We start from the raw sequence: 56779 nt of genomic DNA, 5'->3' as shown, positions 1-56779 counted from the left end.
AGGTCAGCCAGAAGATCGAAGCCGCTCTGACTGATAAGGCCGTCCGTGTCGATGCAGTGCAGGCTCACACTCCAGAAGAACAAGGGCAGGCTCGCGCGAACATTGGCGCCGATCTTCTTTCTGGTTTCCGCAATAAGATCATTAATGGCGATTTCACCGTTTGGCAGCGTGGCAATTCATTCACGGTACCGGCCGGTGGCAGGTCGTATACCGCTGATCGATGGGGGGTTGTCAACAGCACAAACCAGCCTCTTTTAGTTGAAATGGTAGGGCCATACTTTGATCAAGGCAGTCCGGGATATTTTATGCGTTTGTCGTTCGTCACGGCACCCACAACGGGTGAGGTCTACGTACTGCAAGCTATCGAGGGTGTAGCTACCCTTGCAGGGAAAACTGCCACATTTACCGCCCTTTTAGGTAGCCCAAGCGGAACACCTGTCGATTTCACAATATACACTGCACAGCGGTTTGGTGTTGGTGGTAGTGCCACAGTGCCAACAATCTTCGCGAACGCTGTAACAGTTTCAGAGGCGTTTCAGAAAGTATCAACTGCAAGTGATCTACCTAGCATTGTCGGTAAAGAGATAGGCGAAGATAGCAATTTGCATGTGGCCATACAGTTTTCTCCGCGCCACGCGGGTATCGCATATGATATTGCTCACGTCTCCCTCGTAGAAGGCGACGCTACTGCTGAGGCCGATCCGTTTTCACTGCGTCATATTCAGCAAGAGGAGGCGCTGTGCTTTAGATACTTTTCTAAGACATACGCATCCATAACATTTCACGCTGACGCCCCCCAAAAGTCATCAACTACATTGGTAAGTTTTCCCGTCAGCATGAGACAAACCCCCACTGCAATTAAACTTGGAATTGACCCCGCTAACGTACTCAATATTCAAAGTTCGCATTTATATACAGTGACTAAATTAAACTTAAAATTTGAAGTTGTTGCATCGAACGCAGGGCTTACTTACGTGGATGCACAGCCTATAACTTTAGACGCGGAGTTTCCAGTATGATCGAAAGTGCAAAGTACACAGAACAAGGCTCAATTATCGCTGTTATCGATGGGCAGGTGATGGTAGTGCCGGATGATATGAGTAATCGACACCGCGTCATGCTTGCCGAGTGGGAAGCTGAAGGTAATGTGATTGAGCCTTACGTTGCGCCGCCTGTTATTGAGCTAATACCGGATGAAATCAGCCGCCGCCAATTCTTCCAGCAATTGGCCGTAATGGAGATCATCACAAAAGCGGAAGCGCTGGCCGCTTTACAGAACGGGACAATACCCGATCCTTTGCAAGTGATCATCGATCAGCTACTGACAGAAGATGATCAATTCAACGCCCAGATGCTCGTCATAGGCGCGTCGACTTTCAACCGAACTCATCCACTCGCCGAGATTGTCCGTCAGGCTATGCAATGGTCTGTTGAGCAGAAAGATGACTTTTGGCGAGAGGCTCATAAGCTTTAAGCTGACTAATCACACCGCCTCTGAGGCGGTTTTTTATTGCCGAAAGGAAATGACATGACACGACGTATTAGCGCGGCGGGGCTTTCGCACATCCAGAAATGGGAAGGCAAACGGCTGACTGCTTACCAGGATGTGGCTGGTATCTGGACAATTGGCTATGGCCATACATCAGCGGCCGGAGCGCCCAAGGTCGTTGCTGGCATGAAGATCAATGATCAGGAGGCGGTGCGTATTCTGCGTGCTGATCTGGCGAAGTTTGAAAAACGGGTAACTGATCTGGTCAAAGTGCCTCTTAACGATAATCAGTATGCAGCGCTTGTTTCGTTTGATTTCAACACTGGCTCTCTTCACAAATCCACATTGCTTAAAAAACTGAATGGAGGTGATTACGGCGCGGTACCGGCAGAGCTTATGAAATGGGTGAACGCTGGCGGTAAACGAGTGCAGGGGCTGGTCAATCGACGTGCTGCCGAAGCGGGTCTTTGGGCTAAAGGTGATTTCGTCTCTTCCAACTACATTGCCCCTGAACAGAAGAAAGATACTCTGCTTAAACCTGAATTAATTGCCTCAGCTGGTGGCTTGCTTTCAGGGCTTGGCGGTATGGCCGCAGGATCGTCACCAATCCAATGGGCGCTGGCGATTATCATGGTTGGGGCGTTTGGTATCGGTGTATATTATCTGATTAAGCGCATGCGGGAACAATCCGTATGAGGCTCACACTTCAACATATCATTGGCGCATTCATCGGAGGGGCAGTTTCAGGCCTCTTTTTTTACGCGCTCGGCATTCATGATGGTAAACAGCAGGCAGCGCTTAAAGCTGCCGAGGCTGTCGGTCAGGCATTCCAGAACAGGGCAGGTATCAATGAGACAATCACCAATATGGACGGCTTTACTCTCTGTGTTGAGCTTGGCGGGGTGCGCGACCAGTGCGAGCAATTGCGCGGGCTGGCAGAAGATCAGCCTTAAGCCAGAAACGGCTGTGTACGTGACTCAAAACGATAAACTGGCAGGGCAAGGAATCGCCAGTCATAATGCATATGGAAAGAAGGCTGGGTGCTGGTGATGATACCAAACGACAATGATTTCGATTTACGTTCTCGTATCATCGGCAACGAGCATCAGATAACTGCCATGGCCTTACGCGTAACTTCTCTTGAGCAATGGCAGCGACAAGCTGAATTGGCAGATGCGCGTAAGGACGAGCAGTGGAAGCACATGGACAACCGGTTCAATGATCTGGAAAAGAAAATATCGGGTGTAAGTGAAACATTAGCAAAGGTAGTCTGGCTGATTATTAGTGCTTTAATTCTTGGTGTAATCAGTTTCATTATTAAAGGAGGTTTTAACACCCTTTGATATGGTTTTACGTAATGTCTCGACAGGTTGAAATGCCAGACGCGCAGCTTTGAGGCGAGCTGTTTTCTCGGCTCTTAGTCTTGTTTCTTCATCAATTTCTTTTTCCACTCTTGTTCGTATTTGGTTATGCAATTGCGTTTTTTGAAATGCAATTTCAGCCGTTTCGCGAAGGGCGCTAAATGTATTTTTCATGAATTATCCATATGTAATAGAAAATAAAAAAGGCCAGACAATTTGTCTGACCTCAGTTGGTATTATTTTCTCATTAGTGCCAGTACATCCGTGGTCAAGAATGAGTAATACCGAATTATGCTGCTTGCAGATTGCAAGCTGACATTTTGCCTGACTTGTTGTCACGCTCTGTGTCGTATCCGATTTTCTGGCCTTCATTCAGTTGGGACATGTTCGCACGCTCAACTGCAGAAATATGTACAAACACATCGTTGCCGCCATTGTCAGGCTGGATAAAGCCGAAGCCTTTAATTGAATCAAACCATTTAACTGTGCCAGTGGTCATAATGAACCCTCTCTTAGCAATAAATAAGATGCTCCCAGCTCAATATGAACTGTGAGTATGATAACGATTTTTTGAAAGGGAAGGTTCGTTAAAGGCGCTAATGATGCGCAAGAAGCAAAGCTAAACAAGCAAATATCGATATGGCTAATGTAGGTGCTATAATCTTAAAGTCAACCCTCAGCTTGGATTTAAATAAAAACTCTGCTTTTGATTGTTGTTATTTTGTTTATTCCCACATGTTTATGTCATTCCAATATCACATTTCCCCAAAGTGGCCATGAAAGGCAAAACTGCCCCATTTCTTGCAGCCGTTATGCATGCACCAATGTTCATCTACACCGGTGGTTGTTCGGGTTTTACTCTCGTCATTTGTGCTCATAGTCGTTTCCTGCGTGGTACAACTGTCCATGCAAACGGTAATAAAAAAGCCCCGTTAAACGGGGCTTTCTTTGTGTATATTTTTTATGGACTAAGCCGCTGCTTTTTGTTCAGTAGATCGGTTGTTAGACATAAACATAGATGTTTTTTTAAATTCTTTTAGGCCGATCTTTTGAATTGCATGCTTGACGGCATTATCAATTGCATAACCAATTGCTTTGTCCATTACATTGTCCTCTCGTCACGCTGTATTGTAGCGCCTAAGCACTACTTTCTGGTTATATATAGCCATGATCCACTCATTTGAACAGAGTGGAAAACTTCTTCTTGTTTTAGCCCGTGACTAAAAGCTGTAAAAAAGCTTAAATCTGAAGGGCTTCGTACGTGAAATTTTATATGCTTACTCTTTAAAATTTCATCAATGTAGGCTAATTGTACGACTTGATAGAGCAATGATACCAGAACTTCACCATAATCGTGACCTGGTATGTCTCTTAGGTCATATTCAGGTGACATGGTTATAAAGCGAACCCGCATAACTGGCCCATCATACTTGGGTAGCAATGTGGTGTTGACTTGACATACAGCAAGATGTTTTTGATTTTTGACAAGTGCAAAAACCCCAGCAAGTTTGTTTCCATTATTTGCTAAAGGGTTCAATACGCTAAATGTTTCTCCCGCGTATGACTCAAAATCTTCATCTAAATCATCACATTGCTGGCGCCAGTCACTTTCAAAGCTATTCCATGATCCATTTGCATGATCTAATTTTACAAAACTATAATCATCAAAAAAGTCTTTATGTTCATCCATAGCCTACACCTGCCACCAAGAATCGTTAGGCACGTAGTATCGTTTTATTAAAAGCTTGTCATTACAGGTTTCATTGATCGTAGAAACTATGCGGCTTAAGTATTAGGTCATTGTCTCCATAAATTAAAATTTTAGGGGCAATTTGTCTCATGTTGGTCGTCTTAAGTTGTCAGGCTCTCTGTATGTAAGGTAATCGCCTTGCGGATCGACTTGGCCTAATAAGGTTTCAAGTTTGTTATTTACGCGGTTGCTGCATATTTTACAGCGCAATCTGCGTTCAATAGAAATTAATGTTAGTTCCTCGCCGCAGATAGCTGCCAAAAATCGGGATGGTATTTCCCGAGTATGGGCGCATTTATTGCAAGTGAGACGGATCAAGTCTTTATGACTCAGATCATATAGGCGGGTCATGCTATGCCACCTACAAAGCCGCTCAGTTCCTTAAGGCGCTCCATAGCCATGCGGAATCGTCCGTCACAACCTTTACCGCGGCACCGTGAACGCCGCTCGACTTCATCGAGGTAAAGCTGCTCATAGCCTTCCTTCTTACAAATGTCGGCTTTCTTGATGTAAACAAGGCGGCCGCATTTAAGGCAGATCATTTCTAAGCGTTGATCATCTTCCAGATCACGAACTTGTATTTGGCTTTTCCAGTTCATGGCACAGCTATCCCGTGGCGCTAAACGTGCGCAAAAGGGTTGAATGTATTTTTACAAAAGCTAATTTGTTCTTTAAATGTTCTAATTTAATTAGAGAGTCAAATCGTATTTTAGGCTGTGAATAATGAAAATAAGAATCAGTGGCTGGCATTATTGTCAGGGATGAGACAGGCCAGTGCGATTGCCCTTAATGACACCACAAAAGGTGAGGGACGTAAAACTTATTCTTAAATGAAATCAATGGTGATTTCGGGATGTCAGGTGAGGGGAGCGTGAAATCAGATTTTACAGGTAAGTGATTGTAATCACTTTGCAATTTGCATCACTGTAAAAGAAAAGTGGTGCCCCCAGAGAGACTCGAACTCCCGACCCCCTGATTACAAATCAGGTGCTCTACCAACTGAGCTATAAGGGCAACCTTGATGCTGAAATAGCATATTAATTCAAAGAGTAAAGGGGGAAATCTAAAAAAACGTCGACTGGCTAAGTTTTTTTAGCTGTGCTACCCCTTTTTATGGATAAACTGCATTATTCATCCACAATTTGGCACTGATGGAGCCTGAAAAAACAAATGTCGCGTGAATTTAACAGCTATCATTTCCTCTCTTCCGGCACAAAAGAATCGCTTGAAGCCGAATCTTTGTGCATTGCCCGATATGGACAGTCCAAAATTGAGGATGCTGATGTGATTGTTGCCCTTGGTGGTGACGGTTTGATGTTGCAAACGCTGCGCGACTTTATGAATACCGGCAAACCGGTCTATGGCATGAATCGCGGTTCGGTTGGTTTTCTGATGAACGAGTTTCATGTTGACGGATTGCCGGAGCGGTTAGCTGATGCTCAATTGGAAACAATCCGTCCTTTACGTATGCGTGCAAAGGCAGCAAGTGGTGGTGAAATCGTGGCGATGGCTATTAATGAAGTGTCTTTGTTCCGTCAGTCTTATCAGGCGGCCAAGATACAAATCTCCATTGATGATAAAGTGCGGCTGGAAGAGCTTGCCTGTGACGGCGTGATGTTGGCAACGCCTGCCGGTTCCACCGCTTATAATTTGTCGGCACAAGGGCCGATCCTGCCATTGGAAGCACCGCTTCTGGCGTTGACGGCTGTCAGCCCCTATCGCCCGCGTCGCTGGGGTGGGGCGCTTTTGCCTAAAAACGTAACCGTTCGCTTTGATATATTGGAAGCAGACAAGCGCCCTGTGAATGCTGTTGCTGATAATAAGGAAGTGAAATCTGTCCTGAGTGTCACTATCCGTGAAGCACGTAACAGTAAGATTAATATTCTGTTTGATAAGAACCACTCATGGGATGAGCGCATTCTAACCGAGCAGTTCAGGCACAACTAACACATACTTTGATAAGGGCTCTTATATAGAGGGTGTTATGTGTCTATATAATGTTAATATGCGTGTCTTTATATATGCGTTAAAATTGGTGATGATGTCTTTTTTGCTCTGATTTGATCTCGGACTTTTCAAATTAAAGCATTTTTATCGCTTTGAACCGTCAAAACTTAACAAAAACGCCATTTTTGTTGACTTTTAAAGCTCATCCTTTTATCGCAAAGCTAAAGATAAATGTCTGATCATTTATAAGTATATTCTTTCTGTCATGCTTGGCGTTTTATAATGCTGCATCAGATTGATATGATCACTAAAACCCAAGCTAAGAGAGCTAAGCCTCCATTGACAACATTCGCCGAACTCGGACTTTCCCCGAAAGTGCTTTCAGCTGTAGAAACGGCAGGCTATACAGCCCCAACTCCTATTCAGGCCGGCACAATTCCTCCAGCACTTGAGCGCAAGGATGTTTTGGGAATTGCCCAAACAGGAACAGGTAAAACCGCTTCTTTCGTTTTACCAATGCTGACCTTGCTGGAAAAAGGTCGTGCCCGTGCCCGTATGCCGCGCACACTCATTTTGGAGCCAACCCGTGAGCTGGCTGCACAGGTGGAAGAAAACTTCACTAAATATGGTATTAATCATCGCCTCAATGTGGCTTTGCTCATTGGTGGTGTTTCATTTGAAGAGCAGGAGCGTAAGCTTGAACGGGGCGCTGATGTCCTGATCGCAACGCCCGGCCGTATGCTTGATCATTTTGAACGCGGTAAACTGCTGCTCACCGGCGTGGAAATCCTCGTTGTTGATGAAGCTGACCGTATGCTGGATATGGGTTTCATTCCGGACATTGAGCGTATTTGCAAACTCATTCCGTTTACCCGTCAGACCTTGTTTTTCTCGGCAACCATGCCGCCGGAAATTACCAAGCTGACCGAGCAGTTTTTGCATTCGCCAGTACGCATTGAAACGGCCAAAGCCTCTTCAACAGCCAAAACGGTGACCCAGCGTCTGGTTAAATCCGGCAAGAAGCCTTGGGATAAGCGCGCAGCTCTGCGTGATATTATCAATGCGGAAGAAGCTGAACTGAAAAATGCGATCATCTTCTGTAATCGCAAAAAAGATGTGTCGGAATTGTTCCGCTCGCTTGTAAAGCACGGTTTTGAAGCCGGTGCATTGCATGGCGATATGGATCAGCGTTCACGCATGACAATGCTGAGCAATTTCAAAGAAGGCCGCCTGAAGCTTTTGGTGGCTTCTGATGTGGCTGCGCGTGGCCTTGATATTCCTGATGTCAGCCATGTGTTTAACTTTGATGTGCCAGTTCATGCTGAAGATTATGTGCACCGTATTGGCCGTACCGGTCGTGCAGGGCGCTCTGGTAAGGCTTTCACCGTCGTAACACAGGCTGATACCAAGCCATTGGCTGCGATCGAAGCTATGATCAACGAAAAGATTGAATGGCATGATGGCGATTTGAGCACCTTGCCGGTAGCCGTTGAGCCTGAAGAAAGCAGCAATAACCGTCGTGGCCGTAATCAACGTGGCAAGCCGCAAAAAGCACAGCATGCTGATAAAGATGTGCGCATCGTTGAAAAAGAACCGCGCGTGAGTGAAGAAATGCCTCAGGATCTGAGTAAAGCCGCACAGCCTATTATTGATGATGTGCCGATTTTTGTTGGCCAGCACAAAACTGTTGCGCCTGCTGATTCAGGTAGCCGTCGCGACCAGATCCGCGCCGCGAATGAAGAACGCCGTTTGCGCGGTCAGAACGATCAGCAGAATCGCCGCAACAATCATCGTCGTGATCATGATGACGGCCCGTCACCGATTGGTTTCGGTAATGATATTCCGGCTTTCATGCTGATTGAAATTAATATCGGCAATAGTCAGTCCAGCTGATTATTGTTGGAATAAAAATAATAAAGCCGGTCAATTGACCGGCTTTATTTTTGTTCAGTTTTTCAAATTCAAACTTTACGCTTTGGAAATGCGGGCAGCATTTTGTTGAAACCGCTGCCTGGACGCAAGCCTTCACGCATAAAAAATGAACGTAAGGGCATGAAATTGCGCAACATTTCAAGGCCAAAATTGCGTGCGATCTGTGCTGGCAGCATCGGTGACAGTAGTGAACGATTAAGCGCATCAACCGAGCCGGTACGTGCCAGAATATCCGGGCGGCGCAAGCGGTCATATTGACGGATAACACGATCACTACCCGGATCGCTGATATCGGCTTTCAACGCAGTCAGAATGGTTTCAATATCGCGGGTGCCCAGATTAAGTCCTTGCGCACCGATCGGCGGAAACACATGGGCTGCTTCACCGATCAGGATTGTGCGTTTGGCTGCAAAAACATGCGGCACCAGCCCTGAAAGCGGCCAGCCTTGCGGCACAGTTTCAACGCTCACAGCGCCCAGCATATGCTGCATACGGTTTTCAATTTCACGGCTAAGTTGCTCCGCACTCATAGTTAAAAGTGTGGTTGCCTGTGCCGGATCAACCACCCAGACCAGACTTGAACGGTTGCCCTGTAAAGGAACTTGCGTAAAAGGACCGGTTTCTGTGTGGAACTCAGTTGAAATATTTTCATGCGGGCGTTCATGGCTAAAGCATAGAACAACCGCCGTTTGCGGATAAGCCCAGCGATGTGTGCGGATACCGGCTGCATCTCTGGCACCCGAATTACGCCCGTCAGCAGCAATCAAAAGCCGAGTATTGAAAAGCTGGCCATCCGATAAAGTCAGTTCGACATTATCGGAATTGGAGGTGAAGCTCTCTGCATGAGCATGGATGCGCTCAATACGTTGATCGGCATTGACGGCTTCACTCAGCTTTTCGTTTAAATGCGCATTCGGAATATTAAAGCCGAAAGTTTCTTCACCGAGTTCGGATGCTCTGAATGTCACGGTCGGGCTGCGGATGAGGCGCTTGGTGCCATCAATAATCCGCATAGAAGATAAGGCAGCCGCTTTCGGACGGATAGCATCCCATACATTGATGCTTTCCAGAAACTGAATGGCCGGATTCATCAAAGCAGTGGTGCGACGGTCATCTTTATCCGTTTCAGGACCGATCAGCGTGACATGATAACCGCGCCCCGTTAACGCCAGCGCCGCCATCATACCGGCAGGTCCGCCACCATTGATTACAATATCTCTAGTCTGGCCATGTTTCATTGAACTTATCCTCAACAATCGAGACGTTTTTTGTTGATTCCTCAACAGAATATAAGTCTTGCTGGCTTTTATAGCATTTTACGGTGTAAAGGCTAATCGCAGAAAACGTGCATTTAATGGCGGTTTTATTTTGTGGTTTGCATGCTATTGCCAAAGGCTGGTAGAAAACCATTTCAAATCGTGCTGATAATGCAGCCATACGAAAAGATCGAGACAGAAACGGTTAAGAAGCGTGAAAAGCAAAATCGCAGACAAGATTAAAGCCAAAAAAGTAACGGCACCACAAGCCAAGGCTTTTTCGGTTCACTTACTCACCGCATCCGGCTCGTTTCTGGCATTTTTGTCCATTGTTGCTGCCAGTGATGGCCGCTGGACAGCAATGTTCTGGTGGTTGGGGCTTGCACTCTTTGTTGACGGTATTGACGGGCCCATTGCCCGCAAGTTGGAAGTCAAATATGTGCTGCCAAACTGGTCGGGCGAATTGCTCGATAATATTATCGATTATGTGACCTATGTTTTGATTCCCGCCTTCGCGCTTTATCAAAGCGGTTTCATGGGGCAAAACCTGTCTTTCATCTCCGGTGCGATTATTGTGGTCTCCAGTGCCATTTATTATGCCGATACAGGAATGAAAACGCGTGAAAACTTCTTCAAAGGTTTTCCAGTTGTCTGGAACATGGTTGTTTTCACCTTATTTATCGTGCGTCCGGGTGAATGGGTCGCCTTCAGCATTGTTGTATTCTCGGCCATTCTCTCATTCATGCCGATTTACTTCCTGCATCCGGTGCGGGTCGTGCGTCTGCGTATGCTCAACTTAAGCATCTTCCTATTGTGGTGTGTGCTTGGTGTTGCAGCGCTTTATTACTCACTTGATGCGCCATTGTGGCTGCGTGTGGCAATCTCAGTCGCCTGTATTTACATGTATTGCATCGGTGCGGTTATGCAGTTTTTTCCAAAGCTTGGTAGTTCAGGTAAAGATGTGAAGGGTAGCATATGACGATCAACGCAATCAGAGTATCGCAAACGGGCGGCGCAGAAGAACTTAAATACCAGACTGTTGAAATTGGTGAACCTAAAGCTGGCGAGGCCAAGGTTCGTCATGTCGCAGTGGGCGTTAATTTCATTGATGTTTATTTCCGCACCGGCCTTTATAAGGCAGAAAAGCTGCCTTTTACCCCAGGTAATGAAGGGGCTGGTATTGTGGTTGCGGTTGGCGAGGGTGTCACCAATGTGAAAATTGGTGACCGCGTTGCCTATGTCGGTTCGCCGGGTTCTTATGCGGATGAACGCATCATGCCGGCCGATCGCTTGGTGATTGTGCCTGATGAAGTCGATCTGAAACAAGCAGCCGGTATGATGCTGAAAGGCATGACCGCTCAATATTTGCTGCGCCAGACATTTAAAATTCAGGCTGGTACAACTATTTTGTTTCATGCCGCAGCTGGCGGTGTCGGTTTGATTGCTGGTCAATGGGCAAAACATCTGGGCGCAACCGTTATCGGCACAGCTGGTTCGGAAGAAAAAGCCAATCTGGCGCGCGCACATGGTTTTGATCATGTCATCAATTACAACACCGAAAACTTTGTTGATCGCGTTAAAGAGATCACCAATGGCGCAGGCGTTGATGTTGTTTATGATTCCGTTGGCAAAGACACCTATATGGGCTCGCTCGATGTGCTGAAATTCCGGGGTATGCTGGTCAGTTTCGGCCAGTCATCCGGCTCTATTCCACCATTTGATCTAGGATTACTGTCGCAAAAAGGTTCGCTTTTTGTAACCCGTCCAACCTTGTTCCATTATATTGCCAAGCGTGAAGAACTGGAACAAACAGCACAAGATCTCTTTGATGTTGTTGCCAAGGGTGTGGTGAAAATTAACATCAACCAGACCTATGCGCTTAAAGATGCACGTCAGGCGCATGAAGATCTGGAAGGACGTAAAACCACTGGTGGCACGATCCTGATCCCATAAAATTTAAGCTTATAAGTGATTTAAAAAAAGCGGTTTTGATTTCTCAAAGCCGCTTTTTTCATTGTGTTAATAGGCGTTTTCAGTGTTGAGCAACCGGATTGGCGTGAGGAATAAAATCTTCAAATCAAACCATAATGACCAGTTTTCAATATAATAAAGATCGAACTCGGTGCGCATACGGATTTTTTCGGCATTATCAATCTCACCGCGCCAGCCATTAATCTGTGCCCAGCCGGTGACGCCAGGCTTCACACGGTGACGGGCAAAATAGCCATCCACCACTTCATTATAAAGCAGGTTGTGGGAGACCGCAGAAACCGCATGAGGGCGAGGGCCGACAAGCGAGAGAGAGCCCATCAACGCATTGAAAAACTGCGGCAGCTCATCAATGGACGCTTTACGGATAAAACGCCCGACACGGGTAACACGCTGATCATTACGGCTGACGGTGACTTTCGCAGTGAAATCGCTCTGCTCATGATACATGGAGCGGAATTTCAGTACTTCAATCACTTCATTATTAAAGCCATGGCGTTTTTGTTTGAAAAACACCGGCCCACGGCTGTCGAGCTTAATTGCAATCGCGGTGAGCAGCATAATAGGTGAAAAAACAATAATGCCGATAAGGCTGAAGATAATGTCAAAGATACGTTTTGCCACCGAATCCCAGTCGGTAATTGGCTTGTCAAACATATCAAGCATCGGCAGATTGCCGATATAGGAATAAGCACGCGGGCGAAAGCGCAAATGACTATTATGGGCTGAAAGACGAATATCAACCGGCAGCACCCATAGTTTTTTCAAAAGCGACAGAACACGCTCTTCCGCAGAGATCGGAATAGAGACAATCAGCATATCAATATGTGCGATACGGGCAAATTCTACCAGCTCGGAAATATTGCCGAGTTTGGGATAGCCCGCCACAATAGGAGGCGAACGACGATTGTCACGATCATCAAAAATACCGCAAATGCGAATATCATTTTCCGGCTGCGCTTCAAGCGAGCGAATGAGCGTTTCTGCATTGGCACCACCGCCAACAATCACGGCTCGGCGCTCCATCGTGCCGTCACGCACCCATGAGCGGATTTTGTAGGCTGTCACAGCGCGCATGATAATGAGTAAGCTGAAGCCTGACACAAACCATAGCAAAAACCAGAAACGTGAAAAATCAGCCGAAACTTTTAGTAAGAAGGCTGCTGCTGTCAGTACCGTGAAAGCGGAAACCCATGCAATGAAAATTCTGCTGATTTGTTTCAGCGGGGATCTTAAAGCTAAGAGCTGAAAACCATCATTAATCTCCATGAAGATCAGATAGAGCGCAGCCCCAAAAAGGCTCACAAACGGATAATAAAGCCAGACTTTTGAATTAAACCCGACATAAAAAAGAAAACAGCCGATCCCTGCTAGAGTGACGGCGGTAAACTCGGCAATACGAACAAGGCCACAAAACATAACCGGAGAATAGGTGTTGTTTTTATATTGCTCAGCAACCTGCGCAGCCATTGGATTAAGCTTTACAGGCTCAGAGTTTGTGCTCTGGCTTTTTGTATCGTCACTCACTGAGAAAGCCTCACGTCAGAAAAGATGGATCAATGCCAATGCTTTACCATGTCATGCGGCAAAAATCCTTGTAAAAATCTGAGGGTTTTTCATTAAAATAAAGAGGATAGAGAAAACTCAAAGCGGAACTGAGCGGTGTAAATGTCTATCAGAATAATCTTTCACGCACATAAATTGTGTCACCCGGCATAATCGGAGCAGAAATAACAACCCGTCCGGTAATAATCTGCTGCTTGATCTGACGGGTAATATCGATGTCTTTTTGATTGGCGCGCGGTGTAAATCCACCAGCTGCTGCAATTGCTTTTTGCGCAGTCATGCCAGGCACATAAGTATATTGACCAGCAGAGCCTACTTCACCCATGATGAAAACAGGGCGATAGCGGTCAATTTCAACGCTGACATTTGGTTGGCGCAGATAGCCATTGCGCAGATGATTAGCGATTTCCGTTTCCAGCTGTTTAACCGTTTTACCACGCGCTGGAATATTGCCGACAAGCGGGAAGGAGAGGAAACCGGCCGGATCAATGCTATATGTGTTGGTAAGGTCCGCCTGTTCAAAAACAGTAATCCTTACACGGTCACCTGCATCCAATGTGTAGGGCTGGTTTAAAACCTTGTAGAAACTGTCAGGGGCAGGGCGATAGCCGGAGCAACCGCTCAGTGAAAGACAAACAGCACTTATGGCAAGAAATGCCCATTTTGCTTTGCCTGTATTTGATTTTAACTGACCAAACATCACTGACCCTTAGGACGTATCAAGCCGTCTATTAATTAACCCAGCTTGTTACACCGATTCCCGATTGCTTATAATGAATTTACCTGACCTTTATCGAATAATTAAGGTTAATACCGCGTAAAGAATGTGGGGGCCGCTTACAATTTATCTGGTAAATCAATCCATTCACAAAAAATGCCACAAATGTGGCAGAGCAAGTGATTAATATTAATGCTTAAGTGATGAAGTTAAATTAGGGTCAAACCTCCAATAGCGGGGGCGTAATGTTGGTGGAGTTCATGGATGTCCGATAAGGACATGAAAAGAAGCTTTTCATTTAAAGAAGCTGATGTAGACAGCACCATTCTTTTTAAAAGCATCTGGCGCAATTCATATCTGATTATTGGTGGCGCAGCCTTGATGGGGCTGATCGCCTGGGTTGTTTGCTATTGGATGTATCCGGAAGCTTTGATCATAGCGAGCCGTAACAGCGGGACATCCCATGCCGTTTTATCATTTAAAATTATCAGCGCCTGTTGTGTCAGCGGTGTTTTATTAATTTCCAGCATGGTGATTTTGTCTGAGCTGATGAGCGGGCGCGCATTGATTGCACCTTTTGTTGAACAGAAAAATGTGGTTGAAGACGAGCTACTTGAGATAATGCCAGATACACCAGTTTCGGCAAAGCACGATGAAGATAGTTTAATGCGTGAAGAACAATCAGACCTTGAACCAGTCCAGACCATGTCTGATGTGCAGCCAGCCTTGGAAAAATTTGAAAACCTTTATCTGGTCAATGTTTTTGCCCGTGCATTGCATCATTTGGAAATAAGCCGGATTTTGGCGATTTCTCCTGAAGGCGATAATGGCGCGGTTGTAACGCTTGAGCTGGTGCGTGAACTTGCTGATCGTGGCTCCCGCGTAATTCTCGTTGATATGACCGGCACGGGGGCTGTCAGCGCCACCATGCTGGATGGGCATTATGAGGCAGGGATAACTGATCTTCTGGTTGGGCGTGTGCGCTTTGTCGATGCTATCCATGCTGATCATTATTCTGATGCCCATGTGATGCCGCTTGGCTCGACCGATCCGTCGCAAGCCATGAAGAATGAAAAAGATTTAAGCCTGATTATTGGTGCGCTGGAAACGGTTTATGATCTTGTCGTGCTGGAATGCGGGCCGACATGGGCAGAAGATATTACCGCTCTGGTTACCCATAAAACGCAAATCGCGCTCACGGTTTATGATCATGAACGCAAAGAAATTGCCAAACATGCACATGATTTAAGCCAGAATGGCTATGGAACATTTATCCATCTGCGCGTGAGCGAGGCGGCTGAGCCATCCACCAGATGATGCCCATTGCCGGAACAATCCAGAGCAATCCGGTGACTGCGAAATAAAGCAAATGAACCCATACGCTGGCATCACCTAAATGAGCCACAGCGATGATCGTTGCCAGCAGTGCATAAATAATGACGAGCGAAACCAGTAAAAAAGTTCCGATCAGTTTTTTCAAACGCACTGGCAATGTTTCTCTCCCAAAATCAATATTGCACTATTATAACGTGACCAGCTTATAATGATAGTAATATCAAGAGTACAGCGGCAGCTTGGATCAAGTGACGTGCCTATCTGTCGCGCGTTGCTCTCTTGTCAGTCTCAATTTGTTTTGTCATTGATCCTTACATGTTTACGCGCAATGCAAAAATGCGCTAAAGATCATGTGCGGGAATTTTACCTTAAGTGATGAAAATTGCTTCATAATTAACATTCATACGCTCATCGGCCACTTGCTGTGGGCACAGGGTTTTAAAATGAAAACTGCTTCGATGCCGGACTATTATCATCAGCCTGACGGCGTAGGTTTAACCGAAAAACAGCGCCGTGACCGCAATCTCGTGAAATACTGGCTCTATGCAGTTTTTGTCGTGCTGATCGCCATTGTTATGGTGGGCGGTGCCACCCGTATGACCGGCTCTGGCCTTTCCATCACTGAGTGGAAGCCGATCCATGGCGTTATCCCGCCGCTCAGTCATGCGGAATGGATTGAAGAGTTTGAAAAATATCGCCAGATCCCGCAATATGAGCAAATTAACAAAGGCATGAGCCTTTACGAATTTCAGTATATTTTCTGGTGGGAATGGGCACATCGTATGCTGGCGCGTTTTGTCGGCTTTCTGGTTGCTATTCCATTGATTTTCTTTTGGGTCAGCGGTCGCCTGCAAGGTGGTCTTAAAACCAGTATGCTTGGCATTCTGGCACTTGGTGCATTGCAGGGTGCGATTGGCTGGTGGATGGTTGCTTCAGGTTTAAGCGTTTTGACCCATGTCAGCCAATATCGTCTGGCCGTTCATTTAACTATGGCGTGCATCATTATCACGGCCGTTTTTTATGTGGCACGGGGTCTGGTTGAATATACGGAAAATAAAGCGCAACGTAATATTCAGCGCTTTGCCGGCTGGTTGGTTTTTGCGGTTTTGGTGCAGATTTATCTGGGTGGTCTTGTTGCAGGCCTTCATGCGGGCCTCACCTTCAACACATGGCCGCTTATGGATGGTGCAATCATCCCGTCTGATCTTTTCAGTCAGTCACCATTGTGGCGCAATATTTTTGAAAATCCGAAAACCGTTCAGTTCATCCATCGCATGGTGGCTTATACAGTGCTGCTTTTAGCCGTTTTACATGCAGTGCAAGTTTCCCGCCATGCAAGCGGCACAACGCATGCCAGACGCGCTATGGTGCTGACAGGACTGGTTCTCGTGCAGGCAGGCATTGGGATTGCAACATTGCTGACCATGGTGCCTCTGCACTGGGGGCTGTTGCATCAGGGCTTTGCATTGGTTGTGCTGGCTTTTGCGGTCGCGCATTGGCGCGCGACCAAAGGTGCTTATTGATTTTTTAAAAATAACGGTTGCGGCTGTCTAAAATGGCACTCGCAACCATGAGCTCTTCAGCTTCATCGGCATCATTGCCATCTTCGGCGTGCCAGCTGGCTGATAAGGCACCGTAAATCATCGCATAATCCAAAATATGGCGCGGTGATTGTTTTAAGGCTTTGGCAAAGCACTCTGCCATATTTGCAATACGTTTCGGATCAGCTGTTAAATCTGTCTGGTGGAGCGGATTAGAAAACATATTGGCTACATCAAAAGCCATGTCGCCATAAAGACCTTTAGGGTCAATCACTAGCCAGCCCCGCTTGCTCAGCATGATGTTCTCATGGTGAATATCACCATGCAATACACGTAAATTCTGCTGATTGCCAAGCAGCCTCTCAGCCATCGTTGCAGCCTCAACGTAAAAACTGTCAGGCTTGCTTAAGTAGTCGCTACGAGCTTTCTCAAAGAGACTTTGAAACCGATCACACAATGGCTGTAATTGCGCTGGAACTGGCTTGTCAGATCGTGCCAACAAATCTTTGATGACCTCAGCAGCGATAGCTGTGGCATTACTATCAGACTGCTCAGTAATGACCTGTTTTAAGGTTTTTTCGCCCGCATATTCCAAAAGCATTTGTCTGCCCTGAAAATCGAGCAAACGCACACAGGCTCCGCCATTATGCCAGCGCAGATAATGCGAACCGCGGAGTTCGTCCTCATCATCGTCAAAGATTTTGATCTCTTTGACGATGGCAATCTTATCATTCAGGAGCCGGACTTTCCAAATGAAACTGCTAAAAGTTTCAGCCAGAAGTGCGTGCTCCTGAATAGTCCAGTCTTTCGGGAAGGCTGGTGCGCTCATCATTTAGCTCAGCATCAGATCCATATTCTGGACAGCTGCACCGGATGCGCCTTTGCCAAGATTATCAAGCACAGCAACGAGGTTGACTTCACCGTCGCCTTCGGTGCCGAAAACATAAAGCTTCATGCCGTCAGTGCCAGCAAGTTCTTCTGCATCAATGCGTCCGGCATGGGCGCTTTCTTCGAGTGGAACAACGCGGACAATATCCTGACCGGCATAGTGAGCAGTGAGGGCTTCATGAATGTTTTTCAGGGAAGCTTTGCCCTGCATCTGGTCAAGGAAAAGCGGAACCTGAACAATCATGCCTTGTGCAAAGCGGCCAACGCTCGGGCTGAAGATAGGGCGCTTTTCCAAGCGGCCATGCATCTGCAATTCAGGCACATGCTTGTGGCGCAGCGTGGTGCCATAAAGGAAATTATTAGCGCTGATATGTTCGGGATTATTCGGGTCTTCCATCTGTGCAATCATCTGCTTGCCACCGCCGGTATAGCCGGAAACTGCATTGACGCTGATGGCATGATCGGAACCAAGAAGGCCAGCATCACGCAAAGGACGCACGAGGGCAATCGCGCCGGTCGGATAGCAACCAGGATTTGCCACAAGACGCGCAGACTTGATGCGCTCACGCTGTGCTTTTTCCAGCTCAGCAAAACCATAAGCCCAGTCGGCATGGATACGGTGCGCGGTCGACGTATCAATAATGCGGGTATCATTATGGCCATGCAAAAGGCTGACTGCCTCTCTTGAGGCATCATCAGGCAGGCAAAGAATGGCAATGTCGGCAGCGCGCAGGTAATCAGCGCGCATATCCTTGTTGCGGCGTTCTTCTTCGGGAATCGAAATAACTTCAAGATCTGTGCGGCCAGCCAGTCGGGTGCGGATCTGCAAGCCGGTTGTGCCATGTTCGCCATCAATGAAGATTTTCGGTTTCATTCTTCTTTGCCTTATCTTTATAAATTTCAATTAGTTACGATTGTTTTCTTATAATTTAATTTAGAAAACAAACGCGATTATAAGGAGCAGCTTTGAGTCTGCAATTTCAGTCATACAATATAATCATAGCACAATCATCGCGATTATATTCAATTTGTATGATTTCATCGGAGTGTCGTAAATAGTCGTTTTTGTATCCTTTTACCTTACGGCAAAACATACAAAAAAAGCGGATCCGAAGACCCGCTTTCTTGTCGAAGTCGAAAAGCGTATTAGCGCTTCGAGAACTGGAAAGAACGACGGGCTTTCGCGCGACCGTACTTTTTACGTTCAACAACGCGGCTATCACGAGTAAGGAAGCCACCTTTTTTCAGTACTGCACGCAGACCTGGTTCGTAGTGGGTCAGAGCCTTGGAGATGCCGTGACGAACAGCACCAGCCTGACCGGACAAACCACCACCAGCAACGGTAGCGATGATGTCGAACTGGCCATTGCGGTTTGAAGCAACGATTGGCTGCTGCAGGATCATCTGAAGCACTGGACGTGCGAAGTAAGCGGTAAAGTCTTTACCGTTTACAGTGATCTTGCCGCTGCCTGGCTTTACCCAAACGCGAGCTACAGCATCTTTACGCTTGCCGGTTGCGTATGCACGGCCAAGTTTATCGAGCTTCTGTACATGAACCGGAGCTGCGGCTTCAGTTGCAACAACTGTGCCCAGATCTTCGAGCGAGTTTAGCTCAGCCATGATTATGCAATCCCTTTGTTCTTACGGTTCAGCGCGCCTACGTCGAGGACTTCAGGCTGCTGAGCTTCGTGCGGGTGGCTGGTGCCTGCATAAACACGCAGGTTCTTCATCTGGCGACGACCGAGCGGGCCGCGTGGAACCATGCGTTCAACAGCCTTTTCGAATACGCGCTCAGGGAAGCGGCCTTCAAGAATCTGGCGAGCTGTACGCTCTTTGATTCCGCCCGGATGGCCGGTGTGCCAGTAGTATTTCTTGTCGGTATATTTCTTACCGGTGAATACAACCTTGTCAGCATTGATTACGATGACATTGTCACCATCATCAACGTGTGGGGTGAAGGTTGGCTTGTTCTTACCGCGCAGAATGTTGGCGACGAGAGTGGCAAGACGACCAACGACGAGACCTTCGGCGTCAATCAAAATCCACTTCTTCTCAACTTCGGCTGGCTTCTGAGAGAAAGTTGCCATAAAAGTTTTCCTTGGATAATCCTTCCTGCATGGAAGGCATTTTTTGTTGCTTGTATTATGAGTGTTCCGGACGGAACCTTCACAACATAAACAAATGTGCAAAGTTAACCCTCACACATTCTGCGTGTCCCTTACACAACTCTTACAAGCACGTCAAGCTCATTAAAATGAGCACCCTGCAAATTATACAATAAAATCAATGCTTTAATTTTAGGGTATTATAATACCTTATAATTTATCGGCTTGGTGGCACGGAATATGTCGTTGTTGCATGAGCAATCAATGCGTCATGACTATCTGTGATGAAAATATCCACGACAGCGAGACGCTTGCCAAGTTTAAGCAATCTGGCTTCGGCCTTCAATAAACCGGCCTCGGCTTTGCGTAAAAAATTGATATTAAGATTGGTGGTGACAGCAAGTGCGACAGGGCCGATATGCGCCAAAATCACCGCATAAGCACTGACATCTGCCAGCATAAAGAGTGAGGGGCCGGAAACGGTATTGCCGGGGCGCAAATGTTTGGCGCCCGCATTTAATGTCATAACGGCGCGGCCTGCATCAATGTCGGCCACGTGATAATCGCGACCCGCTTCATGTAATTGCGGAAACTCGCGACTTAAAAAATCTTCCAGCTCTGCCACGGACATGACGGGGGTTAAATTTGGCTGCAATATTTTGTTTCCCTATTAAATATTTTATCAAAACATGTCATATTCATTAAATGATGCAAACCGTACTTAAGGGGTAATGATGCGTAACTTTTTAAATGACAGCGATGCAGAATTGCGCGAGATTTTATCGACCGTCAAAACTATTGCGCTGCTTGGCGCATCCCCTAATGAAGACCGCCCAAGTTATCATGTCATGGAATTTCTGCTGCAAAAGGGCTATCGCGTTTTGCCGGTTAATCCGGGGCAGGCAGGCAAAGAAATACTTGGCGCGCCGGTTTATGCAAGTTTGAGCGATATTGCGGAACCGGTCGACATGGTGGAGGTTTTCCGCGCCTCCAATGCTGTGGCTGGCATTGTCGATGAGATTTTAAGTTTAAAAACACTGCCAAAAGTGCTTTGGACACAGCTTGGCGTGATCGATGAAGATGCCGGAAAACGCGCCCATGATGCAGGGCTCAAAGTCGTCATGAACCGCTGTCCGGCGATTGAATATCCGCGTCTGATTGGCTGATTTTACGCTTCATCACCTAGATCCGGTTTTATTTTTTCAAAATGGCAAATTTTGAGAAAATATTTTGCTTAAATGCCCGCTTTCTAGCATCGGATCATTTGCTTTTTTATGGTTTATCCATAAGTTCGCTACCAACAAAAACGGCATTGCGAATTTATTCGCCTATGGAGGGATTTAATGTCAAAGCGCACACCCGGAATTGAAACACTGGCAGTTCATGCCGGAGCCAAGCCAGACCCGACCACAGGCGCACGTGCAACGCCGATTTATCAGACAACAGCCTTTGTCTTTGATGATGCTGATCATGCAGCTTCGCTGTTCGGCTTGCAGGCATTCGGCAATATTTATACCCGCATCACCAACCCGACCACAGCCGTGCTGGAAGAGCGCGTTGCAGCTTTGGAAGGTGGCACAGCGGCTGTTGCAACCGCATCAGGTCATGCGGCGCAAATGCTGGTTTTCCATACGCTGATGCGACCGGGTGATAATTTCGTTGCCGGTAACAAGCTTTATGGCGGTTCGATCAACCAGTTTGGGCAGTCTTTCAAAGCCTTTGACTGGCATGTGCGCTGGGCAGAAGCCACCGATCCGTCTTCATTTGAAGCGCAGATTGACGAGCGCACCCGTGCGATTTTTATCGAAAGTTTTGCTAATCCGGGTGGTATTGTCGTTGATATCGCAGCCATTGCAGAAGTTGCACATAAACATGGCCTGCCGCTGATCGTTGATAATACGCTTGCTTCGCCATATCTGGTGCGTCCAATCGAGCATGGTGCCGATATTGTTGTCCATTCGCTGACCAAGTTCATTGGCGGTCATGGTAACTCCATGGGCGGCATTCTGGTGGATGGCGGCACATTTGACTGGGCGAAATCCGGTAATTATCCGCTATTGACCGAACCGCGTCCAGATTATGCCGGTATGGAACTGCACAAAACATTCGGCAATATGTCTTTTGCTATTGCTGCGCGCGTTCTTGGTCTTCGTGATCTTGGACCTGCTATTTCGCCATTCAACGCTTTCCAGATTTTGACCGGTGCAGAAACATTGCCACTGCGTATGCAGCGCCATTGTGACAATGCGCTGAAAGTAGCAACCTGGCTGAAAGCTCATGATAAAGTGGCTTGGGTCAACTATTCTGGTCTGCCTGATGATAAATATCATGCCTTGCAGCAGAAATATGCACCAAAGGGTGCAGGTGCTGTCTTCACCTTCGGTTTGAAGGGCGGCTATGATGAAGGCGTTAAATTTGTAGGCAATCTCGAATTGTTCTCACTGCTGGCCAATATTGGTGACACACGCTCACTGGTTATTCATCCGGCTTCGACAACACATCGTCAGTTGAATGACGAACAAAAAGTGGCAGCAGGTGCCGGGCCGGAAGTTATCCGTCTCTCAATCGGTATTGAGGATGCTGATGACATTATCGCCGATTTGGAACAGGCTTTGGCTAATATCTAAATCTTAAACACAAACAAAAAGACCGCGCCTTTATCAAAAGCGCGGTCTTTTTTTATAGTTCATATTAAAGACTGTCTGCGAGCTGCTCCAGCCGGTAAGTCAGCAAACGCTCAAAACGGTTTTCAAAGTTGATTGTTTCAACACGATCAAAGCGCTGTTGTTCTTTATCATGTTTTTCCATGATTTTTTCAGTCACACGATTGATGTCGTCACGCAGGTCTGCGCAATCTTTACGACTGTAAAGCTTGGCAATTTTCTGCTCCATTTCGCTGGCATGCGCACGCGCAATCACCAGATGGCTTTCTTCATGACGTCTGATGTCGCTTGATAAAGTATCCCAAATCAGCGCCAGCTCTAACGGGGCGCGTTTGCGCTGTTTCCAGCGAGGCAGAAATACTTTGCCATGCACATTCACATAAACACCGGTCACCTTGCAGGCTTTGCCGCCTTCTTTGCCATAGCGTACTTTGGCATCAAAGCGGATTTCAGCTGCGCCCGGATGGTGCTGGCCGGTTGATTTCAAAAATGGCCCTTTATTTGACAGAGCATAATCGAGATCAGCAGCCGTTTTTCCGTTGATATTATAATATTTTATCTCGCGGAAAATAGAGGCAGACTGTGCCGGAGCCACTGCCGAAAATAATACGGAAGCTGCGATCAGCACTTTGAACTTATTGATCATATCAGCAACCCTTTTAAAATATCTGTGTTTATCATGTTCATTGTTTTGTTATTTCAAGCATCCACATAAATGAGCCTTGCCCATTGTAACGGTTGCCAAAATGGTCAAGTAGGTTATAGCGCGATAAGGTTGATAATGCGTAGAGGATAATCCGACATTACCATACTAACCGCAGTTATGATTAATGCATTGAGTTGGAGCATTCATAAATGTTGAAACAATGGCAACTGGCACATGGAAAGACATTAGAGCTTGGTGCGCAGGCCATCATCATGGGAATATTGAATGTAACGCCGGATTCTTTCTCTGATGGCGGCCAACATTTTCAGGCTGATATTGCATTGCAAAAAGCCCGCCAGATGATCGCAGATGGTGCGCATATTATTGATGTGGGTGGTGAATCAACCAAGCCCAATGCTGAAGCTGTGGACGCGAAAACCGAACAAAATCGCGTGCTGCCGATTATCAAAATGCTGGCAGAGCAGGGTGATTGCATCATCTCCGTTGATACATATCGTGCTGAAACGGCTAAGCTGGCCATTGAGGCAGGCGCTCATATTGTCAATGATGTATGGGGCTTGCACCGCGAGCCGGATATCGCCGATGTTGCAAAGGCCACAGGTGCCGGTTTAGTGCTGATGCACACCAGCCGTGAGCGTGAGTGCGCAAGCGATCCGCTTGAGGATCAGGCGGTATTCTTTAGAAAATCCATTGAAATCGCTCATCAGGCAGGTATTGCTGACAATCAGATTGTGCTTGATCCGGGCTTCGGTTTTACCTGCTCACTGGATGAAGATGTTGAACTGCTTGCCCGCTTTAAAGAAATGGCACGGTTTCCTTATCCGATGCTTGTTGGCACATCACGCAAGCGTTTTATCGGCAAAATAAGCGGTATAACTGATCCGCTGCAACGCGATGTGACGACAAGTGCCACATCTGTCACTTTACGTTTAGATGGTGCGGATATATTCCGTGTCCATAATGTATCAATGAATGCGCAGGCACTTGCAGTTGCAGATGCCATCTTGCAAAGCAGAGCGAACAAGCTTTAAGCAAAGAAGTCTGAAAGCACGATTGCCATAAAAATGCACTCGTTTGACAGGCAAAAGAGAGTGAAAATGTACACGATCCGGATGATGAACTGTGCTTTTTTTGCACATCACGGCGTTTTTGATGAAGAAGAAAAGCTTGGTCAGCGCTTTTATGTTGATGCGGTTTTGACCGTTGATGCCGGTAATGCACTGGAAAATGACAGCATTGAGGGCACCGTTCATTACGGTATCGCCTTCAAACTGATTGAGAAGATCGTCACCGGCAAGCGTCGTTATCTGATAGAAACTCTGGCACTCGATATTGCCAAAGCTTTGTCTAATCATTTCAAGCAGATCAAACGTGCCGAAATTACCGTTCGCAAACCTCATGCACCAGTGGCTGGTGTGTTGGATTTTGTTGAAGTTGTTGTGGTTCACGAACAGTGAGTGCTGGCGGCTTCAAATATAACGCATGGCTTGGCTTAGGCGGTAATCTGGGTGATCCGGCTACCTCTATGGCTCATGCGTTGCAAGTGCTGGATGCACGTGATGATATGAAAGTGTGTCAGGTTTCCAAGCTCTATCGTACGCCACCATGGGGCAAAACCGATCAAAGCTGGTTTTATAATGCTTGTGCCTGTGTTGAGACAAATTTAACGCCATTAGAACTGATTGATGTCACTTTGGGTATTGAAGCTGACATGAAGCGCGAGCGGATTGAGCGCTGGGGACCGCGCACGCTTGATATTGATATTCTGGTGATGCAGGAAAAAAATGCGGATTTCATCACGCTTAATGAAGAGCGTTTAAGCCTGCCGCATCCACGAATGATGCTACGCGCATTTGTGCTTGTGCCGCTTGCCGACATTGCACCGGATTTGGAAGTGCAGGGGCAGGTGATTGCGCAAGCTGCCAAAACCAGTGAGGCGCAAGGTATTGAAATCGCCAATATGGCCGCAAACTGGTGGAAATAAACACTACAAAAAAAGCGGCTAGAAAATAATCTGAAGCCGCTTTTTTTAATCTCTGTAAGCACTTATTAATTGCGCGCAATATTGCTTGGAACGCTGCCGCTTGTGCGCTTCAGGTTCAGGCCGATCACCGGAACCAGTTCTTTTTCCACGCGCACCGAAACGGTGACATTCATGGTGTTATTGTCCGCAACACGCGCAAGCATCGCGCCATCAAGCTGTTTACGGTTCAGCCCTAGAACAATACGGTTGCCGCTTACATTACCTGAAATAACGTCCAAACCTTTACCGGCAGCGCCATCATTGAAGGCGCCGGTATAGTTTTTACCATCACGGGTGATAACGGCTTTCATCGCCTGTGAAAAAACACCAACGCGGCAAGAGCCATCCAATGTCATGCCAGCAGTGGTTTCAGGCGTGGTGCCTGCAAGATTGCAGACGAATTTAGTGCCTTTGTATTTTCCGGCAACAATCTCACCGGAACCGCTCCACTGACCCTCAATCTGACGGAAAAACTGCTGATCATTGTCAGCAGCCAGTGCTGCAACAGAAACTGTCGTGGCAGGCAGCATTAAAAGGCAAGCAGCTATACGGTTTCTCATCACAGTGTCTGTTCCAAATTCAATCAAGGGGGCGGCCAATATGCCGTAGAGTCAGTCTGTATTAGCGACTGTTTCGATAAGGTTGATAATCGCTTTTAATGGTTAATGCTTCGTTTGCATTGATCTGAAAGTCAACAATTTCCCGATTATTTTCCATTATTTTTGCGAATATTATTGAGGGATGTCAGGTCAGTGACAAAATCACCGATCCCCGGTCGCTTTTCAGAGAGAAACGGAAACGGCCGGACAATATCCATCGCAGAAATGCCGATACGTGCCGTCATTAACCCGTTGATGACACCTTCACCAAGCTTGGCGGATAAACGGGAGGCAAGCCCTTGTCCGACCAGTTGCTGAATAACGCTGTCGCCCATCGCAACTGTGCCAGTAACCGCCAAATGAGCAATCACATTACGGGTTAGTTTCAAGAAGCCAAGGCTACCCGGGCGGCTGCCGTAAAGTTCTGACAGACGACGGATAAGCCGTGCGGATTCAAAAACCACATAAGCAATATCGACCAAAGCACGCGGGCTGACTGCGGTGACAATGGAAACACGTTTGGCTGCATGTAAAATCAGCGAGCGGGCTTGTGTGTCGAGTTGTTTCAAAAGCTCTGTTTCAGCAAGCTTGATCAGATTGCGCCCGTCAATAATATCGTCCTTGGTTTCATCCAGTAATTTGCGCCCGCGTGCTGTAGCCGGAATGCTCAAGGTGACAGATACAAGCTGTGCAACCGCATGACGGGCAGCTTTGATGTCATCTTTTTGTGCAGCCTCATGGGCTGCCAAGCGCAGAGATGCAACAGAGGCAAGCCTGCGTAATGAAATCAGCTCGCGCGTGATCAAAATCACAAAACTGACAAGCGCAACCGCGGCCACAATCAAAGCCAGCACACCAAGCCAGCTGGTGCGGTTGAACATCGCGCGGATCAGATCTTCCACCCAGAGACCAATGGCAAAAGAAAAGAGAATGCCAAGCGCTGCAAAAAGCACCGAACGCAGTGAAATCCGGCTCTTTTTATATTCAGCTTCCGGCACATCCAGATTTTGAATAGCTGCCAGCTCATCGGCATCCAGCTCAAAAATATCAACCGGCTCCGGAATAATCTGGCTCGGATCAGAGACCGCACGCGGTTTACGTATTGTTTCCTCAGCGCTGCTCTGCGTGGAGCCTGCCTGTTTTTCATCATTCAGTTGAAATGAACCGGGCTTGCGTGTCTCACTCATGATAGGCGATCTCCGATCAAAAACTGAAGCGCGCGATCCAACCGGATATGGGGCAGGGAAAGCTTAATGCCTTCCGCTGTGCTTTCAATTTTCGGTGGACGGAACCGGATAAAGCGCAAAGCATCATCTTGACGAAATGTTTCGTTCTTTTCAAAAATTACATTAGGATTTTTTGGTAAGTCTCCGGGAAATATAGCAGTTTCCGTTTCACCATCAAAAATATCGCCGTTGATTTTCTCGCCCTTCAAGGGCGTGCCGACAATCACCGGCAGCACGTCTTTGCCTTGATTGACGGTTGCCTCACGCGTTGCCCGCACCGCCGCCATGGCTAAAACATCAATGTCAGCACCGGAAAAATCAGCGCGCTGCATTGCCCGTTCAACAAGCTTACGAACAATTGCTTCCAAACGATCATGGCTTTCATGATGCAGATGGTCAGCCTTGGTGGCAGCAACCAGAATGCGCCCGATGCGACGCTGAAACAAACCAGTCAGCAGACTTGAACCACCGGGGCGGAAGCAGGATAAAATATCAGTCAGCGCACGTTCCAGATCGGCAACCACCGCACCACCGGAATTCAGCGCTTGCATAGCGTCAATCAGCACAATCTGACGATCAAGACGTGCAATATGCTCACGGAAAAATGGTTTTACCACATGGGTTTTATAAGATTCGTAGCGCCGCTCCATCATGGACGCTAATGAACCAGAGGTGAAATCCTCCTGCTTGAGATTGGCTAAAGGCGCAAATGTCAGAGCAGGTGAGCCATCAAGATCACCGGGCATGAGAAAACGACCGGGAGGCAGCGTTGAAAGCGCGCGTTCATCGGCTTTTCCAGCACGTAAATAATCAATAAAGACGCGTGCCAGATTCTGTGCCGTCATTTCATCTGCGGGTTTAGACGGATGCACAAGATTGGCAGCTTGCAACCACTGGTCGGCCAGATCGCGATGCGTGGCTTCTTGCGCCAGCTTGAAAGAGTCTGCGCTAAATTCTTTATAGCTTTTACCAAGCAAAGGCAGGTCGAGGAGCCACTCGCCAGGATAATCGACAATATCCAGCGAAAGCTTACCCGCAGACAGCATCCGCCCCCATGAGGATGCTGATTGATAATCAATAGTAATGCGTAACTGCGAAATGGCACGGGTTGAATCCGGCCAGATGCGCTCATTGATCAAAGCGTGTAGATGTTCTTCATATTGAAAACGCGGGATTGCATCATCGGGCTGCGGCTCCAGATGAGAACGGCTGATACGGCCCGACTGATAGGCTTCAAAAAGCGGCAACCGTCCGCCATGAATAAGATTATGAATGAGCGAGGTGATGAAAACCGTTTTACCGGCACGGGACAAACCGGTAACGCCAAGCCGCAGAGACGGAGATAAAAGTGAACGCGACCGGTCAGCCAGCGTGTCAAAGGCAATGAGCGCCTCATCGGTCAATGTGGTCAGTTTTGCCAAAAGTCAGCCTCATCAATATCTGCAACGACTTAAATATATGATGCCATTATCAAATGGCAATCGGTCAACAGGATGAATTCGACAGTGGACGTTGCATTTATCTCAAAGTGTTGGAAAGGAAATCAACTGTCCCTGACGCGGGCTGATTTCAGTAAAAGGTACTTCAAATTCCAATATTGCCAAACCGGCAGTTGGAAAACCTGCACGCAACCGCTCAAAAGCAATGCCCGTTTGGTTGCCGGTGAGGGCAAATGTTAAATCCTCAATGCTTGGATTATGGCCAATAATCATCAGCGACTGACACTCTTCATAAAGATAGCCAAAATCCTGAATGGATTGCAAATAATCTGATGCGCTGCCGCAATAAAGCCTGTCACTAAATTCAATCATGGAGGCATCAGGCATTTGAGCTTTTGGCCAATAGGCTTGCAAATGCTCCATGGTTTGCTGTGTGCGCAAAGCAGCAGAGCACAAAATCGCTTCCGGTATCATATTTTGAGCGGCCATATCTTGCGCCAGCTCATCGATGATAGAAAAGCCGGAGGGATCAAGCGGCCGGTCAAAATCCTTTGCTCCGATCGATGGCCAACTGGCCAAGGCATGACGTAATAAAAAAAGACGCTTCGGAGCTGATTTTGTCATGTTTTACCTGAACTTATGAAAAACCGGGATTGGTGAATGGAGCTTTCTGTCTTAAATGCCAGTTTTCGTATGGATGAAGTAATTCTATCTTCATCCTACAGCATTGTTACGTTAATTGTCACAATTACTTGTTATACCTTATGCGACTATTAAAGCTGTGTTTTTTCAGATAATTCAAGCTTCACAAGGAGAAAATACAACCTTTCCTTTAATTGGGCGAATAATCTTTGGATACACACTAAAAAGTGGCAATAAAGGCTTATTTGATGTTGTGCGGATGTGAATGTCGATTTATAGAGACACCTCGTCTCCTAGGTGTGGGGTGATTCAAATGAGTGAATTAATTAACCTTGACTACAGGCCTGCCGATGACGAACCGTTCATGAATGAACGGCAGAAGTCGTATTTCCGTGGCAAGCTGATTGCTTGGCGTAATGATATTTTACGTGAAGCCCGTGAAACACTAGAAACGCTACAACAAGAAAATTCAAACCATCCTGATTTGGCTGATCGTGCTTCGTCTGAAACAGATCGTTCCATCGAGCTTCGTGCCCGTGATCGTCAGCGTAAGCTTATCTCCAAAATCGATGCCGCTTTAGGACGGATTGATGAGGGTACATACGGGTTTTGTGAGGAGACCGGTGACCCAATCAGTCTGAAACGTTTGGATGCCCGTCCGATTGCCACGCTTTCAATTGAAGCGCAGGAACGCCATGAGCGTCGGGAAAAAATTTATCGTGATGATTAATTTGACGATTTAATCATTATAACTATTTAAAAAGGGCTGTGAAATTCACAGCCCCTTTTTTATGCGCATCATTCAAACACTCGTCCGGCGATTAACGTTCCGGATTAATGGACAATTCGCCGAGCAGTTTTTCCATCTCATCTTCGATGTCAACTAACAAATCAGCTTCGATATCCATCTCCATGTCGAGAGAGGACAACAACTCTTCTTCAAGCATAAAGGCCATGTCATCTTCAACTTTTTGGACAGCAGGTTTTTCAGGTTCGAAAAAATCTGTGCTCAGATCATTGAAAAGTGCCTGATCAAGGGCATCATCCAATGATGCAAAATCATCGGATTTATCTGAGAAATTCAGATCAAAAGATGGTTCTGGCTTTGCTTCAACAACAGGTGCCGGAATGGTTGGAGCAGCAGCTGGTGCAGTTTGTGCAGGTTTAACATCATCAAGCGATGCAGATTTTTGCGCAGCAACATCATCAAGGCGGCCGGAGGCAGCACCCGCAACACTTGCAGCGGCTGCTGCCGCAGCAGCAGAAGTTGATGTAAGTACGCCTTGCGAAACCTGACTAAGCGGATAGGCCGGATGCGAGCGCGTTGCCGGTTTGGCACTTGGCGCAGGCGCTGCCGGCATTACGGTGCGAGGTTGCGGGGCTACCGGCTTCACAACAGGTGCAACGCTTGGTGCAGCCGGTGCTGGACGTGTGAAGTTTGGTGCTGGCGTTGAAACTGGCGTCTTTTGTACAGGTGCTACAGTTGGAGCGCTTGGTGCAAAGACTGGCACGGCAGGGGCAACTGGTGCTGTCTGATTAGCGACTGGCTCACGGACTGGTGCCATAACCGGTTCTGGCTTTGGCTCAGGCGTATTAAATTGCGGGGCAGGTGCAGCTTTAGAAACATCGCTTAAAGCCAGAGGGCTTGCTGGCATTGTGCTGATTGGACGGACTGGTGCACGGCTAAATTCTTCTGCAAAATTCGGCGCAGTATCTTCCTGATAATCATCTTGATAACGGGCAATCTGCGCTTCAGTGATGCGTGAGCCGCGTGCATAATCATTGTCAGGCGTAATGTTTTGCTCAACAACCACATCGGTTGGGCCACCGATCAGGATCAGATGTTCCACATCATCACGGCGAACAAGAACCAGCTTGCGCTGATTATCAACCATGGCCGCGTCAACAACGGCAAGGCGTGATGAGGGATCATGGCGCTCATTTTGATAATTAACAGCACCGGTTGAAGAGCCGCTCATGCGCTTGATGATCGCATAAATAATGAAGATAGCCACTAAGATGGCGGCAAATAACAGTATGAACAGTACGATATTGGCGGTTCCTTCGCCAAGAATACCGCTAAGCGATTCCTTCATCCTGTGACCCCTTTGAATTTTCGATCAGGACTATTTCATTAAATGCAGACCAACCGGCTTAGCTTTTGAACGAGCCAAAATACCTGATCTGTTTTCAAGCTGCATATCTACAAGAGATCAATCGCAGCACAATGGTTTAAGTTAATTACAGTCTATAAAAAATGTGGTTAAAATCATGTTTGCATTGTTAATTGGTTTTTTATAGCGCCCAGGCGGCTAAAATGATCAATTTAACGCATTTAAATGCAAAAAATAGAAAAACTAAATAGTGATAAACGATTCGCAGGCACGACTAGGAATATGTAATGCTTGGCATGTTGGGTAACGCACTTGTTTTATGAGCGTGTTTCACCACAATTAACACCTTGAGCCTGAGCCTTATCTGTTTATGAGTGAGCAGCTTACAGGAAATTTTAATGCAAGAGTAGTTTAGCGCGTTAAAATTAGCTATCACAGCACGAGCGATAAAAGAAAATCTAAAGACAGGGTGGCGGGGCGTATGTCTCAGCAAACAAAGACCGAACTTTATTCAAGACCGGTTGTAAACGAAAAACCGACAGCGGGATCCGGCCTCAGATTATTGGTACTCGGTCTCGTGCTGATTGCGCTTACCGTGTTTTTCTTCCTGTTTCGTGATCAGTTAGGTGATGGCTTTGTGCTGGGATTGCTTGGAATACTGGCAATGTCGGGTGTCTTTTATCTGTTTGGTTCCACCATCGGCCTGATTAAATTTAATCGCGGTGTGAAAGACGGGCAATTATCCCATTCTTTCCTCGATACAATGCCGGAAGGTACGGTTGTTTCCGACACCAAAGGCCATATTGTCTATGCAAATCAGGCCTATGCGCAAATGACGGGTGCCGCTAACAGCGAAGAATTACGCTCGCTCGATGCTATTTTGACGTCCGAATCCGGTGGCTCGGATGCTATTTATCGCTTGTCCAATGCCGTGCGCGATGGTTTTTCTGCGCAGGAAGAAATTCGTCTCACCGGCCCCCTAGTTCATAGCCATAATTTACATTCCACCAGCCTGACGCCGACATGGTATCGCATCAAGGCACGCCCTGTCGCGGCAAGTGAACTGCATAAAGGTCCATTGGTCGCGTGGCAGATTGCCGATATTTCGCAGGAACGCGCCGAACAGGAGCGCTTTTTTCAGGACTTGCAGGAAGCAATCGATCATCTCGATCATGCACCAGCCGGTTTCTTTTCTGCCGATGCAAGTGGCCGGATTATCTATCTCAATGCAACATTGGCCGAATGGCTAGGTGTTGATCTCGCAGGATTTGTGCCGGGTTCCTTAACGCTGAATGATATTGTTGCCGGAAACGGCATGGCATTGATCAATTCCGTTAAAGCTGAACCAGGTTCCAGCCGTAACTCCGTCATTGATCTGGACCTTGCCAAACGTAATGGCCAAAGTCTGGCTGTTCGCTTTTATCATCGTGTGCAGATGCAGCGTGATGGTTTGCGCGGCACCAGCCGCACAATCGTTTTAAACCGTGCGGAAGGCGATGATTCATCAGCAGCACTGCGTTCAGCCGAAGTGCGCTTTACCCGCTTCTTCAATTCGGCACCGATGGCCATTGCTGCGGTTGATAGTAAAGGTCACACTTTACGCACCAATGCGCGTTTCCTTGATATTTTCTCCGGTGTTGTTGAAGCTGATTCAGTCGAGCGTCGTTTTCCGGTGGAATCGGTGGTGCATGAGCGCGACCGTGAAACCTTCTCACGTGCCCTGACCGCTGCCTTTGCAGGCCAAGCCAGCATTACACCGATTGATACTGTATTGCCGGGCAATGAAGAGCGTCATGTGCGCTTTTATATCAGTCCTGTCACCGATATTGGCGGTGAAAATGCCGATGAGGCGGCAATCGTTTCCGCAGTTGAAACGACCGAGCAAAAAGCCCTTGAAGGCCAGATGGCACAAAGCCAGAAGATGCAGGCTGTTGGTCAGCTTGCTGGCGGTATCGCCCATGACTTCAACAATGTGCTAACTGCCATTATCATGTCGTCCGATCTGCTGCTGAGCAATCACCGCGCTTCCGATCCGTCCTTCCCTGATATTATGAATATCAAACAGAATGCTAATCGTGCGGCTTCTTTGGTGCGCCAGCTACTGGCTTTCTCGCGCCGTCAGACCTTGCGTCCGGAAGTCCTTGATCTTACCGACGTGTTGGCAGATTTACGCATGTTGCTGGCAAGGCTGGTGGGCAAAGATATTGATTTGAAAATCGAGCATGGCCGTGATCTTTGGCCTGTGCGGGCTGATCTTGGTCAGTTTGAGCAGGTTGCCGTCAATCTGGCGGTAAATGCTCGTGACGCAATGCCGGAAGGTGGTTTGATTACGCTTCGCACCCGCAACATGCCGCAGGCAGAAGTTGCAGCCCTGCAATATCGTGAATTGCCGGAAGCTGATTATGTTGTCTTCGAGGTACAAGACAGCGGCAGCGGTATCGCACCGGATGTTTTGGAGAAGATTTTTGAGCCGTTTTTCACCACCAAAGAAGTAGGCAAGGGCACCGGCCTCGGCCTCTCCATGGTTTACGGTATCATCAAACAGACGGGCGGCTTTATTTATTGCGATTCCGAACTTGGCACCGGCACAGTGTTTAAAATCTTCCTGCCGCGCCATGTGGTTGAGCATAAAGCCGAAAGCGAACAGGCTCCGGCTGTTAAAGAGAAGAAACAAGAGAAAAACGCCGATCTTTCAGGCTCTGCAACTGTGTTGCTGGTTGAAGATGAAGATGCTGTGCGTATGGGCGGCGTGCGTGCGCTTCAATCGCGTGGTTATACGGTGCATGAGGCTGCATCCGGCGTAGAAGCACTGGAAGTGCTGGAAGAGCTGGGCGGCAAGGTTGATATCGTTGTTTCTGATGTTGTTATGCCGGAAATGGACGGGCCGACACTGCTGCGCGAATTGCGTATTCATTACCCTGACATCAAGTTTATTTTTGTGTCCGGTTATGCTGAAGATGCTTTTGCGCGCAATCTGCCGGAAGATGCCAAATTTGGCTTCTTGCCAAAGCCGTTCTCGCTCAAACAGCTTGCCACTGCTGTTAAGGAAATGCTCGAGAAAGAAGACTGATGCGCGAGACAGAAAAGCGTATCGCGCCACCAGCTGATTTTGCGATTATCGGCGGTGGGCCTGCCGGTTTAATGGCGGCTGATTATTTAAGCCGCCATGGACAAAAGGTAACGCTTTATGAGCGGATGCCGACCGTTGGCCGCAAGTTTTTAATGGCAGGAAAATCAGGGCTTAATCTGACGCATAATGAAGATTTTGAGCGCTTTATAACGCGTTACGGCGACCGCTTACCGTTTTTAAAACCAATGATTGATAGTTTCACACCTTCGGATTTGCGCCAATGGGCAGATGATCTCGGGGCTGAAACATATGTTGGCACATCAGGCAAAGTTTTTCCAAAAGCTATGAAGGCTTCACCGCTGCTGCGTGCTTGGATCAGCCGGCTGCAAGAGCAGGGCGTGGTGATTAAAACACGTCATGAATGGCTGGGCTTTAAAGATGAAGGCCATATTGTGCGCACGCCTGATGGTGAGGTTTTCATTAAACCTGATGCCACTATTTTTGCGCTGGGTGGTGCAAGCTGGCCAAAGCTTGGCTCCGATGGTGGCTGGCAAAAAGAATTTGCAGCCCACTCCATTGATTTTGAGCCATTAAAGCCTGCAAATTGCGGTTTTGATGTGGATTGGAGCACTGGCTTTAAAGAACGCTTTGCCGGTGAACCGGTCAAAACCGTGGTGGCAAGGGCAGGTGACCATAGATTGCAGGGCGAATTTGTCATTACACCTAACGGTGTCGAAGGCAGCCTCATCTATGCTTTTGCAGCGGATTTGCGTGATAATTTGCTTGGGAACCAAAAAGCTATGCTGACCCTTGATTTGGCCCCCGCTCAAACTACAGAAAAACTCACGCAAGCTTTGCAGCGTCAAAATTCGAAAGCCAGCCTTTCAACTAAATTGCGTAAAGCAGCCGGATTAAGCCCAGTAAAAATTGCATTATTGCGTGAATTGCCACCACTTTTGCCCCATGAAGACATTGTGGATCGCATTAAAAACTATCCACTCACTATGCAGAAACCGCGCCCGATTGAAGAAGTGATTTCTTCTGCCGGTGGCGTATGCTTTGGTGCGTTGAATGAGGATTTGATGCTAACGAACAGAGCAGGCACATTCATTGCCGGAGAAATGCTTGATTGGGAAGCGCCAACAGGTGGTTATCTTTTAACGGCTTGTTTTGCCACCGGATTGCATTGTGTGCGCGGTGCCTTGCAATGGGTTTCACAAAAGTAAGCGCGGGCTTTCATTTCAGTTTGCATTACATATTGTTCATGTTTTTTAATAATGCTGTTCATCAACGGTTCATGCGGCACATTATAACTTGAATTACTCTCTTCATTCAGGACTTTTCTCTATTTCCAATGGAGTTTTAAAATGAAACGTCTCGTTACAACTCTTTGTGCCACCGGCATCAGTGCAGGCATCATCCTTTCTTCTGTCGCCAGCTCACTCGCGGCACCGATTTTGCCGACAGCACTTAACAATCCGTCCAATGTTGTGCATGTGCAGCATCAGCGTCCGCCGCAGCATTCAAACAATCACCGGCCGCGTCCGCCGCATCAGGCAAACAAACCGCGTCCACCCCAGAATTCACATAAGCCACGCCCGCCGCATAATAACAACAATGCTCATCGTCCGCGCCCGCCACAGCACAGCCATAAGCCGTCGCGTCCAGGCTATTGGAACGGCCATAATGGCTATCAGCATTCGCGCCCGGGTTATCGCCGTCACAGCGATGGTTGGTGGTATCCAATTGCAGCCTTTGCACTGGGTGCAGCAATTGTGGGCGCAACAACACCAAAACAGCCTGCCCGCCCGACCATGAGTCAGGCGCATGTTAACTGGTGTGCGAATAAATATCGCTCATACCGCGCTTATGATAACACATTCCAGCCATATGAAGGCCCGCGCAAGCAATGTTACTCGCCATATAGCTGATAAAAACCGTATAGATTTTAATTTGAAACCCGCCTTCATCCTCAAGAAGGCGGGTTTTTGCATCAAAATAACGTTATATGCTGATGAAAGTTTGCCTCTGCGAGCAAATCAATGTAGTTGTTAGGACTTTCTTAACGGTAAAAAACTGCACGCGAAGACAAAACCTTCGTATAAGTTTGATATTTCCCGTCTATGCTCATTATCAGGTGAGAGCCTTTTTCACCACCAGCTGCCGGTTTTGACCGGCAAATTGAAACGTGTTTGTTTGTCTTTGAGCAATTCAACAAACGGTTTTTAAAAAACAAAAGGTGTTTAATGTCGTCTAAATCAGTTTTAGAAAATATTCAGAATTTAGTTGGTCATGGTGTGCATATTGTGCAGGCTATGCGTCAGTCATTGGGTTATTCAATTGAAGAACTGGCAGTCGTATGCGGTCTGACCAGTGATGAAATCACATTGTTGGAAAACAGTGACCAAGTTGAGCCTAAAAAACTGGCACGTATTACCACTGCCGCAGGCTTTCAGCCTGAAACAATCGACAAGATACTGGTTAAAGCTTCTTAAAAAGGGGCAGGTAATTATTTACCATATTCACAAAGACAGGCCGTTTGGCCTGTATAACCCCTCTTGCTTCCTGAAACAGATCAAGTTTTAATGAACTGTCAATAATTGACTGCCATCTGTTGTGGGTATGTGGAACGCAGTTTTAAACGGAACTGTGTTTTTTGTTAAGCGAGCGAACGGCATTTATGAGATATAAATCAAGTTGGTGCAAAGCCGACAAAACTACAATGAATGAAAAGCGCCTGACAAAATTGTCGGGCCGTTTTGTTATTATTGCGGTTATCGGCGGTGTTCTGACAGCCTGTGCAGCACCGGCAACGGATCAAAAAACAAAGTCTAAGCCACGTTCAAAAGAATATTTTGCGGAAAGCCAGTATGGCGTGAAGGCAAGCCCGAGGGTCACTACGCAAAAAGGCAAGCCTTTGCCGCGTGGCGGCGGGCGTGATCAGGTTGGCAAACCTTATAAGGTTCGCGGCAAGTGGTATAAGCCGAAAGAAGATCCGAATTATAAAAAGACAGGTCGAGCTTCTTGGTATGGTGATGCATTTCATGGTCGTTTGACTGCAAACGGCGAAATTTATGATATGCACCACCTGACTGCCGCGCATCCGACCATGCCACTGCCAAGTTATGCCAAGGTTACCAACCTTGCTAACGGCAGCTCCCTGATAGTGCGTGTGAATGATCGTGGTCCTTATTCCAATGACCGTATCATCGATCTTTCAAAACAAGCGGCCGATATGCTTGATTACACTCATCACGGCACTGCCAGTGTGAAGGTGGAATATGTTGGCCGCGCACCGCTTGATGGTAAAGATGATCAATATCTGATGGCATCTTTTCAGAATGGCTCCGACCCGATCGGGCAGCCAGCCACTGGTGTCATGATGGCTATGAACGGCCCGACACCAACTGCGCGACCTGATAATAGTCCTTTTGCGACAGGTCAGTCACCATTCGCGTTTAGCAGCGAGCCAGCAACCGACTCGATGCAGGGTAATATATCGGGCGATATGCCGATGCCAGCCGCTATTCCATTGCCTATGGCACGTCCGGCCACTGGTTTGGGCATTGCTAAGGCCGATCATAACGGTTTTGCAGGTATGGCTGGTTATGCTTCAGACCGTGTTGCGGCTGCGTCATTTAAAGAACAACGGACCTATGGCAGCATCTTGTCTGCCGATGCAATTTCGGCTTCTTGGCGCAAACAGAATGTTTCAGCCCCGTCAGACATTGATTATGTCGATCTCGGTTCTTTCTCCTCGAAAGAACAGGCTGACAAAATCGCTGATCGGCTGAATAAATATGGCAAGGTCAGCCATGTGACCATTCCGACAGAGCAGGGTGAAATTTTCACACTGACTGCAATTGCCACCAACGGGAATAATGATGCTCTGTTGCGTCAGGCCTGGCAGGCAGGAGCGCAGGATGCCTTTGTCGTGCGTGTCCGGTAATACCAAAAATCAAAGCAGATCAGCATTGCGCAAAATATCGCGAGCAATGCTGCAAACATCAGTGCTGGTTATAAGCATTTTTGCAGGGCAGGTCGCTTATGCAGCGGCTGATTTGCAAATAAAAGCACCACAGGTTTTGCTGCTGGATGATGAAACCGGTACAGTACTTTTTTCCCGCAATAGCGAACAACAATTTCCGCCTGCATCACTGGCCAAGCTGATGACGGCTGAAGTGGTTTTTGATGCACTGCAAAAGCAAAAAATCAAATTAGATGACAGCTATGTGGTGAGCGAATATGCATGGCGTACAGGGGGTGCACCATCGGGCACGCCAACCATGTTTGCCAAAATCAAATCATCACCGACAATTGAAGATCTTATTCTGGGCATGATTGTGCAAATGGCCAATGATGCTTGTATCATTTTGGCAGAAGGGTTAACGGGCAGCGAAAAGCAATTTGTCACGCTTATGAACGAGCGTGCTAAGCACTTGGGGCTAGAAAACTCGCTCTTTGTCAATTCTACCGGACTGCCAGCCGATGGTCAGCATGTGAGTGTTGGTGATCTCACGAAGCTGGCACGCCATATTTATCATCAATATCCCGAATATTATCCTTATTTTGCCAAGACTGATTTCACTTGGAATAAAATCTTCCAGCGCAACCGCAATGAGCTGCTTTATCTGGATATCGGCGCTGACGGTATGAATGTTGGCGGCACCAAAGAAAGTGGTTTTGCACTTGTCACGTCTGCCGAGAAAAATGGCAGGCGTCTGTTTTTAAGCCTTGCGGGGCTAAAGAACGAAAAAGATCGTACCGAAGATGCACGCCAACTCATTGAATGGGGCATGAGCAATTTTGATGATATGCGGCTTTTTTCCAAAGGTGCAATCGTGGGTCAGGCACAGGTGTTTAATGGCAGACAAAGTGCAGTGGCACTTATTGTCAAAGACGATGTGGATTTGTTGTTGCCACATAACGGACAGGATCAGCTTTCGGCTGAAATTGTCTATCGCGGACCGCTGGATGCACCCGTTAAAGCCGATCAGCAAGTGGGCAGTTTAAAAATAAAATTAGATAAGCAGATTGTGCGCGAGCTACCTGTTTATACCAGTCAAGCCATTGAAGTTGGTAACTTGGAAGAGCGTTCGCTCGGCGCACTGGTTGAAATCGCAACGGGCTGGATACGTAAATTTCGTTGATTATTGATCTATGCTTGCGTCTCCAAGCTAAGCCGCATAAGACGGTGATGAGTGTCAATGATTTTAGCAAGGAGCGCATAGCTGGTGGCCGGATTGTTCATAACATTCGAAGGCGGCGAGGGCGCTGGGAAATCAACGCAAATTACGTTGCTGGCTGATTACCTGAAAAATGCAGGTTTTGATCCGTTGATTACCCGTGAGCCGGGTGGCTCCTCCGGTGCTGAGGCCGTGCGCCATGTAATTTTAAGCGGTGCTGCCGAAAAATATGGCGCAGCCATGGAGGCTGTGCTTTTTGCCGCTGCCCGCAATGACCATATAGAACAACTGATCAGACCGGCTTTGGATGAGGGGCGCATTGTTTTATGCGACCGTTTTATCGATTCAAGCCGTGCCTATCAGGGGGTAACCGGTAATCTGGATGCCGGTTTTATGGCAAATTTGGAGCGTGTTTCTATTGATGGTGTCAAACCGGATGTGACCTTTATTCTGGATATTCCCGCCGAAAAAGGTATGGCACGCGCGGTAAAGCGCCGTGGTAACGAAACAGCGGATCGTTTTGAAAAAGAACAGATTTTTACACAAGAAGCGCGCCGACAGGCTTTTCTTGCGATTGCTGCCAATGAGCCTGAACGCTGCAAAGTGATTGATGCCGACAGGCCTTTGGAATCTATCAGTCAGGATATTATTGCTCAGGTCGCAGCTTTGCTGAAAACAAAAGATTTCAAGAGGGCGGCAGATGATCAATGATATAGTCAGTCCGCCGACCTATGACACAATTGAAGGTATTCCGGCTCCCTCTGCTAATGACTTTCTGAGCGGTCATCAGGACAATGTCGAGTTTCTGGTGCAAGCCTATCAAAGCGGGCGCATGCATCATGCGCTGTTGCTCGAAGGGCCGCAGGGGATTGGTAAGGCTACATTTGCCTTTCAGTTGGCAGGGCATATTTTACAATATCCGCAAGCGGCACACGCCCCTTTGCACTTAAATAAACCGGATTATACCACCCCGCTTTATCGCCAGATTGCGGGCGGAATGCATCCGGCTATTTTGCATATCAGCCGGCCATTTGATCAGAAAACCAGCAAATTCCGCACCGTGATTACGGTTGATGAAATCCGCAAAGTAACGCATTTTCTAACGCGTACCGCATCGGATGATGGCTGGCGTATTGTTATCATTGATCCGGCAGATGATATGAACCGCAACGCAGCCAATGCCTTGCTGAAAACGCTGGAGGAGCCACCGGCAAAGGCTTTGTTCATTCTGATTTCGCATTCTGCCGGACGATTGCTGCCAACAATCCGTTCGCGTTGTCAGGCTTTGCGCTTTAAGCCGCTTGATAATGGTTCCATGCGTGAAACATTAAGCCGTATCGGCTCTCATGTGGGACTTGATACAGGCAATGCTGATTATATGCAGTCGCTGCTTGCGCGTTCGGAAGGCAGCGTGCGACGTGCCTTGCTGATGGCGGCCAATGGTGGGCTTGAAATTGCAGATACGGCCGATGCTATTTTGGCCGCACCCGTTTTTGATGTGCCGAAAGCACAAAATCTGGCGCAGGTTTTAACCGGTCGTGAAGCGGAAGTGCAGTATCATTTATTCATGGAGCATATGCTCAATCTGATTGCTGCAAAGGCCTGTAAATATGCTCAGGATGGTTTTGTTGGGGCAGCGGATGCCTGGTCGCGTTTCTGGCATAAAATCTCTGATGAAGCAGCAGAAACAATGACCTATAATCTTGACCGCAAACAAGCGGTCATGCTTGTTTTACAAAAAACACACCTCGCCACGCATGGCGATCTTATGGGTGCGATGTGATTTTAGTCCGCACTTATAAGATTAAGTGACAGAGCCTTTGACATAGGATATGTCACATTTAACAAGATTTGAAACGAAGTAATGTGAAGTTATGAACCGCGAAAAATATTATATCACCACTGCCATCGCGTATCCTAATGGTAAACCGCATATCGGTCATGCTTATGAACTGATTGCTACCGATGCATTAGCTCGTTTTCAGCGCCTTGACGGTAAGGATGTTCACTTTCTGACCGGCGCTGATGAGCACGGTATCAAGATGTTTCAGAGCGCGCGCAAAGAGGGCATTACCCCGCGCGAGCTGGCTGACAGAAATACGGCTGAATTTCAGAAAATGGCGGTTTATCTGAATTCGTCTCATGACGAATATATCCGCACCTCTGAAGAGCGCCATTATAAAGCCTGTCAGCATATCTGGTCGGCAATGCAGGCCAATGGTGATATTTACAAGGGCGGCTATGCCGGCTGGTATTCGGTTCGTGATGAAGCCTATTACGGCGAAGAAGAAACCGAAGTTCGCGCCGACAATGTCCGCTATGGCCCGCAGGGCACACCGGTTGAGTGGGTGGAAGAAGAAAGCTACTTCTTCAAACTGTCTTCTTATCAGGATAAATTGCTGGCGCTGTATGAAAGCCAGCCAGATTTTATTATGCCGTCCGAGCGTCGGAATGAAGTGATTTCATTCGTCAAATCGGGATTAAAAGACCTGTCCATTTCCCGCACCACCTTTGACTGGGGTATTCCTGTTCCGGGCGATGAAAAACACGTCATGTATGTATGGGTTGATGCGCTGACCAACTATATTACAGCGCTTGGCTATCCGGATATGACCACTGATAAAGCAGGCTTCTGGCCAGCCAATGCTCATATTATCGGTAAAGATATCCTGCGCTTCCATGCGGTTTACTGGCCAGCATTCTTGATGTCTGCCGGTATCGAATTGCCGAAACGCGTTTTCGCCCATGGTTTCTTGTTTAACCGCGGTGAAAAAATGTCGAAGTCACTCGGCAATGTGATTGATCCGCAGGGCTTGGTCGAGCGCTATGGCCTTGACCAGTTGCGCTATTTCTTGCTGCGTGAAGTGCCTTTCGGTCAGGATGGCAGCTATAGCCATGAAGCAATCGTCAATCGCACCAATGCGGATTTGGCCAATGATCTGGGCAATCTGGCACAGCGCTCATTGTCGATGATTGCCAAGAACTGTGAAGCCAAGGTGCCGACTGCCGGTGCATTCAGCGCTGATGATAAAGCCATTCTTGATATGGCTGATGCAGCGCTTGCAACTGCGCGCAAGCAGATGATGCAGGAAGGTATCCACCATGCATTGGCGGCAATCTTCGGCGTTGTTGCTGAAGCCAACCGTTATTTTGCAGGTCAGGAACCTTGGGCGCTGCGCAAAACCGATCCGGCTCGCATGGAAACCGTTCTTTATGTAACGGCTGAAATTCTGCGCCGCGTTGGTATTATGACACAGGCCTTCATTCCTGCGTCCTCTGCCAAGCTGCTGGATGTGCTGGCAATTCAAGAAGATCAGCGTAGTTTTGCTGATATTGCTGCCCATCCACTGGTCAGCGGTGCGCCATTGCCTGCTCCTCAGCCGATTTTCCCGCGCTATGTGGAAACAGAAGACGGATTGTGATTGTCTGATGTCTGCCAATGAGATGAATACAGGTAAAATCCAGTTGCCTTTGCTGGTCGACAGCCATTGTCATTTGGATTTTGCCGACTTTGACGAAGAGCGCGAGGCTATCATGCAGCGCGCCTTCGACAATGGCGTGCGCCGTATGGTGACGATTTCAACACGGGTTAAAAAGTTCGATCAGATTTTGGCTCTGGCTGAAAAATATGACGAAGTTTATTGCTCTGTCGGCACCCATCCCAACAATGCCCATGAAGAACTTGATGTGACAGCCGATCAACTTGTTGAGCTGGCGCAGCATGCAAAAGTCGTGGCAATCGGCGAGGCCGGCTTAGATTATCATTATGATTATTCAACGCCGGAAGCGCAACGCCAAGGCCTGCTCACCCATATTGAAGCATCACGCCGCACCCAATTGCCACTGATCATCCATGCGCGCAGTGCCGATGATGATATGGCGCAGATTTTGCGTGATGAAACCGCCAAAGGCGTATTTCCGTTTATTCTTCATTGCTTTTCATCCGGCATCGAGCTGGCGCGTACAGGTGTAGAGCTTGGCGGTTATGTGTCGTTTTCCGGCATTATTACCTTCAAGAATTCGGCTGAAATTCGTGAAGCCGCAAAGATTGTGCCGCATGATCGTTTGCTGGTGGAAACGGATGCGCCTTATCTGGCGCCAATGCCGCATCGCGGCAAACGCAATGAGCCGTCCTTTGTCAAACATACGGCAGATGTGCTGGCTGATGTGATTGGTGTTTCGTCTGAAGAAATTGCCAAAATCACCAGTGACAATGTCTTCCGTCTGTTTTCCAAAATGCCCCGTCCTTCAATCTGAAGGGCGGCTAAGCCAATGCCTTTAGATTAAAATCTAAGAGGAGGCTCTATGAGCGACGCATCAACTCTGCGCTTGACCATTTTGGGCTGCGGCTCATCACCTGGCGTGCCGCGCATCAACGGCGATTGGGGCGCATGTGATCCGCTAAATCCGAAAAACAACCGCAGACGTGCGTCGCTGCTGGTTGAGCGTATCAGTCCGTCAGGCGACAAGACGGTGGTGGTGATCGACACAGGGCCGGATTTTCGCGCACAAATGATTGATGCGAAAGTTACCAAACTTGATGCCGTGCTTTATACCCATGCCCATGCAGACCATATCCACGGCATTGATGACCTGCGCACCTATGTGACCGACAATCAGGCATTGATGGATATTTATGCGACTGCCGCCACGCAGGCGCGGCTTGATGAAAGCTTCGGCTATTGCTTTGTGACGCCCAAAGGCTCCAATTATCCGCCGATTTTGAAAGCCAATGAAATTGATAATGAAACAACTTTCAGCATTAGCGGGGCAGGTGGCACTATCAGTTTTCAGCCATTGTCACAGCGCCACGGCGATATTGAAAGCTTAGGTTTCCGTATCGGTGATGTGGCCTATTGCACCGATGTCAGTGCTTTTCCTCAAGGTAGCCCTGAAAAGCTCCAAAATCTGGATCTGCTGATTATTGATGCGCTGCAATATCGCCGCCATGCCAGCCATTTTTCACTGGAAGAGGCACTGGAGTGGATTGAGCGTCTCAAGCCAAAACGGGCAATTTTGACCCATATGCATATTCCGCTTGATTATGAAACTGTCTCAGCCCAAGTGCCCGACCATGTGGAGCCTGCCTATGACGGCATGCAGATCGAGTTTTTAATTAAATCATGAGCACTAAAAAGCCCCGAAAATCGGGGCTTTTTTATATCTGTTTTTAAGCAGATACTTCCTTGACGGGAAAGGGCATCACATTGCTGCCGGCTGCATCTTTTTCTGTGCCCTCATCATCGGATGCCATCAGACCACCGGCACGAAGCAGTGCTGCAAAGCGGCCGTTTTTCGCAGCCAGTTCATCAAAGCTGCCGCGCTCCACCACATGACCTTTATCAAGGAACAGCACGTGATCTGCCGAGCGTACAGTCGATAAACGGTGCGCGATGATGAAGGTTGTGCGACCTTCGCTCAAATCATCAATGGCTTTTTTAACTTTTGCTTCAGTTTCCACGTCCAAAGCAGAGGTTGCTTCATCCAGCACCAAAATCGGCGCATCTTTCAAGATTGCACGGGCAATAGCCAGACGCTGACGCTCACCACCGGAAAGATTAGAGCCGCGCTCACCAATTTTGGTGTCATAGCCTTCACTTTTCGACAAAATGAACTCATGCGCAGCCGCTGCTTTAGAGGCGCCATGCACGGCATCATTATCAGCATCTTTACAGCCGATACGGATATTTTCTTCAATCGAACGATTAAAGAGACCGGCATCCTGAAACACGGTTGCAATGGAATGACGAAGAGAATTGCGGCTAACCTGTCGCGTATCATGACCATCAATGGTGATACGACCGGCAGCAGGTTCATGAACACGTTGCAACAGATTAATCAGTGTTGTTTTACCGGCACCTGTCGGGCCGACAATAGCAACGGTCTGACCAGGTTTCACGGCAAAGGAAATATCGTAAACGCCCTGACCGGAATTTGGGAACTCGTAAGTGACATTGTCAAAAATGATCTCGCCGGTGACATCTTTAAGTTCCAGTGCATCTTCCGGCTCATAACGGTCAGCAGTTGCATCCTCCATCTCGAAAAACTCTTCGAGCTTGGCGCGCGCTGAAACAGTCTGATTGATAAAGGCACTGATCTGGTCAAGACGACCAATCATCAGTTGGGCAAAGCCGATAAAGGCAATGACTTCACCAACACTCAGCTGGCCTTTGGAGACAAAATAAGCACCAAGCAACAGCACAATCACCATTGAAATAGTGGAGGCCATGCGGTTGAGACCGCTTGCCAAAGCCCACCAGTTCAACACCGGATTTTGCGCCTTTTGTAAGTCGGCCGCATATTTGCGTAAGTTTTCAGCTTCGGTGGTGATACGATTAAAGCTCTGCACCACAGACACATTGCTGATCGTGTCGCTGACATGTTCAAAGACGCGATGGTGATGTTTTTCAACGGCTGCCTGACCATCTTTAGTCTTGCGCATAACCAATTGGCCGATCATCACATAAATAACGCCCAGTACCACAAGAACAAGCGACATGCGCACATCCATTTGCATGGCAAGCGGAATAAGGGCGGTGAGGGCAACAACAGTAGTTAAATGCTGGCGTAAAAACTCAAGCCACAGTGTAAAAAGTGAATCTGTTGCACGAATAAGTGTGTGCAAGGCGTGCGATGTGCCGCGCTTCTGGTGCCATGCAAGCGGCATGGTGATGATGCGCTCATAAGATTCCGTCAGCACGCTGAGGCGGCGGCGATGAGCGAGCCGGTCTGCACCGCGCGCAACAAAAACCACAGCGATAATATTGAAAATACCAAGAGCTGCCCACATGGCCAGTTGTGTGACGACATTGGCGCGTTCCGATATAGCTTCGATCACCCGCCCGAACAAAATCGGTTCGGCCAATGTCACCAATGCTACCAATGTGCTGGCAATGCACATGATAATTGTGGCGCGCTTTTCAGCGGCCAAATAGGTCATGGAGCGCCAATAAAGTTTTAATAATGTCACAGTTCAACTCCGGCCATTCATCAGGCATGCTGGCATGTGTGGCTATTGCATTCACAATTTGCTGCACCTGCCATGAGATGGGACTTTTGCGAAATTTACACAATAGAGTTGGGTTTCAAGAATGGCATGAAAGTGGCCATTTCAACCATAAATTACAACGGACTGTAATGCTGCGTGATAGAAACGTTAAATTTTGCTGTTCTTTGAGCCAAGTTTCTAATTCTTAACTCGCAAGATGCGCAAAGCAGTGCTAGGAGCTTAAAACAACAAATGATGCAATGCGCCATATGATGAATGGCGCCAAGCAAAGTGCACATGCTTTTTCAAGCAGCCTTTGCATTACAAATTGGGTTAAGCTTATGGCTGGCGTAGAAATTAAAACCGTTGCCGCGGATGAAACAGGAATGCGACTCGATCGCTGGATGAAGATCTATTATCCGGGATTGGGTTTCGGGCATTTGCAAAAATTGCTGCGCTCCGGCCAGATCCGCGTGGATGGCGGTCGTGCAAAAAGTGACAGCCGTTTGCAAGGCGGACAATCCATCCGCATCCCGCCGCTGGGGCTGGAAGATAAAACTGAAACATCAGGACTGACCGGTAAAAGTATCCGCAGCCAGAGCGACAGCGATGTGCTTAAGCAAATGCTGCTTTACGAAGATCCAAAGGTTTATGTTTTCAACAAACCGGCAGGTCTGGCAGTGCAGGGCGGCTCAGGCCTCACCCGTCACGTTGATGGTATGCTGGAAGCATGGCGCAACAAGCGTGGTGAGAAACCACGTCTGGTGCATCGTCTCGACAAAGATACATCCGGCGTTTTGGTGGTAGCCAAAACCCGTGGCGCGGCACAATCATTAACCGCTGCCTTCCGTGAGCGCGACACTAAAAAGACTTATTGGGCTTTGGTCAAAGGTTTGCCACGCAAAAAGGAAGATAAAATCTCCACATGGCTGGTGAAAGAAACCACGCCTGACGGCGATAAAATGCGTGTTTGCAAACATGGTGAGCCAGATTCTGACCATGCAGTTTCATTTTACCGGATCATTGAAAAGGCCGGCAATGGCCTGACATGGCTGGAAATGGAGCCATATACCGGCCGTACGCACCAGTTGCGTGTTCACGCAGCCTATATCGGACATCCGATCATCGGTGATCCTAAATATTTTGAAGCCGATACGAACTGGGAATTCCCGGGCGGTATTCAAAATAAATTGCACCTACACGCACGCCGCATCCGCATTCCAAACCCTTCTGGCGGAACTTTGGATGTCACTGCACCTTTGCCGCCACATATGGTGCAGACATGGAACCTGCTTAGCTTCGATATGGAAAACGCGGAAGATTAAGCCCAATGTCAGCAAACGGCACAGGCACAAAGATTGGCACAATATCGCCAGCTCCCAATATGCAGCCTGCACCCTTTGATGGTGTGGCGCTCGCGCTTGTGCTGTTTCTCATGTTTACATGGGGACTCAATCAGGTTGCCATCAAAATCGGCAATCAGGGCTTTAACCCGATGCTGATGGCGAGCGGCCGTTCGATCTTGGGTGGTCTGCTTGTCTTCATGTGGTGCCAATATAAGAAAGTACCGCTCTTTAACAAAGACGGCACTTTCTGGCCAGGCATTCTGGCAGGCCTTCTGTTTGGCAGTGAATTTGTCCTTGTCTTTATGGCGATGGACTATACCAATGTCGGCCGCGTGACATTGATGATGAATATGATGCCGTTTTGGGTCGCTATCGGCAGCCATTTTCTGCTTGGTGAGCGCATGTCGCTACAAGCTGTTATCGGTATGCTGATTGCCTTTGGCGGTGTTTTTCTGGTGTTTTCAGACCGTGTCTCCAGTGTCGGTGCCTATGCTTATATCGGCGATCTGATGGCGCTTGCAGGCGGCATTATGTGGGGCATGACCAATATTGTCATTAAACGCAGCGCGCTTACCCGCGCAGCCCCTGAAAAGGTTTTGCTTTATCAGCTGGCAGTGGCCTCTCTGGTGCCTTTACCTTTCATGGCTTTAAGCGGCTCGCTCATTCGTTCGCCTGATATCTGGTCTGTCATTGCGTTTCTCTTCCAGTCGGTTTTTGTTGTTGCTTTCACTTACCCGCTTTGGTTTTGGATGTTGCGACGTTATCCTGTCTCCAAACTTTCCAATTTCGCCTTCCTCACACCGGCATTCGGTGTTCTTATGAGCGGGCTGTTATTGGGCGAAGCATTGGGCTGGAAAATTTTTGTGGCTCTGGTTTTAATCGCCTTAGGGCTGATTATCATCAACCGGCCAGTTAAATCCGGCAGTCATAAAGCTGCATCTTGAACACGCTTTTGAAGCGGTAAATATATTCACTTAAAGACGGAACTTAAATATGCGCGATATTTTATCTGACCTTGAAGCAGGGCCAACACTTTCTGATCCTGATCCGGTGCGCCGCGCCCAAATTCAGATGAAAGCACCATTGCCGAAGCGTTTTTATGAAAAAGCAGAAGTGGCTGAAGCTGAAGGTGGCTTTACCGTGCAACTCGACGGCAAACTGGTTCGTACACCCGCGCGTCAGCCTTTAGTGCTCACCACACGGGCAGCCGCACAGCTTATCGCTGACGAGTTTGAGGCACAAAAGGAAGTGGTCAACGCCGAAACCATGCCGGTTACCCGTCTGGTCAATACGGCGATTGATGGTATTGCATTGGATAGTCAGGCTGTCTTTGAGGATATCCTGCGCTTTGCATCATGTGATATGTTGTTTTACCGTGCTGATAGCCCGCAGGAACTGGTTGATCGTCAGACCAATCAGTGGGATCCGTTGATCGACTGGGCGCAAAGCCTGGGCGCACGCTTCAATCTTGCTGAAGGTGTGATGCATGTCGAACAACCACGCGAAGCGATTGCTGCCTTTGGTGTGCATTTATCAAGCGCCAATGATCCGGTGACGCTGGCAATCCTGCATACATTCACCACATTAACCGGTTCTGCCTTGCTCTCGCTTGCAATTTACAAGCAGCATTTAACAGCGGAAGAAGCATGGAAACTGGCGCATCTGGATGAAGATTGGACAATCGAGAATTGGGGCGAAGACGAGGAAGCTGTCTGGCGTCGCAATAAGCGCTCTACGGAAATGTTTGCGGCTGACGCACTTTTGAAAGCTATATCATAATCTTAGGTTATTTATATAACTATATGATTTAATTAAAAAAAGCCCCGATTTTTATCGGGGCTTTTTTTAGTATTAGCAAGAGTAATACATATCAAATTCGACTGGATGTGGGGTCATTTCATAACGCATCACTTCAGCCATTTTCAATTCAATGAAGCTGTCGATCTGCTCGTCTTCAAAAACACCACCGGCTTTCAGGAATTCGCGATCTTTATCAAGGCTTTCCAATGCTTCACGCAAAGAAGCGCAAACAGTCGGGATTTCTTTCAGCTCTTTGGCTGGCAGATCGTAAAGATCTTTATCCATTGGCTGACCTGGGTGAATTTTGTTTTTGATACCGTCAAGACCAGCCATCAGCAAGGCTGCAAAGCAGAGATATGGGTTTGCAGACGGATCAGGGTAACGCACTTCAACGCGCTTGGATTTCGGTGAAGAGCCAAACGGAATACGGCAAGAAGCGGAGCGGTTACGTGCAGAATAAGCCAAGAGAACAGGCGCTTCATAGCCCGGCACCAAACGCTTGTAAGAGTTGGTTGAAGGATTGCTGAATGCGTTGATCGCTTTAGCATGTTTGATGATGCCGCCGATGAAATAGAGGCAAGTTTCTGAAAGACCTGCATATTCATTACCGGCAAATGTCGGCTTGCCATCTTTCCAGATCGACAAATGCACATGCATGCCTGAGCCGCTTTCACCAAAAACCGGTTTCGGCATGAATGTAGCGGTTTTGCCGTAAGAGTTGGCAACCTGATGCACGACATATTTATGGATCTGCATCTTGTCGGCATTACGCACGAGTGTGTCGAATTTCAAACCGAGTTCGTGCTGGGCAGCAGCGACTTCATGGTGATGCTTTTCAACCGTGATGCCCATTTCGCTCATAATGGAAAGCATTTCGGACCGGATATCCTGCGCGGAATCGACCGGTGGCACAGGGAAGTAGCCGCCCTGTTTACGTGGACGGTGACCTAAATTGCCGCTTTCAAGGTCACGATCATTGTTGCTTGGCAGATCATAGGCATCCAGTTTGAAACCAGTATTGTATGAATCTGTGCTGAACTTCACATCATCAAAGAGGAAAAATTCGGCTTCAGGGCCGATAAATACTGTGTCACCAAAGCCCAGCGCGCTCACATAGGCTTCTGCCTTTTTGGCTGTGGTGCGCGGGTCGCGGGCATAGGCTTCGCCGGAAATAGGATCAAGAATATCACAGAACAGAACCAGTGTCGGATGCGCGAAAAAAGGATCGATATGTACGGTTTCAGGATCCGGCATCAACACCATGTCGGATTCATTGATTGCCTTCCAGCCGCCGATGGAGGAGCCGTCAAACATAACGCCATCAGTAAACATATCTTCGTCAACAAAGCTGACATCCATGGTCAGGTGATGCAGCTTGCCTTTAGGATCTGTGAAACGCAGATCAACAAATTTAATCTCGTTGTCGGTGATCAGTTTTAGAATATCGTGCGGCGTGGTCATGTTAATTTTATCCTTGGGCTGATGATCGCTGGGAGTAAAGTTTTAAACTAAATTGCGTCCGGGCCGGTTTCACCGGTGCGGATACGAATGACTTCTTCAATATTGGAAACAAAGATTTTACCGTCGCCGATGCGTCCCGTCTGCGCGGCTTTGCGGATGGCTTCAATCGCTCCTTCCAGCGCTTCGTCGGTGACAACCACTTCGATTTTTACTTTCGGCAGAAAATCCACCACATATTCGGCGCCGCGATAAAGCTCTGTATGGCCTTTTTGACGGCCAAAGCCTTTGGCTTCAATGACGGTGATACCTTGCAGGCCAACATCCTGTAGGGCCTCTTTAACTTCATCAAGCTTGAACGGCTTTATGATGGCTTCAATTTTCTTCATTCTCGAAGGCTCCGCTTATCTGATCCGGTTACAATGAATAAAAGCATGTTTCGTGCCAAGTTGTAATTATTTTTAAAAATTCTCATTGTTTTTGTTTTTCTTCGTAAAAAATGAGAGAAAAACGTGCATAGAGCCGTACTGTAACAAGATGATTAAATATCAGGCATATCTGAAGTATAATGGACTGCCTATTTTTTAGGCACTATGATGCTTTAAAAATCAGGCCACCCACACAGGAATAATATTGGTGAAAAAATGGGAACCGCAGCACTCAATGAACCGCGATTATGGAAAGATGCACTGCCGCGTTTAAATGCAGAAACCCATAAATATAAACGGGGCCATGCGCTTGTTTTTTCAGGCGGCCTGACAAATACAGGCGCTGCACGCCTTGCAGCCATGAGTGCAGCGCGGATCGGGGCAGGGCTGGTAACTGTTCTTTCGCCATCGGATGCGCTGCTCGTCAATGCGTCCCACCTGACCTGCATCATGTTGCGGGAAACCAGAACCATTCAGGATGCGCTGGATTGCATTGAAACCCGGCATGTTACGGCAGTACTTATGGGGCCGGCATATGGCTTGGGCGTAAAAACCCGCAATGACTGCATCACTTTGCTCAAAAAAGCTAAAACAAACGCACTGATACTGGATGCGGATGCGCTGTCTTCATTTGAAGAAATGGCAGATGCATTATTTGCCAGCATTCATTCATCACAGATTGCCGTGGTTTTAACGCCGCATGAAGGCGAATTTCGCCGTTTATTTCCCGATATTGCAGATAATGAGAAACTAACAAAACCTGAAAAAGCCAGCCAAGCTGCCATAATGGCAGGGGCATGTGTCGTCTATAAAGGGGCACAAACTATTGTGGCGCTGCCTGACGGCAGATATTCTTATAATGACAATGGCACACCACTGCTGGCAACCGCCGGATCTGGTGATGTATTGGCCGGTATGATTACGGGCCTACTGGCAGCCGGAATGCCGGCCTTTGAGGCCGCCTCTGCTGCTGTATGGTTCCATTGTGAGGCAGCGAAAAAATATGGGGCAGGCGTCATTGCTGAAGACCTGCCCCTGATGATACCGCAAATATTTGCAGCTTTTACTGGCCGTTGATTTACTCAGCGGCCTCTGTTTTCTGATTTGGACGACGCTCCAAAAGTTCTTTCAGATATTTACCGGTATAAGATGCTGGAACTTTCACAATATCTTCCGGACGCCCCATCGCGACAACCTGACCGCCGCCATCGCCGCCCTCAGGCCCGATATCGATGATCCAGTCTGCTGTTTTGATCACTTCCAGATTGTGCTCAATCACAGCAACCGTGTTGCCCTGATCTACCAGCTCATGCAGCACTTCCAAAAGTTTTGCCACATCATGGAAGTGCAAACCGGTTGTCGGCTCATCAAGAATATAAAGCGTGCGACCAGTAGCTTTTCTGGAGAGCTCTTTAGCAAGTTTGACGCGTTGCGCCTCACCACCGGAAAGGGTTGTGGCCTGCTGGCCTACCTTCACATAACCCAAACCAACTTTGACCAAAGTTTCAAGCTTATCGCGCACAGATGGCACCGCCGAGAAGAACTCGGCGCCTTCTTCTACGGTCATGTCCAGTACATCGGCAATCGACTTGCCTTTAAACAGAACTTCCAGTGTTTCACGGTTGTAACGCTTGCCGTCGCATACATCACAAGTGACATAAACATCCGGCAGGAAGTGCATCTCAATTTTAATCAGACCATCGCCCTGACAAGCCTCACAGCGGCCGCCTTTGACGTTGAATGAGAAGCGGCCTGCCTGATAGCCACGCGCTTTCGCCTCAGGAAGCCCGGCAAACCAATCACGAATAGGGGTAAATGCGCCGGTATAAGTAGCAGGGTTCGATCTTGGTGTACGTCCAATCGGTGACTGGTCAATATCGATGACCTTATCAAGGAACTCGAGTCCCTCAATCCGGTCATGTTCAGCCGGATGCTCACGCGAGCCCATAATCTTGCGCGATGCAGCTTTAAACAGGGTTTCAATCAGGAAGGTTGATTTACCACCACCCGAAACACCGGTTACGCAAGCAAAAGTGCCAAGCGGAATCTCAGCCGAGACATTTTTAAGATTATTGCCGCGCGCCCCGATTACTTTAAGGCGTTTTGTTGCAGAAAGTGCACGGCGTTCTGCGGGCACCGCAACATCCAAGGCGCCGGAAAGATATTTACCGGTCAGCGAATCCTTGGAAGCCATAATTTGCTCAGGCGTACCTTGCGCAATCACCTGTCCGCCATGCACACCGGCAGCAGGGCCGATATCAACCACATAATCAGCGGTTAAAATGGCATCTTCATCATGCTCAACGACAATCACCGTATTTCCGAGATCACGCAAGTGACGCAAAGTATCAAGCAAACGGGCATTATCACGCTGATGCAAGCCGATAGACGGTTCATCAAGCACATAAAGAACACCGGTCAAGCCAGAACCAATCTGCGATGCAAGACGAATACGCTGGCTTTCACCACCTGACAATGTGCCGGAATTACGTGACAAAGTCAGATATTCAAGACCGACATCATTCAAAAAGCGCAGGCGCTCGCGGATTTCTTTCAAAATACGAGCTGCAATTTCGCGTTGTTTGTCATTGAAAACACTATCGACATTGGCAAACCATTCATCAGCGACACGAATAGACTGCTCAGTAATCTGACCAATATGCAGGCCGCCGATTTTAACTGCCAGCGCCTCAGGCTTCAGGCGATAACCTTTACAAGACGGGCAGGGGCTGGAGGACATGAAGCGTTCAATTTCCTCACGCGACCAGGCTGAATCTGTCTCTTTCCAGCGACGTTCCAAATTCGGAATAACGCCTTCAAAGCTTTTAGTCGTTTGATATGACCGTGTGCCATCATTATAGGCGAAAGTAATTTCATTCCCGCCAGTACCATAAAGAATGGCTTTTTTAGCAATTTCCGACAATTCGCTCCACTTGTCAGACATTGCAAATTCATAAGCTTTAGCAAGCGCTTCCAGTGTCTGGTTATAATAAGGCGACGAGGATTTTGCCCATGGTGCCACAGCGCCATTTTTCAAAGCAAGAGCTGCATCCGGTATAATCAGGTTTGGATCGATAGCCTGTTGCGTGCCCAAACCATCACAGGTCGGGCAGGCGCCAAACGGGTTGTTAAAGGAAAACAAACGCGGCTCGATCTCAGGAATAGTAAAGCCTGACACAGGGCAGGCAAACTTCTCCGAGAACATCACACGCTCATGGGTCTCATTCTTTGATTTATTTGCAGATTGACCGGCTTTTTCAGAATCCGGCAGTGGTTTGTCAGCAAATTCTGCAATCGCCAAACCCTCTGCCAATTGCAAGCAGGTTTCCAAACTATCAGCCAAACGCGAGCCGATATCAGCACGCACTACAAGACGATCAACGACAACGTCAATATCGTGCTTATATTTCTTATCAAGCGGTGGCGCATCGGCGATTTCATAAAATTCACCGTCAATTTTGACACGCTGGAAGCCTTTTTTCTGCAATTCCAGCAGCTCTTTGCGATATTCGCCCTTACGGCCACGGACAATCGGCGCCAGAATATAAAGACGTGTGCCTTCTTCGATAGCAAGAACGCGATCAACCATCTGGCTGACTGTCTGACTTTCAATCGGCAGACCAGTGGCTGGCGAGTAGGGCACCCCTACGCGCGCAAAAAGCAGGCGCAGATAGTCATAAATTTCGGTGACAGTACCAACGGTCGAGCGCGGATTGCGGCTGGTGGTTTTCTGTTCAATTGAAATGGCAGGCGAAAGCCCGTCGATCTGATCGACATCCGGCTTTTGCATCATTTCCAGAAACTGGCGCGCATAGGCCGAAAGGCTCTCCACATAGCGGCGCTGGCCTTCAGCATAAATCGTATCAAAGGCAAGCGATGACTTACCGGAGCCGGAAAGACCTGTCATGACAATCAGCTTGTCGCGCGGCAAATCCAGATCAATATTCTTCAGATTATGCTCACGTGCGCCACGGATGGAGATGAATTTATGTTCACTCATTTTGCGTTCTGCCTGCTTCAAATCATGCCCAAACCAGCTTGCTTGAACGCTGCGCGAGAACGCACGTCATCATGGCATCCGGTTCATTTACTGCTTTACTGATCAATTATATGGAACTCGACAGCCACATAGTGAAGAGCAGTTTCAGCTTTATTTTTCGAATTAACATGAGAACAAATATCGAACAAGTGCCTTTTACGTCTTCTTGCGCTTTTAATGTATAAAATCTCAGCAATCGATATTTTGTCAGTTGCGGACTGGTTCTGTCTTTCATCCTGACATAATATAATGAGACATATGAACCGATAGAGGATGCCCATGATGGAAATGTCTGTGGAAGTGCATTGGGAGCGTGAAGGCGCTTTTTTTACGGATAAGAAATATAGCCGTGCGCATATCTGGCGTTTTGATGGTGGTCAGGTTGTTCCGGCATCATCATCGCCGCATGTTATTCCGCTGCCTTATTCGGTTGAAGCCAATGTTGATCCGGAAGAGGCTTTCATTGCAGCCATTTCGAGCTGTCATATGCTGACATTTCTTGGCGTGGCTGCGGCCAAACGCATTGTCATTGAAAGCTATACGGATAAAGCAACCGGCTTCATGGAAAAGATTGACGGTAAAATCCTTGTAAGCCGTGTCGAGTTGAAGCCAGAGATTATTTACGGTGGTGAGAAACCAAACGCTGAAGCAGAAGCGCAATTACACCATTTAGCGCATGAACAGTGCTTCATTGCCAATTCTGTTAAAACGGAAATTAAGGTTATCAGTTAAAAGCATCAAACGTCAGGCATTGGCATAATGCACCGTCAATACCTGACGCTTCAACCAAAAACATTATCAAGCTGATTGAGGCCTAAATACCCGTAAAACTCAATTGCTTACATCGACTTGTTCCATAACCTATCTTATCTAACCATCTTTTATAACAGGGGTGGGTTCTAGTTTGAAGTGCGACTTGCAAATGATAACAATGAGTTATCCAATGCAAGGAACCCTTCATGGATCGCACCTACTCGCATATTGATTTGGATGAACGGCGTAAAATAGCACGCTGGCGCACTGCAAAGCTCTCCGTTGACGCTATTGCCGAGAAGCTTGGAAGGCACCGTTCGACCATTTTTCGTGAACTCAAACGCAATCAGTTTAAAGATGATGAGATCGCAGATCTTACCGGATATTATTGTACGATTGCTGAGCAAAAGTCCCGCGATCGCCGTTCAAGGCAACGCAAGCTGATCCGGTTTGATCATTTA

Annotated in this window: 57 protein-coding genes, 1 tRNA gene and 2 pseudogenes (1 of these 60 cut by a window edge); 35 read left to right on the top strand and 25 right to left on the bottom strand. The window is 47.7% G+C overall.

What is annotated here, in order from left to right; translation table 11 throughout:
- From ABDZ76_RS15615 to ABDZ76_RS15595, 5 genes are all read left to right on the top strand, one after another.
- Positions 1–1019 carry the 3' portion of a hypothetical protein gene (locus tag ABDZ76_RS15615; RefSeq protein ID WP_343807531.1) on the top strand. It extends 688 nt beyond the left edge of the window, so 1019 of the gene's 1707 nt are visible here — the last part of the coding sequence; its start codon lies beyond the left edge, outside the window; the stop codon is at positions 1017–1019.
- Positions 1016–1474 (top strand): hypothetical protein, encoded by a 459-nt coding sequence (locus ABDZ76_RS15610; protein ID WP_343807528.1) that lies wholly within the window; start codon positions 1016–1018, stop codon positions 1472–1474. The genes ABDZ76_RS15615 and ABDZ76_RS15610 overlap by 4 nt, the downstream gene beginning before the upstream one ends.
- A 54-nt stretch (positions 1475–1528) precedes the next feature.
- Complete coding sequence (locus tag ABDZ76_RS15605; protein ID WP_343807525.1) at positions 1529–2185, top strand: lysozyme; 657 nt, start codon at positions 1529–1531, stop codon at positions 2183–2185.
- On the top strand, positions 2182–2442 hold the full coding sequence (locus tag ABDZ76_RS15600) for a hypothetical protein (protein WP_184224746.1): 261 nt from the start codon (positions 2182–2184) through the stop codon (positions 2440–2442). Before ABDZ76_RS15605 ends, ABDZ76_RS15600 begins: the two co-directional genes overlap by 4 nt.
- 96 nt (positions 2443–2538) lie before the next feature.
- A complete protein-coding gene (locus ABDZ76_RS15595) occupies positions 2539–2832 on the top strand; it encodes a hypothetical protein (protein ID WP_246431371.1) in 294 nt (97 codons plus the stop codon).
- On the opposite strand, the gene ABDZ76_RS15590 is transcribed toward ABDZ76_RS15595, so the two are convergent.
- The 6 genes from ABDZ76_RS15590 to ABDZ76_RS15565 form a co-directional block, all read right to left on the bottom strand.
- On the bottom strand, positions 2779–3024 hold the full coding sequence (locus tag ABDZ76_RS15590) for a hypothetical protein (protein WP_184224745.1): 246 nt from the start codon (positions 3022–3024) through the stop codon (positions 2779–2781). The two genes, ABDZ76_RS15595 and ABDZ76_RS15590, sit on opposite strands and share 54 nt — an antisense overlap.
- 115 nt (positions 3025–3139) lie before the next feature.
- Positions 3140–3349 carry a cold-shock protein gene (locus tag ABDZ76_RS15585; protein WP_343807516.1) on the bottom strand — a complete coding sequence of 70 codons (210 nt, stop codon included), beginning with the start codon at positions 3347–3349 and terminating at the stop codon, positions 3140–3142.
- A gap of 469 nt (positions 3350–3818) precedes the next feature.
- Complete coding sequence (locus ABDZ76_RS15580; protein WP_343807513.1) at positions 3819–3953, bottom strand: hypothetical protein; 135 nt, start codon at positions 3951–3953, stop codon at positions 3819–3821.
- Between the two features lie 41 nt (positions 3954–3994).
- Positions 3995–4540, bottom strand: a complete 546-nt coding sequence (locus ABDZ76_RS15575) for a hypothetical protein (RefSeq protein ID WP_343807510.1) — start codon at positions 4538–4540, stop codon at positions 3995–3997.
- 407 nt (positions 4541–4947) lie between these two features.
- The gene (locus tag ABDZ76_RS15570; protein ID WP_343807507.1) at positions 4948–5199 is read right to left on the bottom strand and encodes a hypothetical protein; all 252 of its coding nucleotides are present in this window, start codon (positions 5197–5199) and stop codon (positions 4948–4950) included.
- A gap of 339 nt (positions 5200–5538) precedes the next feature.
- A tRNA-Thr gene (locus ABDZ76_RS15565) sits at positions 5539–5614 on the bottom strand.
- Between the two features lie 156 nt (positions 5615–5770).
- On the opposite strand from ABDZ76_RS15565, the gene ABDZ76_RS15560 reads away from it, so the two are divergent.
- The 3 genes and pseudogenes from ABDZ76_RS15560 to ABDZ76_RS17730 form a co-directional block, all read left to right on the top strand.
- Positions 5771–6547: an NAD kinase gene (locus ABDZ76_RS15560; RefSeq protein WP_343807504.1), complete on the top strand. Its 777-nt coding sequence runs from the start codon at positions 5771–5773 to the stop codon at positions 6545–6547.
- 339 nt (positions 6548–6886) lie between these two features.
- Positions 6887–8089, top strand: a pseudogene (locus ABDZ76_RS15555) (DEAD/DEAH box helicase); the annotation flags it as partial.
- A 168-nt stretch (positions 8090–8257) separates the two neighbouring features.
- Positions 8258–8440, top strand: a pseudogene (locus ABDZ76_RS17730) (hypothetical protein); the annotation flags it as partial.
- Between the two features lie 68 nt (positions 8441–8508).
- Here ABDZ76_RS17730 and ABDZ76_RS15550 read toward each other — a convergent pair.
- Entirely contained in the window at positions 8509–9717 is a 1209-nt protein-coding gene (locus ABDZ76_RS15550) for a UbiH/UbiF family hydroxylase (protein WP_343807501.1), read from the bottom strand.
- 232 nt (positions 9718–9949) lie between these two features.
- On the opposite strand from ABDZ76_RS15550, the gene pcsA reads away from it, so the two are divergent.
- Both pcsA and ABDZ76_RS15540 read left to right on the top strand, forming a co-directional pair.
- The gene (pcsA, locus tag ABDZ76_RS15545) at positions 9950–10714 is read left to right on the top strand and encodes a phosphatidylcholine synthase (protein ID WP_343807498.1); all 765 of its coding nucleotides are present in this window, start codon (positions 9950–9952) and stop codon (positions 10712–10714) included.
- Positions 10711–11688, top strand: coding sequence for a quinone oxidoreductase family protein (locus ABDZ76_RS15540; protein ID WP_343807495.1), 978 nt, complete (start codon positions 10711–10713; stop codon positions 11686–11688). Before pcsA ends, ABDZ76_RS15540 begins: the two co-directional genes overlap by 4 nt.
- Positions 11689–11754: 66 nt before the next feature.
- On the opposite strand, the gene ABDZ76_RS15535 is transcribed toward ABDZ76_RS15540, so the two are convergent.
- Positions 11755–13251 carry an undecaprenyl-phosphate glucose phosphotransferase gene (locus tag ABDZ76_RS15535; protein ID WP_343807492.1) on the bottom strand — a complete coding sequence of 499 codons (1497 nt, stop codon included), beginning with the start codon at positions 13249–13251 and terminating at the stop codon, positions 11755–11757.
- A gap of 148 nt (positions 13252–13399) precedes the next feature.
- Complete coding sequence (locus ABDZ76_RS15530) at positions 13400–13990, bottom strand: polysaccharide biosynthesis/export family protein (RefSeq protein WP_343807489.1); 591 nt, start codon at positions 13988–13990, stop codon at positions 13400–13402.
- Positions 13991–14272: 282 nt separating this feature from the next.
- On the opposite strand from ABDZ76_RS15530, the gene ABDZ76_RS15525 reads away from it, so the two are divergent.
- Entirely contained in the window at positions 14273–15325 is a 1053-nt protein-coding gene (locus ABDZ76_RS15525) for a tyrosine-protein kinase family protein (protein WP_343807486.1), read from the top strand.
- On the opposite strand, the gene ABDZ76_RS15520 is transcribed toward ABDZ76_RS15525, so the two are convergent.
- Positions 15279–15500: a DUF2842 domain-containing protein gene (locus ABDZ76_RS15520; protein WP_184223142.1), complete on the bottom strand. Its 222-nt coding sequence runs from the start codon at positions 15498–15500 to the stop codon at positions 15279–15281. The genes ABDZ76_RS15525 and ABDZ76_RS15520 overlap by 47 nt on opposite strands.
- A gap of 301 nt (positions 15501–15801) precedes the next feature.
- Between ABDZ76_RS15520 and ABDZ76_RS15515 the strand changes: the two genes are divergently transcribed.
- On the top strand, positions 15802–16866 hold the full coding sequence (locus ABDZ76_RS15515; RefSeq protein ID WP_343807606.1) for a COX15/CtaA family protein: 1065 nt from the start codon (positions 15802–15804) through the stop codon (positions 16864–16866).
- Positions 16867–16870: 4 nt separating this feature from the next.
- Here ABDZ76_RS15515 and ABDZ76_RS15510 read toward each other — a convergent pair whose 3' ends face one another.
- The 5 genes from ABDZ76_RS15510 to ABDZ76_RS15490 all read right to left on the bottom strand — a co-directional run bounded on the left by ABDZ76_RS15510 (position 16871) and on the right by ABDZ76_RS15490 (position 20508).
- Positions 16871–17716 (bottom strand): aminoglycoside phosphotransferase family protein, encoded by an 846-nt coding sequence (locus ABDZ76_RS15510; protein ID WP_343807481.1) that lies wholly within the window; start codon positions 17714–17716, stop codon positions 16871–16873.
- Entirely contained in the window at positions 17717–18646 is a 930-nt protein-coding gene (gene argC, locus ABDZ76_RS15505; RefSeq protein WP_343807478.1) for an N-acetyl-gamma-glutamyl-phosphate reductase, read from the bottom strand.
- Between the two features lie 272 nt (positions 18647–18918).
- Complete coding sequence (gene rpsI, locus ABDZ76_RS15500; protein ID WP_184223138.1) at positions 18919–19392, bottom strand: 30S ribosomal protein S9; 474 nt, start codon at positions 19390–19392, stop codon at positions 18919–18921.
- A 2-nt stretch (positions 19393–19394) separates the two neighbouring features.
- Positions 19395–19859 carry a 50S ribosomal protein L13 gene (gene rplM, locus ABDZ76_RS15495; protein WP_184223136.1) on the bottom strand — a complete coding sequence of 155 codons (465 nt, stop codon included), beginning with the start codon at positions 19857–19859 and terminating at the stop codon, positions 19395–19397.
- A 235-nt stretch (positions 19860–20094) separates the two neighbouring features.
- Positions 20095–20508 (bottom strand): PaaI family thioesterase, encoded by a 414-nt coding sequence (locus ABDZ76_RS15490; RefSeq protein WP_343807603.1) that lies wholly within the window; start codon positions 20506–20508, stop codon positions 20095–20097.
- A gap of 100 nt (positions 20509–20608) precedes the next feature.
- On the opposite strand from ABDZ76_RS15490, the gene ABDZ76_RS15485 reads away from it, so the two are divergent.
- Both ABDZ76_RS15485 and ABDZ76_RS15480 read left to right on the top strand, forming a co-directional pair.
- Positions 20609–21043 (top strand): CoA-binding protein, encoded by a 435-nt coding sequence (locus ABDZ76_RS15485; protein ID WP_374844791.1) that lies wholly within the window; start codon positions 20609–20611, stop codon positions 21041–21043.
- A 177-nt stretch (positions 21044–21220) separates the two neighbouring features.
- Positions 21221–22504 (top strand): O-acetylhomoserine aminocarboxypropyltransferase, encoded by a 1284-nt coding sequence (locus ABDZ76_RS15480; RefSeq protein WP_343807471.1) that lies wholly within the window; start codon positions 21221–21223, stop codon positions 22502–22504.
- Between the two features lie 64 nt (positions 22505–22568).
- On the opposite strand, the gene ABDZ76_RS15475 is transcribed toward ABDZ76_RS15480, so the two are convergent.
- Entirely contained in the window at positions 22569–23186 is a 618-nt protein-coding gene (locus ABDZ76_RS15475) for a DUF922 domain-containing Zn-dependent protease (RefSeq protein ID WP_343807468.1), read from the bottom strand.
- A gap of 209 nt (positions 23187–23395) precedes the next feature.
- On the opposite strand from ABDZ76_RS15475, the gene folP reads away from it, so the two are divergent.
- The 3 genes from folP to folK all read left to right on the top strand — a co-directional run bounded on the left by folP (position 23396) and on the right by folK (position 25191).
- Positions 23396–24238 carry a dihydropteroate synthase gene (folP, locus tag ABDZ76_RS15470; protein ID WP_343807465.1) on the top strand — a complete coding sequence of 281 codons (843 nt, stop codon included), beginning with the start codon at positions 23396–23398 and terminating at the stop codon, positions 24236–24238.
- A gap of 66 nt (positions 24239–24304) precedes the next feature.
- The gene (gene folB, locus ABDZ76_RS15465) at positions 24305–24664 is read left to right on the top strand and encodes a dihydroneopterin aldolase (protein WP_343807461.1); all 360 of its coding nucleotides are present in this window, start codon (positions 24305–24307) and stop codon (positions 24662–24664) included.
- Between the two features lie 68 nt (positions 24665–24732).
- Positions 24733–25191, top strand: coding sequence for a 2-amino-4-hydroxy-6-hydroxymethyldihydropteridine diphosphokinase (gene folK / locus ABDZ76_RS15460; protein ID WP_343807597.1), 459 nt, complete (start codon positions 24733–24735; stop codon positions 25189–25191).
- Between the two features lie 65 nt (positions 25192–25256).
- Here the strand turns inward: folK and ABDZ76_RS15455 are convergent, their stop codons facing one another.
- From ABDZ76_RS15455 to ABDZ76_RS15440, 4 genes are all read right to left on the bottom strand, one after another.
- Complete coding sequence (locus ABDZ76_RS15455) at positions 25257–25790, bottom strand: hypothetical protein (RefSeq protein ID WP_343807458.1); 534 nt, start codon at positions 25788–25790, stop codon at positions 25257–25259.
- Between the two features lie 146 nt (positions 25791–25936).
- Positions 25937–27016 (bottom strand): YcjF family protein, encoded by a 1080-nt coding sequence (locus ABDZ76_RS15450; protein WP_343807455.1) that lies wholly within the window; start codon positions 27014–27016, stop codon positions 25937–25939.
- Complete coding sequence (locus ABDZ76_RS15445; protein WP_343807452.1) at positions 27013–28476, bottom strand: YcjX family GTP-binding protein; 1464 nt, start codon at positions 28474–28476, stop codon at positions 27013–27015. Before ABDZ76_RS15445 ends, ABDZ76_RS15450 begins: the two co-directional genes overlap by 4 nt.
- A gap of 102 nt (positions 28477–28578) precedes the next feature.
- Positions 28579–29118: a SixA phosphatase family protein gene (locus tag ABDZ76_RS15440; RefSeq protein ID WP_343807448.1), complete on the bottom strand. Its 540-nt coding sequence runs from the start codon at positions 29116–29118 to the stop codon at positions 28579–28581.
- Between the two features lie 331 nt (positions 29119–29449).
- On the opposite strand from ABDZ76_RS15440, the gene dksA reads away from it, so the two are divergent.
- Positions 29450–29866, top strand: coding sequence for an RNA polymerase-binding protein DksA (gene dksA, locus ABDZ76_RS15435; protein ID WP_184223117.1), 417 nt, complete (start codon positions 29450–29452; stop codon positions 29864–29866).
- A 91-nt stretch (positions 29867–29957) separates the two neighbouring features.
- Here dksA and ABDZ76_RS15430 read toward each other — a convergent pair whose 3' ends face one another.
- Positions 29958–31232 (bottom strand): hypothetical protein, encoded by a 1275-nt coding sequence (locus ABDZ76_RS15430; protein WP_343807445.1) that lies wholly within the window; start codon positions 31230–31232, stop codon positions 29958–29960.
- Positions 31233–31731: 499 nt separating this feature from the next.
- On the opposite strand from ABDZ76_RS15430, the gene cckA reads away from it, so the two are divergent.
- The 11 genes from cckA (at position 31732) to ABDZ76_RS15375 (ending at position 44633) form a co-directional block, all read left to right on the top strand.
- Positions 31732–34320 (top strand): cell cycle histidine kinase CckA, encoded by a 2589-nt coding sequence (gene cckA / locus ABDZ76_RS15425; RefSeq protein ID WP_343807443.1) that lies wholly within the window; start codon positions 31732–31734, stop codon positions 34318–34320.
- Positions 34320–35546: a TIGR03862 family flavoprotein gene (locus ABDZ76_RS15420; protein WP_343807441.1), complete on the top strand. Its 1227-nt coding sequence runs from the start codon at positions 34320–34322 to the stop codon at positions 35544–35546. The genes cckA and ABDZ76_RS15420 overlap by 1 nt, the downstream gene beginning before the upstream one ends.
- 141 nt (positions 35547–35687) lie before the next feature.
- Complete coding sequence (locus ABDZ76_RS15415) at positions 35688–36251, top strand: BA14K family protein (protein ID WP_343807439.1); 564 nt, start codon at positions 35688–35690, stop codon at positions 36249–36251.
- 315 nt (positions 36252–36566) lie between these two features.
- The gene (locus ABDZ76_RS15410; protein WP_343807436.1) at positions 36567–36815 is read left to right on the top strand and encodes a helix-turn-helix domain-containing protein; all 249 of its coding nucleotides are present in this window, start codon (positions 36567–36569) and stop codon (positions 36813–36815) included.
- A 227-nt stretch (positions 36816–37042) separates the two neighbouring features.
- Positions 37043–38269 (top strand): septal ring lytic transglycosylase RlpA family protein, encoded by a 1227-nt coding sequence (locus ABDZ76_RS15405; protein ID WP_343807433.1) that lies wholly within the window; start codon positions 37043–37045, stop codon positions 38267–38269.
- Between the two features lie 46 nt (positions 38270–38315).
- The gene (locus ABDZ76_RS15400) at positions 38316–39470 is read left to right on the top strand and encodes a D-alanyl-D-alanine carboxypeptidase family protein (protein WP_374844800.1); all 1155 of its coding nucleotides are present in this window, start codon (positions 38316–38318) and stop codon (positions 39468–39470) included.
- Positions 39471–39554: 84 nt separating this feature from the next.
- Positions 39555–40217, top strand: a complete 663-nt coding sequence (gene tmk / locus ABDZ76_RS15395) for a dTMP kinase (protein WP_343807427.1) — start codon at positions 39555–39557, stop codon at positions 40215–40217.
- Complete coding sequence (locus ABDZ76_RS15390; RefSeq protein WP_343807424.1) at positions 40207–41289, top strand: DNA polymerase III subunit delta'; 1083 nt, start codon at positions 40207–40209, stop codon at positions 41287–41289. Before tmk ends, ABDZ76_RS15390 begins: the two co-directional genes overlap by 11 nt.
- Before the next feature lie 91 nt (positions 41290–41380).
- A complete protein-coding gene (gene metG, locus ABDZ76_RS15385) occupies positions 41381–42928 on the top strand; it encodes a methionine--tRNA ligase (protein WP_343807421.1) in 1548 nt (515 codons plus the stop codon).
- 49 nt (positions 42929–42977) lie between these two features.
- Positions 42978–43763 (top strand): TatD family hydrolase, encoded by a 786-nt coding sequence (locus ABDZ76_RS15380; protein WP_343807594.1) that lies wholly within the window; start codon positions 42978–42980, stop codon positions 43761–43763.
- A gap of 48 nt (positions 43764–43811) precedes the next feature.
- Positions 43812–44633 carry an MBL fold metallo-hydrolase gene (locus ABDZ76_RS15375; protein WP_343807418.1) on the top strand — a complete coding sequence of 274 codons (822 nt, stop codon included), beginning with the start codon at positions 43812–43814 and terminating at the stop codon, positions 44631–44633.
- 43 nt (positions 44634–44676) lie between these two features.
- On the opposite strand, the gene ABDZ76_RS15370 is transcribed toward ABDZ76_RS15375, so the two are convergent.
- Positions 44677–46476: a glucan ABC transporter ATP-binding protein/ permease gene (locus tag ABDZ76_RS15370; RefSeq protein WP_343807415.1), complete on the bottom strand. Its 1800-nt coding sequence runs from the start codon at positions 46474–46476 to the stop codon at positions 44677–44679.
- A gap of 359 nt (positions 46477–46835) precedes the next feature.
- Here ABDZ76_RS15370 and ABDZ76_RS15365 point away from each other — a divergent pair, with 359 nt between their 5' ends.
- The 3 genes from ABDZ76_RS15365 to ABDZ76_RS15355 are packed head-to-tail and all read left to right on the top strand — an operon-like array spanning position 46836 to position 49619.
- Positions 46836–47819 carry an RluA family pseudouridine synthase gene (locus tag ABDZ76_RS15365; RefSeq protein ID WP_343807412.1) on the top strand — a complete coding sequence of 328 codons (984 nt, stop codon included), beginning with the start codon at positions 46836–46838 and terminating at the stop codon, positions 47817–47819.
- Between the two features lie 5 nt (positions 47820–47824).
- The gene (locus tag ABDZ76_RS15360; RefSeq protein WP_374844797.1) at positions 47825–48784 is read left to right on the top strand and encodes a DMT family transporter; all 960 of its coding nucleotides are present in this window, start codon (positions 47825–47827) and stop codon (positions 48782–48784) included.
- A gap of 49 nt (positions 48785–48833) precedes the next feature.
- Complete coding sequence (locus tag ABDZ76_RS15355) at positions 48834–49619, top strand: ATP12 family chaperone protein (protein ID WP_343807409.1); 786 nt, start codon at positions 48834–48836, stop codon at positions 49617–49619.
- A 72-nt stretch (positions 49620–49691) separates the two neighbouring features.
- Here the strand turns inward: ABDZ76_RS15355 and glnA are convergent, their stop codons facing one another.
- Together glnA and ABDZ76_RS15345 are read right to left on the bottom strand one after the other, a co-directional pair.
- Positions 49692–51101: a type I glutamate--ammonia ligase gene (glnA, locus tag ABDZ76_RS15350; protein WP_343807406.1), complete on the bottom strand. Its 1410-nt coding sequence runs from the start codon at positions 51099–51101 to the stop codon at positions 49692–49694.
- 47 nt (positions 51102–51148) lie between these two features.
- Positions 51149–51487: a P-II family nitrogen regulator gene (locus ABDZ76_RS15345; protein ID WP_184223087.1), complete on the bottom strand. Its 339-nt coding sequence runs from the start codon at positions 51485–51487 to the stop codon at positions 51149–51151.
- Between the two features lie 255 nt (positions 51488–51742).
- Between ABDZ76_RS15345 and ABDZ76_RS15340 the strand changes: the two genes are divergently transcribed.
- On the top strand, positions 51743–52603 hold the full coding sequence (locus ABDZ76_RS15340; protein WP_343807402.1) for an NAD(P)H-hydrate dehydratase: 861 nt from the start codon (positions 51743–51745) through the stop codon (positions 52601–52603).
- Position 52604: 1 nt separating this feature from the next.
- Here ABDZ76_RS15340 and uvrA read toward each other — a convergent pair whose 3' ends face one another.
- Complete coding sequence (gene uvrA / locus ABDZ76_RS15335) at positions 52605–55526, bottom strand: excinuclease ABC subunit UvrA (RefSeq protein ID WP_343807399.1); 2922 nt, start codon at positions 55524–55526, stop codon at positions 52605–52607.
- 318 nt (positions 55527–55844) lie between these two features.
- On the opposite strand from uvrA, the gene ABDZ76_RS15330 reads away from it, so the two are divergent.
- Entirely contained in the window at positions 55845–56297 is a 453-nt protein-coding gene (locus ABDZ76_RS15330) for an OsmC family protein (protein WP_343807396.1), read from the top strand.
- Between the two features lie 227 nt (positions 56298–56524).
- The coding region (locus ABDZ76_RS15325) for a helix-turn-helix domain-containing protein (RefSeq protein ID WP_343807393.1) at positions 56525–56779 on the top strand (255 nt) is incomplete at its 3' end.

Source organism: Paenochrobactrum glaciei, from assembly GCF_039522165.1.
In the GTDB taxonomy this organism is placed as follows: Bacteria; Pseudomonadota; Alphaproteobacteria; order Rhizobiales; family Rhizobiaceae; genus Paenochrobactrum; species Paenochrobactrum glaciei.
This window is presented reverse-complemented; position numbering and strand designations above follow the sequence as displayed.

Excerpts from the sequence above, each read along its gene's own strand:
- ABDZ76_RS15550 (WP_343807501.1), bottom strand. The coding sequence starts at position 9,717 with ATGAAACATGGCCAGACTAGAGATATTGTAATCAATGGTGGCGGACCT.
- ABDZ76_RS15490 (WP_343807603.1), bottom strand. The coding sequence starts at position 20,508 with ATGTCCGTGGCAGAGCTGGAAGATTTTTTAAGTCGCGAGTTTCCGCAA.
- cckA (WP_343807443.1), top strand. The coding sequence starts at position 31,732 with ATGTCTCAGCAAACAAAGACCGAACTTTATTCAAGACCGGTTGTAAAC.
- ABDZ76_RS15480 (WP_343807471.1), top strand. The coding sequence starts at position 21,221 with ATGTCAAAGCGCACACCCGGAATTGAAACACTGGCAGTTCATGCCGGA.
- folB (WP_343807461.1), top strand. The coding sequence starts at position 24,305 with ATGTACACGATCCGGATGATGAACTGTGCTTTTTTTGCACATCACGGC.
- rplM (WP_184223136.1), bottom strand. The coding sequence starts at position 19,859 with ATGGCAACTTTCTCTCAGAAGCCAGCCGAAGTTGAGAAGAAGTGGATT.
- ABDZ76_RS15355 (WP_343807409.1), top strand. The coding sequence starts at position 48,834 with ATGCGCGATATTTTATCTGACCTTGAAGCAGGGCCAACACTTTCTGAT.
- uvrA (WP_343807399.1), bottom strand. The coding sequence starts at position 55,526 with ATGAGTGAACATAAATTCATCTCCATCCGTGGCGCACGTGAGCATAAT.
- ABDZ76_RS15330 (WP_343807396.1), top strand. The coding sequence starts at position 55,845 with ATGATGGAAATGTCTGTGGAAGTGCATTGGGAGCGTGAAGGCGCTTTT.
- ABDZ76_RS15530 (WP_343807489.1), bottom strand. The coding sequence starts at position 13,990 with ATGTTTGGTCAGTTAAAATCAAATACAGGCAAAGCAAAATGGGCATTT.
- ABDZ76_RS15410 (WP_343807436.1), top strand. The coding sequence starts at position 36,567 with ATGTCGTCTAAATCAGTTTTAGAAAATATTCAGAATTTAGTTGGTCAT.
- ABDZ76_RS15525 (WP_343807486.1), top strand. The coding sequence starts at position 14,273 with ATGTCCGATAAGGACATGAAAAGAAGCTTTTCATTTAAAGAAGCTGAT.
- ABDZ76_RS15390 (WP_343807424.1), top strand. The coding sequence starts at position 40,207 with ATGATCAATGATATAGTCAGTCCGCCGACCTATGACACAATTGAAGGT.
- ABDZ76_RS15510 (WP_343807481.1), bottom strand. The coding sequence starts at position 17,716 with ATGATGAGCGCACCAGCCTTCCCGAAAGACTGGACTATTCAGGAGCAC.
- ABDZ76_RS15455 (WP_343807458.1), bottom strand. The coding sequence starts at position 25,790 with ATGAGAAACCGTATAGCTGCTTGCCTTTTAATGCTGCCTGCCACGACA.
- ABDZ76_RS15430 (WP_343807445.1), bottom strand. The coding sequence starts at position 31,232 with ATGAAGGAATCGCTTAGCGGTATTCTTGGCGAAGGAACCGCCAATATC.
- ABDZ76_RS15600 (WP_184224746.1), top strand. The coding sequence starts at position 2,182 with ATGAGGCTCACACTTCAACATATCATTGGCGCATTCATCGGAGGGGCA.
- folK (WP_343807597.1), top strand. The coding sequence starts at position 24,733 with ATGGCTCATGCGTTGCAAGTGCTGGATGCACGTGATGATATGAAAGTG.
- folP (WP_343807465.1), top strand. The coding sequence starts at position 23,396 with ATGTTGAAACAATGGCAACTGGCACATGGAAAGACATTAGAGCTTGGT.
- ABDZ76_RS15475 (WP_343807468.1), bottom strand. The coding sequence starts at position 23,186 with ATGATCAATAAGTTCAAAGTGCTGATCGCAGCTTCCGTATTATTTTCG.
- ABDZ76_RS15570 (WP_343807507.1), bottom strand. The coding sequence starts at position 5,199 with ATGAACTGGAAAAGCCAAATACAAGTTCGTGATCTGGAAGATGATCAA.
- ABDZ76_RS15340 (WP_343807402.1), top strand. The coding sequence starts at position 51,743 with ATGGGAACCGCAGCACTCAATGAACCGCGATTATGGAAAGATGCACTG.
- dksA (WP_184223117.1), top strand. The coding sequence starts at position 29,450 with ATGAGTGAATTAATTAACCTTGACTACAGGCCTGCCGATGACGAACCG.
- ABDZ76_RS15360 (WP_374844797.1), top strand. The coding sequence starts at position 47,825 with ATGTCAGCAAACGGCACAGGCACAAAGATTGGCACAATATCGCCAGCT.
- ABDZ76_RS15515 (WP_343807606.1), top strand. The coding sequence starts at position 15,802 with ATGCCGGACTATTATCATCAGCCTGACGGCGTAGGTTTAACCGAAAAA.
- metG (WP_343807421.1), top strand. The coding sequence starts at position 41,381 with ATGAACCGCGAAAAATATTATATCACCACTGCCATCGCGTATCCTAAT.
- ABDZ76_RS15365 (WP_343807412.1), top strand. The coding sequence starts at position 46,836 with ATGGCTGGCGTAGAAATTAAAACCGTTGCCGCGGATGAAACAGGAATG.
- ABDZ76_RS15405 (WP_343807433.1), top strand. The coding sequence starts at position 37,043 with ATGAATGAAAAGCGCCTGACAAAATTGTCGGGCCGTTTTGTTATTATT.
- ABDZ76_RS15610 (WP_343807528.1), top strand. The coding sequence starts at position 1,016 with ATGATCGAAAGTGCAAAGTACACAGAACAAGGCTCAATTATCGCTGTT.
- ABDZ76_RS15540 (WP_343807495.1), top strand. The coding sequence starts at position 10,711 with ATGACGATCAACGCAATCAGAGTATCGCAAACGGGCGGCGCAGAAGAA.
- glnA (WP_343807406.1), bottom strand. The coding sequence starts at position 51,101 with ATGACCACGCCGCACGATATTCTAAAACTGATCACCGACAACGAGATT.
- ABDZ76_RS15485 (WP_374844791.1), top strand. The coding sequence starts at position 20,609 with ATGATGCGTAACTTTTTAAATGACAGCGATGCAGAATTGCGCGAGATT.
- argC (WP_343807478.1), bottom strand. The coding sequence starts at position 18,646 with ATGAAACCGAAAATCTTCATTGATGGCGAACATGGCACAACCGGCTTG.
- ABDZ76_RS15415 (WP_343807439.1), top strand. The coding sequence starts at position 35,688 with ATGAAACGTCTCGTTACAACTCTTTGTGCCACCGGCATCAGTGCAGGC.
- ABDZ76_RS15560 (WP_343807504.1), top strand. The coding sequence starts at position 5,771 with ATGTCGCGTGAATTTAACAGCTATCATTTCCTCTCTTCCGGCACAAAA.
- ABDZ76_RS15590 (WP_184224745.1), bottom strand. The coding sequence starts at position 3,024 with ATGAAAAATACATTTAGCGCCCTTCGCGAAACGGCTGAAATTGCATTT.
- rpsI (WP_184223138.1), bottom strand. The coding sequence starts at position 19,392 with ATGGCTGAGCTAAACTCGCTCGAAGATCTGGGCACAGTTGTTGCAACT.
- ABDZ76_RS15605 (WP_343807525.1), top strand. The coding sequence starts at position 1,529 with ATGACACGACGTATTAGCGCGGCGGGGCTTTCGCACATCCAGAAATGG.
- ABDZ76_RS15585 (WP_343807516.1), bottom strand. The coding sequence starts at position 3,349 with ATGACCACTGGCACAGTTAAATGGTTTGATTCAATTAAAGGCTTCGGC.
- ABDZ76_RS15420 (WP_343807441.1), top strand. The coding sequence starts at position 34,320 with ATGCGCGAGACAGAAAAGCGTATCGCGCCACCAGCTGATTTTGCGATT.
- ABDZ76_RS15580 (WP_343807513.1), bottom strand. The coding sequence starts at position 3,953 with ATGGACAAAGCAATTGGTTATGCAATTGATAATGCCGTCAAGCATGCA.
- ABDZ76_RS15595 (WP_246431371.1), top strand. The coding sequence starts at position 2,539 with ATGATACCAAACGACAATGATTTCGATTTACGTTCTCGTATCATCGGC.
- ABDZ76_RS15440 (WP_343807448.1), bottom strand. The coding sequence starts at position 29,118 with ATGACAAAATCAGCTCCGAAGCGTCTTTTTTTATTACGTCATGCCTTG.
- ABDZ76_RS15375 (WP_343807418.1), top strand. The coding sequence starts at position 43,812 with ATGAGCGACGCATCAACTCTGCGCTTGACCATTTTGGGCTGCGGCTCA.
- ABDZ76_RS15400 (WP_374844800.1), top strand. The coding sequence starts at position 38,316 with ATGCTGCAAACATCAGTGCTGGTTATAAGCATTTTTGCAGGGCAGGTC.
- ABDZ76_RS15450 (WP_343807455.1), bottom strand. The coding sequence starts at position 27,016 with ATGAGTGAGACACGCAAGCCCGGTTCATTTCAACTGAATGATGAAAAA.
- ABDZ76_RS15575 (WP_343807510.1), bottom strand. The coding sequence starts at position 4,540 with ATGGATGAACATAAAGACTTTTTTGATGATTATAGTTTTGTAAAATTA.
- ABDZ76_RS15345 (WP_184223087.1), bottom strand. The coding sequence starts at position 51,487 with ATGAAGAAAATTGAAGCCATCATAAAGCCGTTCAAGCTTGATGAAGTT.